Origin of the sequence: Saccharopolyspora endophytica (genome assembly GCF_018070075.1) — a bacterium.
Taxonomy (GTDB): Bacteria; Actinomycetota; Actinomycetes; order Mycobacteriales; family Pseudonocardiaceae; genus Saccharopolyspora; species Saccharopolyspora endophytica.
In genome coordinates this window covers 396,523-453,340 of sequence record NZ_JAGPXE010000003.1, presented here as the reverse complement: position 1 = coordinate 453,340, position 56,818 = coordinate 396,523, and the positions used below count along the sequence as shown (strand labels likewise).

The following is a 56,818-nucleotide window of genomic DNA, read 5'->3' as shown; positions in this document are numbered from 1 at the left end:
GCAGCGTCAGCATCGCCGGGCCGTTGGGCGTGCGCAGCTCCAGCGACCGGATGTCGCTGCGGCGCACCGGTGTCGTCACCTTGAGCACGGCGTTGTTGTCGGGCATCGCGAACCACCGCGCCAGCACCTCGCTGGTGCCGTCCCGGCGGACCACGACCAGCACGTAGTCGCCGCCGCGCCCGCCCTCGTACTCGCAGTCCACGTCGACCCGGGTCCCCGAGGGCAGGTCGCGGAGGTTGACGCTGGCCGTGACCGGGTAGGCGCCCAGAGCGGTCATCTCGGTGCCCGGCCCGGTCTCGGCGAGCTCGGTGGACAGCACCAGAGCCGCGCACGCGGCCACCGCCACCGCGGCTGCCGAGACCGTCCCGGCCAGGCGCCGCGTCCTGCTCCGGCGGACCTCGGCGAGCAGCTCGGGCAGTGGATCTGCGGGTTCGGTCCCGGCGTCGACCGGGGCCGGGGCGGCCCGCGCGAGGAGTCCGGGCAGGCCGGCGAGCTCGCCGACGGCGGCCGCGCAGCTCTCGCAGTGACCGAGGTGCCGCTCGAACGCGGCCCGGTCCTCCGGCGACAGGGCGCCGAGCACGTAGGCGGCGTCGAAGTGGGCGAACGGATCGCCCTGCGGGTCTCGTCGCCGGCTCACCGCGTCACCCCTCTCTCCTCCAGCGCCAGGCGCAGCGCGCGCAACGCGTAGTGCGTGCGGGACTTGATCGTCCCCTCCGGGACGCCGAGCCGTGCGGCGGCGTCGGCCACCGACATGCCCTGGTAGAAGCACAGCGCCAGGACCTCGCGGTGGCGGGTGCTGAGCTCGGCGATCGCGTCGGCGACCAGCCAGCCCTGCACGGCGCGCTCGGTGTCGTCGTCGTTGACCTGCTCCGGGGGAGCGTCGGTCATGATCTCCGCGCGCGAGGTGCCGGAGCGCCACACGTCTATGGCGATCCGCCGGGCCACGGTCAGCAGCCACGAGCGGGCGGAGCGCTCGGACTGGTCGAGGACCTTCGGGTGGCGCCAGGCGCGCAGCAGGGTCTCCTGCACGACGTCCTCGGCGTGGGCCCGGTCGCCGTTGGTGAGCTCCAGCGCGTAGGACCGCAGCGCAGCCGCGTGCTGGTCGTGCAGCACGCGCATCAGCTGCGCCTCGGGGCCGTCGGTCACATCGCGGCCCGGGTGCGGTCGCGGGTGAGCAGCAGCGCGGTGCCGAACACCACGCAGCCGAGTTCGGTGATCACGCCCCAGACCTCCTCGCCGGTGGCGAACTGCTCCTGGACGCCGAAGAACCCGACCGTCAGCGACAGGGCGTAGGCGGCGAGGGTGGCCAGGCCGAAGGCGATGGCGGCGATCGCGGGAAGCGGTGAGCGCCAGACGAGCACGGCGATCGCGATCACCACCCCGGCCGCGACGTTGACCAGGAAGGACGGGCCGACGACGGCCATGTCCTTGGCCCAGTCCTGCCACACCACCCAGTGCACCCACGCCGAGCCGAGCAGGCCCAGCGCCACCAGTGCTCGCAGTATCCAACCGACCATCGCCGCGCTCCTAGAGCCGCCGGAACATCTGTGCACGCGAGTGAACACGCGGAGTCGGTGCGTTCGGTTCAATGTCGAAGGGAATTGAACCGAACCCGCCGGGCTCTCGTGTTCGAGCGCATGACTGATGACACACGCTCCCGCCGTTCCGTTCTCGCCGCCGGTGGCGCCGTCGCCGGTGTCGCCGCCCTGTCCGCCTGCGGTGCCGAGCCCGCACCGCAGCAGCCCGCTCCGAACCAGCCGCCCGCGCCGTCGGGTCGGTCGCTGACCCCGTTGGCCGCGGTGCCGGTCGGGGGTGCGGTCCCGGTGCAGGCGCCCGACGGCAGGCAGGCCATAGTGGCCAGGCCGGACGAGTCCGCGGTGGTGGCTTTCGACGCCGCCTGCACGCACAAGGGCTGCCCGGTCAAGCCCGAGGGCGCGGAGCTGAAGTGCCCTTGCCACGGTTCGGTCTTCGACGCCCTGTCGGGCTCGGTGAAGAAGGGCCCGGCGGATCGCCCGCTGGCCTCGATCCCGGTCCGGGTGGAGGGCGACCAGATCGTCACCGCCTGAGTCCACCGGTGGAGCCGGGTCTCCTCGACGCCCGGCTCCACCCCAGGTGGCCCTACCCCTGAGGGGTATTCTGAATTGACATCGGACCTCGCTTGAAAGGGTACCCCCAGGGGGTATAGATTCGAGGGTGTCGGCGCGAGGCGTCGGCGTGCAACCCGCGAACCGAGAGGGATGGACCGATGAGCGAGACGACCTACCACGTGACCGGAATGACCTGCCAGCACTGCGTGGCTTCGGTGACCGAGGAGGTCGGCGCCATCGACGGTGTGACCGACGTGAAGGTCGACCTGCCCAGCGGCGCGGTCACCGTCGTCGGCAGCGCGCAGGAGGCCGCGGTGCGCGCGGCTGTCGAAGAGGCTGGCTACGAGCTGGCCTCATGACGGACCGGACGGCGCGAAGGGAAATGGCATGACCACGGTAGAGCACTCCGCAGACCGGACCGTCGAGCTGGCGATCACCGGCATGACCTGCGCTTCGTGCGCCAACCGGATCGAGCGCAAGCTCAACAAGCTCGACGGTGTGGCCGCCAGCGTCAACTACGCCACGGAGAAGGCGCAGGTCAGCGCGCCCGAGGGGCTCGACCCGCAGCGGTTGGTCGAGGTCGTCGAAGCGGCCGGTTACGGTGCCGCGCTGCCCACCGCGGAGCCCGAGCAGGAGGAGCCGGCCGACGCGTTGCGGCAGCGGCTGCTCGGTTCGCTGGCCCTGTCGGTGCCGGTCGTGGTGCTGGCGATGGTGCCCGCCTTGCAGTTCACCTACTGGCAGTGGATCTCGCTGGTGCTGGCCGCGCCGGTGGTGGTCTGGGGTGGCTGGCCGCTGCACCGCGCGGCGTGGCTGAACCTGCGGCACGGCGCGGCGACCATGGACACCCTGGTGTCGATGGGCACGCTCGCGGCGTTCTTCTGGTCGCTCTACGCGCTGCTGTTCGGGCACGCGGGCATGCCGGGCATGACCCACCCGTTCGCGCTGACCATCGAACGCGGCGATGCCACGAGCTCGATCTACCTGGAGGTCGCCGCAGCGGTCACCACGTTCGTGCTGGCCGGGCGCTACTTCGAGGCGCGCGCCAAGCGGCGTGCCGGAGCCGCGCTGCGGGCGCTGCTGGAGCTGGGCGCCAAGGACGTGGCCGTGCTGCGCGACGGCGAAGAGGTCCGGGTGCCCACGGCGCAGCTGGCCGTCGGCGATCGCTTCGTGGTCCGTCCCGGCGAGAAGATCGCCACCGATGGCGTGGTGGAGGAGGGCGGTTCGGCCGTCGACGCCTCGATGCTCACCGGTGAATCCGTTCCGGTCGAGGTCGGCCCGGGGGACGCGGTCGTGGGCGCGACCGTCAACGCCGGTGGCCGGCTGGTCGTGCGCGCCACCCAGATCGGGTCCGACACGCAGCTGTCGCAGATGGCGCGGATGGTCGAGGAGGCCCAGACCGGCAAGGCGCAGATCCAGCGGCTCGCCGACCGCGTGTCGGCGGTGTTCGTGCCGATCGTGATCGGCCTGGCGCTGCTGACCCTGCTGGGCTGGCTGGTGGCCGGACAGCCGGTGACCGCGGCGTTCACCGCCGCGGTGGCCGTGCTGATCATCGCCTGCCCGTGCGCGATGGGCCTGGCCACGCCGACCGCGCTGCTGGTGGGAACCGGTCGCGGCGCGCAGCTGGGCGTGCTCATCAAGGGCCCGCAGGTCCTGGAGTCCACCCGGCGGATCGACACGGTCGTGCTGGACAAGACCGGAACCGTGACCACCGGGAAGATGCAGCTGCTCGACGTGCGCACCGCCGAGGGCACCGGCCGCGCCGAGGCGCTGCGGGTGGCCGGAGCCGTGGAGAACGCCTCCGAGCACCCCATCGCCCGCGCCATCACCACCGGCGCGCGCCACGAGGTCGGTGAGCTCCCGGAGGTCGTGGAGTTCGCGAACCTGGAAGGGCTCGGCGTCCAGGGCGTCGTCGAGGGGCGTGCGGTGCTGGCCGGCCGCGCGGCGCTGCTGGAGCAGTGGGGCCTGCACCTCGACGGACCGCTCGCGGAGTCCAAGGCCGCGGCCGAGTCCGAGGGCAAGACCGCGATCGTGGTGGCCTGGGACGGCGCGGTGCGCGCGGTTTTGATCGTGGCCGACACGGTGAAACCGACGTCGCAGCAAGCGATCTCGCAGCTGCGCGAGCTCGGCCTGACGCCGGTCCTGCTCACCGGAGACAACGCGGCGGTGGCCGCCGCGGTCGCCGCGCAGGTCGGCATCGACGAGGTCATCGCCGAGGTCATGCCGGCCGACAAGGTCGAGGTCGTCAAGCGCCTGCAGGGCGAGGGCAAGGCGGTGGCGATGGTCGGCGACGGCGTCAACGACGCCGCGGCCCTGGCCCAGGCCGATCTCGGCCTGTCGATGGGCACCGGCACCGACATCGCCATCGAGGCCGGTGACCTGACGCTGGTGCGCGGTGACCTGCGCGCTGCGGTGGACGCGATCCGGCTGTCGCGGCGCACGCTGACGACCATCCGGGGCAACATGTTCTGGGCGTTGGCCTACAACGTGGCGGCGCTGCCGCTGGCGGCGGCCGGGCTGCTCAACCCGATGATCGCCGGCGCGGCGATGGCGTTCAGCTCGTTGTTCGTCGTCGGCAACAGCCTGCGCCTGCGTCGCTTCCGCACCACGGCGCGATAACCGGCACTCGCCGCGCGAACGCCCACCCGGTCCTTGATCGGGTGGGCGTTCGCGCGTGCCGGGCTTGACCGGGTGGGGTGCAATGGGGGCATGGCGGAATTCACCACAGCAACCCTGCAACCAGGGCAGATCGAGTCAAACGACCAGGGCGAGCGCATCGGCAGGTCGGCGGGTGGGCGGCTGGTGCAGCTGCGTCGCCGGCGCGGCGACCGGGGCTTCGTCGTCACCGTGGACGCCGAGCCGCGTTCGGAGGTTCCGGCGGAGGTGCTCACGCTGGAGTGGGCCGCGGCCAATTCCGCGTTCGACCGCCTGATGCACGAGTACTGAGTCCGGCGCGCCCGGCGTCGACGCGGTCGTGGGCTCGGCGCCGGTTTCGGATTCTGTATCCGATCACGCGGGTTTCGGTCACAGGGGCCTCGGGTAGTGCGGGAGCGTCCCCACAACGAAGAGGAGGCCGCATCATGACCACGGCACGAGACATCATGCATCCCGGTGCGGAGTGCATCGGCGAGAACGAGACCCTCTTCAAGGCCGCGCAGATGATGCGCGATCTCGACGTCGGTTCGCTGCCGATCTGCGGGCAGGACGACCGGCTGCACGGCATCATCACCGACCGCGACATCGTGCTCCGCTGCTGCGCCGAGGGTCGGGACCCCTCTCAGGTCAAAGCGGGCGAGTTGGCGCAGGGAGCGCCACACTGGATCGATGCGCGTTCGGACGTCGACCAGGTGCTGACGATGATGGAGGAGCACAAGATCCGCCGGATTCCGGTGATATCCGACCACCGGTTGGTCGGCATGATCAGTCAGGCCGACCTCGCCCAGCACATCGGCGATGACCAGCTCGCGCACTTCGTGGAGACCATTTGCGCCGGGAAGTGAGATGACCACAAGGGTGTTCGTGGTCGACGACCACGACGTGATCAGGCGCGGCATCGCCGCGCTGGTGGATGCCGAGCAAGACCTGGAACTGGTGGGAGAGGCGGGCAGCGTCGCCGAAGCGCTGGCCTGGGTGCCGAAGCGCAACCCCCAGGTGGCGGTGCTCGACGTGCGCCTGCCCGACGGCAACGGCGTCGAGCTGTGCCGCGAACTGCGCTCCCAGATGCCGGAGCTGCGCTGCCTGATCCTGACCTCGTTCGACGATCACGAAGCCCTCATGGACGCGATCATGGCCGGGGCCAGCGGGTTCGTGCTCAAGGGCGTGGTCAGCCAGGAGCTGGTCAGCGCGCTGCGCACGGTCGGCGCGGGCAAGTCCCTGCTGAGCCAGCAGCGGACCGAGGCCATGCTCAACTGGCTGCGCAAGGAGCAGGAGAAGGCCGACCCGCTGCGGGAGCTCACCGCCCGCGAGCGGCAGGTGCTGGAGCTCATCGGCGAGGGCATGACCAACCGCGAGATCGCCGAGCGGATGGTGCTGGCCGAGAAGACCATCAAGAACTACGTGTCGCAGATGCTGGCCAAGCTGGCGATGCGGCACCGCAGCGAGGCCGCGGTGCTGGCCACCGAACTGCGGCTGGACCGCGATTCCCGCAACAAGCACTGAGGCGCCGAAGTCGGGGGAGGTGTCGATGTCACAACCGCCGGACCGCGATGACGCCGAACAGGTGCTGGCCCGGTTGCTGCCCGCCCTGCGGGAGCTGCGCGACGGCAACTTCCGGCGCCGCCTGGTGGTCACCGGTGACGGCGCCGCGGCGGAAGCCGCCGCGATCTACAACGAGGTGGCCGAGCGCAACCAGCGGCTGGCCGGTGAGTTGCAGCGGGTGGGGGAGTCGGTGGCGCGCGGCCAGCTACCGGTTGCCCCGGTCGCCCTCGACGGCGACGTCCAGGGCGGGTGGGCGCTGGCGGCGGACTCGGTGAACTTCATGGCCGACAACCTCACCAGCCAGGTGCGCGACATCGCCAACGTCGCCACGGCGGTGGCGGCCGGCGACCTGACGCAGAAGATCGACGTCGACGCGCAGGGCGAGATCCTGCAGCTGAAGAACACGATCAACACGATGGTCGATCAGCTCTCGGCGTTCGCCGCGGAGGTCACCCGGGTGGCGCGCGAGGTCGGCACCGAGGGCAAGCTCGGCGGCCAGGCGCGGGTGTACGGCGTGGCGGGGATCTGGAAGGACCTCACCGACAACGTCAACATCATGGCCGACAACCTGACCAACCAGGTGCGCGGCATCGCCCAGGTGACCACGGCCGTGGCGCGCGGCGACCTGTCGAAGAAGATCGACGTCAACGCGCGCGGCGAGATCCTGGAGCTCAAGACGACGATCAACACGATGGTCGATCAGCTCTCGGCGTTCGCCGCCGAGGTCACCCGCGTGGCGCGCGAGGTCGGCACGGAGGGCAAGCTCGGCGGCCAGGCCGAGGTCGCCGACGTCTCGGGCACGTGGCGGCGGCTGACCGAGAGCGTCAACCGGCTCGCCGGGAACCTGACCACCCAGGTCCGCGCCATCGCCCAGGTCGCCACCGCGGTCACCGAGGGGGATCTGACCAGGCAGATCACCGTCGACGCCTCCGGCGAGGTCGCTGAGCTCAAGGACAACATCAACGCGATGATCAGCAACCTCAAGGAGACGACCCGCGCCAACCAGGAGCAGGACTGGCTCAAGACCAACCTGGCCCGGATCTCCGCGCTGATGCAGGGCCAGCACGACCTCGACGCGCTCGCGCAGCTGATCATGTCCGAGCTCGCGCCGCTGGTGTCGGCCCACCACGGCGCGTTCTTCCTGACCCGCACCGCCGAGGACGGCCACCGCTACCTGGAGCACACCGCCGGCTACGGCAGCCCGCCGCCGCGTGACGGCCCGCCGCTGCGGTTCGACTTCGGAGAATCCCTGGTGGGGCAGGCGGCCGTGGACCGCAGGTCGATCCTGGTGGAGGACGCGCCACCCGACCACATCCACATCACCTCGGGGCTGGGCGAATCCGCGCCGACCAACGTGGCCATCGTGCCGGTGCTGTTCGAGGGCGCGGTGCTGGGCGTCATCGAGCTCGCCGGGATCCACCGGTTCAGCTCGGTGCACCTGGACCTGCTGGACCGGCTCAAGGAGTCCATCGGCGTCGAGGTCAACACCATCGTGGTCAACACGCGCACCGAAGCGCTGCTGGGCGAGTCCCAGCACCTGGCCAGCGAGTTGCAGGCCCGGTCCGAGGAGCTGCAGAACCAGCAGGACGAGTTGCAGCGCTCCAACATCGAGCTGGAGGACAAGGCCGCGCTGCTGGCCAGTCGGAACAAGGACATCGAGCTCAAGAACATCGAGATCGAGCAGGCCCGCCAGGAGCTCGAAGAACGCGCCCGCCAGCTCTCGCAGGCCTCGGCCTACAAGTCGGAGTTCCTGGCCAACATGTCCCACGAGCTGCGGACACCGCTCAACAGCGTGCTGATCCTGGCCAAGCTGCTCGCCGACAACATGGACGGCAACCTCACCCCGCAGCAGGTGGACCTGGCCAAGACCGTGCACCAGGCCGGATCGGACCTGCTGCAGCTGATCAACGACGTGCTCGACCTGTCCAAGGTGGAAGCCGGCCAGATGAACCTGCTGCCCGAGGACGTCGTGCTCGGCGAGCTGGCGCGCAGCCTGGAGTCGATGTACCGGCCGGTCGCCGCCGAGAAGGGCCTGGAGTTCCGGGTCGTCGTCGCGCCCGCGCTGCCGTCGAGCGTGCACACCGACCGCAGCCGGTTGGAGCAGATCGTGCGCAACCTGCTGGCCAACGCGGTGAAGTTCACCGACCGGGGCAGCGTCGAACTGCGGATCCGCCTCGCCCAGCCCACCGAGGTCAACAGCGGGGCGCTGCGCCGGGCCCGGCAGCGCATCGTGTTCTCGGTGCGCGACACCGGGATCGGCATCCCCGCCGACAAGCTGTCGCTGATCTTCGAAGCGTTCCAGCAGGTCGACGGGACCACGGTGCGCAAGTACGGCGGCACGGGCCTGGGGCTGTCGATCAGCCGCGAGCTGACCACGCTGCTCGGCGGTGAGCTGCAGGTGCGCAGCGAACCAGGCCAGGGCAGCACCTTCAGCCTCTTCCTGCCGAGCGAACCCGCCGTCGACACACCACCCCAGGTGGTGGAGCCGGCGGAGGACGACGCGGTCGCCGAGGACGCACCCGAGGTCGAGCCGCCCGTTGTCGAAACGCCGCCGCACCCGCGGGTTCCGACCGAGGCCGAGAGCAGCCTGGACGTCTCCGCCGAAGGCATCGATCCGCCGCTGCGCTCCAGCGAGCTGATCAACCGGGAGACGCAGCCGCACGTGCACCGCGCCGCCGAGCCCGGACAGCGCGGCGCGCTGCAGTTCAACGCGGAGAAGGTGCTGGTCGTCGACGACGACGAGCGCAGCGTGCACGCCATGCGGGTGCTGCTGGAGCAGCACGGGCTGCTCGTCGTGCACGCCGACAACGCGCTGGGCGCGCTCCGGGAACTGCGCAGGCACAACGACATCGTCATCGTGCTGATGGACGTGATGATGCCGCAGCTGGACGGCAACGAGGCCATCCGCATGATTCGCGAGATGCCCCGCTACCGGGATCTGACCATCATCGCCGTGACCGCCAAGGCGATGAAGGGCGACCGCGAGCAGAGCATCTCGGCGGGTGCGACGGAGTACCTGACCAAACCCGTCGACGCCGACCTGCTCCTGGACCTGCTCTCAGAACACCTACCAGCGGGAATGGTCACCGAAGCCGAATAGCGCCCGCTGCCCCCACTTCGCGCACAACGTTGCGCACTGTGCACTCGCTGGATAGGACTATTGCGCGATTCGCGCAGCGATCTCTATGGTTAGACCAAGCCCGACGGGGGGTGCTCGTTGGGTTTTTCGGCGAGCAGAAGAGCAGGTGATCATGGGATCGCGAGTCCTGGTCGTGGCCGATGACCTCAGCGGTGCCGGTGATTCCGGAGTCCCCTTCGCGCTGCGCGAAATGCGCACTCTGCTGGCGTTGGACGACACCGGGGACGCCGAGGTGTTCGTGGCCGACACCGACAGCAGGCACATCGAACCCGATCTCGCCGCCAAGCGCGTGCACGAGGCACTGGACGGGCACGCGCAAGGCCGCGTCGTTTTCAAGAAGATCGATTCCACGCTTCGCGGCAACGTGGCCGCCGAAGTCGGTGCGATCGTCGAGCACGCAGACGGAGCGGGGGTGCTGCTGTGCCCGGCCTCGCCGGCCACCGGCCGCACCGTGCTCGGCGGAGTCGTGCACATCAACGGAATTCCGCTGCACCACACCGATTCCTGGAACGCCGAACCCGACGACCCGCCGGTGGACATCGCTTCCGCCCTGGACGGGCTGAAAGTCCGCCACGTCGCCCTGGCCTCGGTGCGCGGCAAGCCCGCGCAGCTGCGCGAACGAGTCGCGCAGCTGCTCACCGAAGCCGAAGTCGTCATCTGCGACGCGGTGTCGGAGAGCGACCTGCGCGCAGTGGCCACCGCGGGCTCCGCCGCTCCCACACCGCCGCACTGGGTGGGCGCCGCCGGCCTGGCCGACGCGCTGGCCGAACTGCTGCGTCCCGGCTACGACATCGAACCGCCACCTCCGGTCGACGGGCCCGTGCTGGCCGTGGTCGGCAGCGCCCACCGCGTATCCCGCCAGCAAGCCGACTACCTGGCCGAACGCTTCGGCCACACCCGGCGGCTGTCGGCGCGCGCCCTCGTCGACGCCGAGCCCGGCGCGCTCGCGCGCATCGGCGAGCAGCTCCACGACGCGCTGTGCACCGGTGACGTGCTGGTCACCGTGGAAGGGCCGGTGGAAGCCGGCCTGTCGCGCGAACTCACCGCCGCGCTCGCGGAGGTGTGCGCACCGGCCACCGAACGTGCCGGACTGCTGGTGCTCACCGGTGGCGAGACCGCCCGCGCCGTCCTCGGCAGACGCGGGGTCAGCGGGTTGCGGCTGCTCAACGAGCTGGAACCAGGTGTGGTGCTGGGCCGGACCATCGAGAAGGAACCCGGCTACGTCATCACCAAGGCCGGCGCGTTCGGCGCGCCGGACACCCTGCACCGCGCGGTGTCCGCGGTGCGCTGCGGAAGGGCCGTCGCGTGACCTTGCCTGCCATCGCCGTCACCATGGGCGACGCCGCCGGAGTCGGACCCGAAGTGGTCGTGCGCGCGCTCGCCGAACCGGAGCTGCGGGGCCTGGCCCGCCCGGTGGTGATCGGCGACGCCGCCCGGTTGACCAGGGCCGCCGAGATCTGCGGGATCGACGTGCGCGTCAAACCGGTCTCCGGACCGGCCGAGGCCACCGAGGACCCGGAGACCATCGAGGTGCTCGACCTCGGTGGCATCCCGGCGGACCTGCCCTTCGGGGAGCTCTCCGCAGTGGCCGGTGAAGGCGCCTACCGCTACGTCGCCAAGGCCGCCGAACTGGCGATGGCGGGGCAGGTGCATGCGATCTGCACCGCGCCGCTGAACAAGGCCGCGCTGCATTCCGCCGGGCACCGCTACCCCGGGCACACCGAACTGCTCGCCGAGCTGTGCGGTGTGCCGGAGGTGTCGATGATGCTGTCCACCGGGACGGTGCGGGTCATCCACGTGACCACGCACATCGGGCTCATCGACGCCATCGAGCGGATCGAACCCGGACTCGTCGAGCGCACCGTGCGGCGCGGGCACCGCACGCTGGTCGACTCCGGAGTGGCCGCTCCCCGCATCGCGGTGTGCGGGATCAACCCGCACGCGGGGGAGAACGGCCTGTTCGGGCACGGCGAGGAGGAGGCCAAGATCGAGCCGGCGCTGGAGGTCTGCCGGGCCGACGGCATCGACGCGCAGGGCCCCTTGCCGGCCGACACGGTGTTCTTCCGCGCCGGACGCGGAGATTTCGACCTGGTCGTGGCGATGTACCACGACCAGGGGCACGGGCCGGTGAAGATCCTCGGCCTGGAAGCAGGGGTGAACATCACCGTGGGGCTCCCGGTCATCCGGACCTCGGTGGATCACGGGACGGCCTTCGACATCGCGGGCACCGGCACGGCCGAAGCGGGAAGCATGGTGGAGGCACTGCGCCAAGCGGCGGCACTGGCCGGAAGACCATGATCCGCTTCTGGGAGGATCGCGGCGTGAGCGCGGAAGTCGAAGGACGCCTCTCGGCGGGGCAGCGCCGGGCGTTGATAGAGCGGTTGGTGACCGAGCAGGGCGCGGTGCAGGTCGAGGAGCTGGCCGCGTCGCTAGCGGTCACGCCGTCGACGATCCGGCGCGACCTGCAACTGCTGACCGACCAGGGCAAGCTCGCCCGCACCTACGGCGGTGCGATGCCAGCCTCCAGCGCGGAACCCTCGCTGGGCCAGCGCACGGCGCTGGCCTCGGCGGAGAAGGACCGCATCGCCGCGTGGGCGGCCGAGCAGGTCTCCATCGGCGACACGCTGATCCTCGACGCCGGGACCACGACCGGGAAGCTGGCGCACCGGCTGCGCGACCGCTCCGGTCTGACGGTGATCACCAACAGCGTCATGGCGTTGACCGAGCTGGTCGACGCCGACCCGGTGCAGGTGGTGTCGCTGGCCGGCGAGCTGCGGCACATCAGCCAGGGCTTCGTCGGTCCGCTGGCGGAGCTGACGCTGTCCCGGGTGACCGCGGACAAGGCGTTCCTCGGCGCCGACGGCCTCGACTCCCGTCACGGCATCTGCGAGGCGAGCCTGCTGCAGACCCGCCTCAAGGAGCAGATGATCGCCCAGTCCCGCGAGGTCTTCATCCTCGCCGACAGCAGCAAGCTCGGCGCCAAGCCCTTCAACGCCTGGGCGCCGCTCCCGGCGACGTGGACGCTGGTCACCGACACCAACGCGGACGAGACCGACCTGGCTCCGTTCCGCTGCCTCACCGGGGTCACCATCATCACCGTCTGACGTCCGGGCTTCACGATGTCGCCGGGTCGGGTCCGAGACGCCCGTGATCGATGCCCGTTGAGCCCCGATCAGGTCGGACCGAAACCGCCCGCTGCCGGGATCTCGGCCACAGTGGACGTCGCGGTCGCGTTCGCGGTGTTACCGTTCGCGCGGCTAACGATCGTCGCGGTGTGGAGGTGGCGCGGTGAACTCCCGGGTCGCGCTGTACATCGGAGGGCTCCTCGGACCCTTCGGCGGCGGCATCGTCGCCGCGATGCTGCCCGAGCTCAGCGCCGACTTCTCCGTGACACCGAGCCTCGCCGCCACGACCACCACCACCTACCTGCTGCCGTTCGCCCTGGTCATGCTCGTGTCCGGCAGTCTGGGCGAACGCTGGGGGAGCAGCCGCACCATCCGCATCGCCTACATCGGGTACGCCGTGGTCGCGGTGCTCGGAGCGATCGCACCCTGGTTCTGGCTGTTCCAGGTCACGCGCGCGCTGCAAGGCGTGGCCAACGCCTTCACCACGCCGCTGCTGCTCTCCAAGATCGCCGCCGGGACGCCCCGGGAACGGCTCGGCCGGGCCATGGGCACCTACGGCGCGATGCAGGCCATCGGCCAGACCACCGCACCGCTGGTCGGCGGGCTCGCCGCCGAGAGCGCCTGGCAGCTCGCCTTCGTCGGCGTCGCCATCGTCGCCGCGCTGCTCGCAGTCAGCCCGCTGCCACCCGACACCGAACCCGCGGGCACGCGCGCCCCCGGTGCGCTGCGCGACGCCTGGACACCGGTGGTGCTGCTCAGCGGCGGGATCGCCGGCGTCGCCTGGATGTGCTCGGCCGGACTGCCGTTCCTGGTCTCCTTCCGCCTCGACGACGCCTTCGCCCTGAGCCCCGGCGCGCGCGGCCTCGCGCTGACCGCCTACGGCATCGCCGGCGTGCTCGGCGCCCGTCTCACCGGCAGCGCCGTCGACCGCTTCGGCGTGAGAGCCATGCTGATCACCGGGGTCCTGTCCGCGGCCGTCGCCATCACCGCGATCGGGCTGGTGGACTCGCTGCCCGTGGTCGTGCTGGCCTGGGCCGCCGCCGGGGTGTGCGGACAGCTGATCCTGGTCGCCGTGCACTCCACCGTGCTCGGCGGCAGCGGCGGAGGCGGGGCCATCTCGGTGGTCACCGCCTGGCGCTTCCTCGGGATGTCGGCCGCACCCGCGGTGTTCACCGGCCTGTACTACAGCGACCCCGCGCTGGGATTCGGGCTCGCGGGCCTGCTGCTGGCACTGATGATTCCCGTTGTTTCCATTTGGTGGCCTCGGACGCCCCGCGCCACTGATTGACTTTTCGCAGCTCGCTGCGGATTTCCGGCACCGAAGCGTCCATTTCACGCCATCTCGTCACCAGATTTGTGTCACCCAATGGTGATCGTTTCTGTGTCACGCTTCCCCCGACTCGACCACGGGGAGAGGGAATCATGAAGATCACCCGCTGGAAGCCCTTATCGCTGCTGTGCGGAGCGGTCCTGGTGGCCGTGCCGACCGCCGCCGTCGCGGTGGCCTCGCCCGCCCAGCCCACCGCCGAGGACTACTACCAGGACGCCATCGGCAAGACCGGCCCCGAGCTGGAAGCCGCGCTGCACGGCATCATCAGCAACGGCGTCACCACCCTGAACTACGACGACGTGTGGGAAGCACTCAAGGTCACCGACGAGGACCCCAACAACACCGGCAACGTCGTCCTGCTCTACACCGGCCGCTCCCAGGCCAAGGACACCAACGGCGGCGACGCCGACCAGTGGAACCGCGAGCACGTCTGGGCCAAGTCCCACGGTGACTTCGACACCGTGCCCGGGCCGGGCACCGACGTCCACCACCTGCGGCCCACCGACGTCACGGTCAACTCCGACCGCGGCAGCAAGGACTTCGACATGGGCGGCTCCGAGTCCGCCGAAGCCCCCGGTAACTTCACCGACGACGACTCGTGGGAACCCCGCGACGCCGTCAAGGGCGACGTCGCCCGGATGATCTTCTACATGTCCGTGCGCTACGAGGGCACCGACGGCTTCGCCGACCTCGAGGTCAACGACCAGGTCGGCAACGGCAGCGCCCCCAACATCGGCAAGCTCACGGTCCTCAAGCAGTGGAACGAGCAGGACCCGCCGGACGCCTTCGAGCAGCGTCGCAACGAGGTCATCTTCACCGACATCCAGCACAACAGGAACCCGTTCGTAGACCACCCGGAATGGGTCGAAGAGATCTGGTGACTTCTTCTTCATCCGTCGGCTGATTTGCTGGGCGGTGCGGGTGGGGGAACCTCAGACGTCCTCTGGCTCCGGGGTCCGCGACTTGAGTATGTCGAATACGCGGCGCTGCGGCTGTCCTCACCAGAGGACGTCTGAGAACCCCCGGCGGTGCGGGTTGGTCAGGTGGGGTACTGAGAAAGCGACTGCGTCGCTTGCCTGACGCGCACCACTCGGGTGCTGATGTCTCAGGTCAGCTTGGGACTACTCCGTCTTGGACGAGGCCTCGGTGGATGGCTTCGCTGACGGCCTGGAGCGAGGACATGGGCCGGATCATCACCGTGAAGGTGGTGATCCGGTCCTGCGCGTCGAGGTGGATGAGGTCGATGCCCTCGACCTGCTTGCCCTCGACGGCCGTGCGGAAGTGCAGGACGTGGGCCCGGGCGTTCTCGCCGTCGGGCGTCTGCCCCTCGCCGGGGAAGTCGCCGACGTAGCGGAAGTCCTCGAAAGTCCGCTGCAGCACCCGGAAGAGCGCGCGCACGGTGTCGATTCCCTCGAACGGCGTGAACTTCACCGGGCTGAAGAAGCGGATGTCGTCGGTGAACTCCTCGACCGCTGCGTCGAAGTCGCCCGCTTCGATGGCTGCGCGAAAACGTTCTGCGGCGTTCATGTTCCTCGATCCTGGTCGTCGTCGAGTGCTCGGATCGTCTCCTCGCACCACTCCAGCAGCGCCTGCTCGGTGCGGATCCCGCCGCTGAGCACCAGGTGCTGGTGCAACGCCTGGCCGGACAGCTTCGCGGTGCCGGGGAAGTCGCGCCGCTCGATCTCGCGGTAGATCGCGATCCGCGCGGCGTGCTGGTCGCGGTGCCGCGCGATCTCCTCCCGCACCCGCCCGACGTCGCCGAAGGACGCGCCGCGCAGCTTGACCGTCAGGTCGTTGCGGGTGGAGGCGGGTTCGGCGATCCAGCGCGCGAGTTCCTCGGCGCCGGAATCGCTGACCCGGTAGACCTTCTTGTCCGGTCGCTTCTGCTGGGCGACCTCGTCGCGGTCGACCCAGCCGAGCTCGACCATGCGCTTGAGGCTGCGGTAGATCTGCTGATGACTCGCCGCCCAGAAGTACCCGATCGACTTGTCGAACCGCCGCGCCAGCTCGTAGCCCGAGCCCGCGCGCTCCCGCAGCGACACCAGGATCGCGTACTCCAGAGACAACGGCAGCCTCCCTCTCAGCCGGCGACGAGCTTCCCGAGCCGGTCGCGGATGAGCTCGCCCGCCTCGCTCACGATGCGGTCGACCAGGCCCCCGACGGTCGGAACGTCGTTGATCAGTCCCTGGACCATACCGACGCTCCAGATGCCCAGTTCGGTGTCACCCTCCTCGTAGACCTGGCGTCCCCGGGCGCCGGCGACCAGCTCGCGGACGTCCTCGAACGCGCCGCCGTCGTCGAGCTTGGCGACGACCTCCCGGCTGACCGAGTTGCTGGCCACCCGCGCGGTGTTGCGCAGCGGGCGGAAGATCAGCTCGGTGTCGCGCTCGCCCGCCTCGGTGATGCGCTTCTTGACGTCGTCGTGGATCGGTGACTCCTGGGTGCACATGAAGCGGGTGCCCATGTTCACCCCGTCCGCACCGAGGGCCAGCGCCGCGACCAGGCCGCGGGCGTCGGCGAAACCGCCGGAGGCGATGATCGGGATGGTGAGCTCGTCGGCGGCGCGGGGGATGAGCACCAGGCCTGGGATGTCGTCCTCGCCCGGGTGCCCGGCGCACTCGAAGCCGTCGATGCTCACGCCGTCCACGCCCAGCTGCTGGGCCTTGAGCGCGTGCCGCACGCTCGTGCACTTGTGCAGGACCTTCACCCCGGCCGGCTTGAACGCCGCGACCTGTTCGGCCGGGTTGGACCCGGCGGTCTCCACGATCGTGACGCCGGACTCGATGATGGCCTGCCGGTACTCCGCGTAGGGCGGTGGCGTGATCGCCGGCAGGATCGTCAGGTTGACGCCGAAGGGCTTGTCGGTCAGGTCACGGCAGCGCGCGATCTCCTTGACGAGGTCTTCCGGCGTGGGCTGGGTCAGCGCGGTGATCATGCCCAGAGCGCCGGCGTTGGCGACAGCCGCCACCAGCTCGGCGCGGCCGACCCATTGCATGCCGCCTTGCACGATGGGGTGCTCGACGCCGAACTCCTCGGTGAACCTGGTCCGCAGCACGATGCTCACTGCCCTTCTGGAATCAGAACGCTCCCGGCGAACGTCGAAGTTACTATGCACCGAGTTGCAATGCAACGGGTTGCATAGGTGCGCGATCGGGTGGAACCCCGGAGGCCGTTCGCCGGAGGGGGGAACAGTCGCGCGGGCTAGAAGTTCACGTAACCGCCGTCGACGGTGAGCGCGTCGGCGGTGTGGTAGGCACTGGCGGGGCTGGCCAGGTACACCGCCAGCGAACCGAAGTCACCCGGCTCGCCCCAGCGGCCGGCCGGAACCCTCGGCAGCACCTTGCGGTGGAAGGCCTCCGAGTCGAGCGTCGGATCGGCCAGCGGAGTGCTCACCCAGCCCGGCAGCACCGCGTTGGCGCGGATGCCGTGGCGGGCCAGCTCGATCGCGATCGACTTGATCATCGACACCAGCGCGCCCTTGCTCGCCGCGTACGCCTGCCCGCGCGGCTGGCCCTGCCGAGCCGCCAGGCTGGAGGTGCCCACCAGGCTGCCGCCCTCTCCCTGCGCCAGCATCTGCCGCGCCGCCGCCCGCAGCGTCAGGAACGCCCCGTCCAGGTCCACCCGCGTGACCCGCCGGAACTCGCTGAGCTCGGTGTCGACGAAACGGCTTCCCGCACCGCCGATCCCGGCGTTGGCGAAGCAGGAGTCCAGCCGCCCGAAGGTCTCCACCGTCCGCTCCATAGCCTGCGCGACCTGCTCCTCGTCACCGACGTCGCAGCGCACGGCGAGCAACTTCCCGCCGTGCCCTTCGAGCTCCCGCGCCGCGGCCTCGTTGCGCTCGGCGTTGGTGCCCCAGACGCACACCGACGCCCCGGCCGCCGCCAGCGCGTCGGCCATCGCCAGGCCGATCCCGGAGTTGCCGCCGGTGACCAGCGCTACGTGCCCGGTCAGGTCGAACGGATGGGGCTTCTCGCTCACGGGGTGCCGCCTCCCTGCGGGGTGGACTGCTCGCGGTACTGGTTGCGCAGCGTCGTCTTGAGGACCTTGCCGCTGGGGTTGCGGGGCAGCTGCTCGACGACGCGGATCTGCCTGGGCCGCTTGTAACCCGCCAGGCGGGCGCGGCACCAGCTCTCGATGTCCTCGTCGGTCGGCGGATCGGCGGGATCGCGCGGAGCGATCACCGCCAGCGGGGACTCGCCCCACCGCTGGTCCGGGACGCCGATCAGCGCCACCTCGCCGACCTTGGGATGTCCCGACAGCGCTTCCTCGACCTCGGCGCAGTAGATGTTCTCGCCACCCGAGATGATCATGTCCTTCTTGCGATCGACCACGTAGATGTAGCCGTCGGCGTCCTGGCGCACCAGGTCACCGGAGTGGAACCAGCCGCCGCGGAAGGCCTCCGCGGTCTCGTCCGGCTTGTTCCAGTATCCGCTCATCACCGTCGGTCCCCTGTAGACGATCTCGCCGACCTCGCCGGTGGCGACGTCGTTCATCTCGTCGTCGACGATGCGCACCTCGACGTTGAGCAGCGGCGTTCCGACCGACCCGATCTTGCGCAACGCGTCCTCGGCCCGCAGCGCCGTGGTCACCGGGCTGCACTCGGTCTGCCCGAACACGGTGCTCAGCTCCGCCTGTGGGAACGTCGCCATGATCTGCCGCAGCAGCGTCGTCGACGCCGGTGCCGCGCCCCAGCTGATCCGCCGCAGCGCCGAGAGGTCGTGCTCGGCGATGTCGGGCAGCGAGCAGATCGCCTGCCACTGGGCGGGCACGAAGAAGCAGCCCGAGATCCGCTCCCGCGCCAGCATCTCCACGGTCTCGCGGGGATCGAACCGCCCGGAGGACGACAGCACGATCCGGCCGCCGCGCAGCAGCGGACCCATCAGCCCCGACACCCCGGCGATGTGGAACAGCGGAACCCCGACCAGGTACACCCTGTCGTCCTCGGAGACCCCGTTGTGGATCAGCAGGCTGCAGGTGTGCATCAGCAGGTTGTAGTGGGACAGCACCGCGCCCTTGGGGCGTCCGGTCGTGCCGGAGGTGTACATGATGAACGCGGGGGAGTGCAGGTCCACGGCGAGCTCGTCGTGCTCGGGCGAGGCCGCGGCCAGCGCTCGCTCGAAGCCCGCCGACTCCGCACCCGCGTCGCCGCCGCCGATGACCAGCGCGAACCGCGTCCCGGGGGCCTGCTCGCGGGCCTCGGCCACGGTCTCGGCGAGGAACGAGTCGGTGATCACCGCGCTCGCGCCGCTGTCGGTGAGGGCGTAGGCGATCTCGCCGGCCACCAGCCGGAAGTTGACCGGTACGCAGATCGCCCCGATGCGCGAACCGGCCACGAACGCCTCGATGGTCTCCAGGTGGTTGAGCGTCGCGACCGCGAACCTCTCACCCGCGCCCAGCCCGCGGTCGCGCAGCGCGTTGGCCAGCCGCGTGACCCGGTCGTCGAACTCGGCGTAGCTGCGGGAGGCCTCGCCGTGCCGCAGCGCGATCTCGTCGGGGATCTTGCGGGCGTGGCGCGCGAGCTGGTCGCTGAGCGTCATGCCCTGGCCGGTCTGTGCGGACATCGTCACCTCGCCGTTGAGGGGATGGGCCAACTCATCGTGCGGGCGCGGCTGGAGGTGGTCAAGGCGAGGACTGCGCGTTGTGTTCACCCCGGCGTAATGAACTTCACGCTGTGCGAAGGGGTTTCGGGGGCTCCGGTTGTTCCAGGCCTGGTCTCCGACGTGCGAGGCTGATCGCGGAGCGAGTGGTCGAGCCAATGTCGCGGCGAGGTGTCAACGGAGAGTGACCGAGAAAGAGCAGCCCTTCGAGCTGAGAACCGTTGCGCTCGCGGCCTTCGGTCCGACCCTGCTGTTCGCCACCGGCGAGGGCGCGATCCTGCCGATGATCCCGCTGGTCGCCGCCGACCAGGGCGCCGGACTCGGCGCGCTCGGCCTGATCGCGGCCATGATCATGGTCGGTGAGCTCGTCGGCGACCTGCCCAGCGGCGCGCTCGTGCACCGGCTCGGCGAACGCACCGCGATGATCCTCGCCTCGCTGGTGTCGATCGCCGGACTCCTCGGCTGCTACTTCTCCACCAACCCGTGGCTGCTCGGCGCCGGCGTCTTCCTCGTCGGGCTGTCCACGGCGGTGTTCGCGCTGGCCAGGCACGCGTTCATCACCACCAGCGTTCCGGTGCGCTACCGGGCCCGGGCGCTGAGCGTGCTCGGCGGGCTGTTCCGCGCCGGCTACTTCATCGGTCCCTTCGTGTCCTCGCTGGTGCTGGTGATCAGCCCCGAGAAGCGATCGGTGTTCCTCATCCACGTCGGCTTCGCCGTCGCCACGCTCGTGCTCCTGCTGTTCACCGGCAACCTCACCGGCGCCGACGGCCCCGGCAGGCGCGAAGCCCACCACGGCCTGCTGCCCACCATGAACCGCCACCGCGGCGTGCTGCTGCGGATGGGCTCCTGCGCCGCGCTGCTCGGCGGGCTGCGCGCCTCCCGCAACGTGGTGCTGCCGCTGGTGGCCGTCGCGGCCGGCCTCCCGCCGTCGACCACGGCCCTGGTCATCGGCATCGCGGGCGGCGTCGACTTCGCGCTGTCCTACTCCTCCGGGCAAATCATGGACCGCTGGGGACGGCTGTGGGCGGCGGTGCCGTCGATGACCGGCCTGGCCATCGGGCACATGCTGCTTTTCGCGGTCACCGACGTGCCCACCTTCGCGGCGGTGGCGGTCCTGCTCGCGCTGGCCAACGGCACCAGCAGCGGCATCCTGATGACCCTCGGCGCCGACCTCGCCCCGCACCCCGGGCCGGCCCCGTTCCTCGGCGCCTGGCGCTTCACCGGCGACTTCGGCCAGGCCGTCGGACCGCTGGTCATCTCCGGTCTCACCGCCCTGGCCGGCGTCGGGATCGCCGGTGCCGGAATGGGTCTCCTCGGATTGCTCGGCGCCGGTCTGCTGCTGCGGTACACGCCGCGCTACGTGCCGCGCCGGACCGTGCTGGGCCTGACGGGTGATCGTTAGCTGGGACACAGAGCCCACGTGGTGGAGTGATCGCTGGACACCCCGGATGATCGAATTGGCCGAACACCTCGCCGAGAAGGGGGAGTCGGGTGTCGGCTAGCAAGAAACCTGTCTGGATGTCGGTCGTGGCTGCGGTGCTGCTGGGCGCGATGTGGCTCGTCTTCGAATCCGGGCTGCTCGATTCGAAGGTCAGCGCGGCGACCGGTCCCGCGAGCGACCAGCTCGCGCAGCTCGCGGTCGCTCCGGCCGGCTCGATGACCGGGTACTCGCGGGAGAAGTTCAAGCACTGGATCCCGCAACCGGACGCCGGGAAGAACTGCAACACCCGCGAAGCGGTGCTGGCCCGCGACGGCCAGAGCGTCAAGGCCAACTCGGCGTGCGAGGTCACCTCGGGCTCGTGGACGAGCCTCTACACCGGTGAGAGGGTCGCGCAGGCCAAGGGCGTGGACATCGACCACATGGTTCCGCTGGCCAACGCCTGGCGCAGCGGTGCCAACAAGTGGGACGACGCCAAGCGCCAGCAGTTCGCCAACGACATGAGCCTGCCGCAGCTGGTCGCGGTGGACTCCAGCTCCAACCGCAGCAAGGGCGACCAGGACCCGTCGACCTGGAAGCCCACAGCCCAGGGCCAGTGGTGCGTCTACGCCACGGACTGGATCACGGTGAAGAAGAGCTACGGCCTGTCGGTCACCGACGCCGAGAAGAAGGCGCTGACGGAGATGCTCGCGACCTGCAAGTGAGTTGCGCGGGTGGGGGAGTGGGCTCAACTTCCCCACCCGCTGCGCTCACCCGCCCAGGGCCTGCTTCGCGCCCGGGTGCAGCGGCACCGGGTCGCTCTTGGTCGCCTGGTCGCGGTTGATCTGCTTGGCGGAGGGGTGCACGGCCTCCAGGTCCGCCTTGCGGTCGAACAGCAGCTTGGTCACCGCGCAGGCGTTGTTGGGCGCGAAGTCGTCCCGCACCACCAGCAGGTTCGGCACCTCGACCGTGGGCACGTCCGCCGGAAGGCCGTAGGTCGCCGCCGGGATGGTGCCCTGCTCGTAGACCGGGCTGATCTTGTTCAGCTCCGGCAGCTGCGGGGTGATGTCAATGAACTTCACCGCACCGCCCATCGTCGTGGTCAGATCGGTGATCTCGGGCGTCGGCAGCCCGCCCGACCAGAACAGCCCGTCGATCGTGCCCGACTTCATCCCGTCCACCGACTTGCCCAGCGCCAACCGCTGCGCCTGGATGTCGGCGCCCGGGTTCAGGCCCGCGGACTCCAGCAGCCGGTTCGCGATCACCTCGGTGCCCGACTTCGGCGACCCCGTCGAGATCCGCTTGCCGCGCATGTCCGCGACGCTGTTGATGCCCGAATCCGCCTTGACCACCACGTGCGTGGAGTTCGGGTAGATCCGGCTCAGCGCCTGGATCGACTGCTGCCGACCGTCGAAGGAGCCCTTGCCCGCGACCGCGTCGGCGGCGGTGTCGGCCAGGGTGAAGGCGATGTCGTAGTCCCCGGCCACCAGCTGCTGGATGTTCTGCACGGAGGCGCCGGTCTCGGCGGCGGTGGCGCGCAGCTTGGTGTTCTGGCTGATCACCTGCGCCAGGCCACCGCCGAGCACGTAGTACACGCCGCCGGTGTTGCCGGTGGCGATGGTCAGCCGGCCGTCACCGGCCTCGCAGGACGCCGCCTGTCCGGTGGGTGCTTCCTGGACCTGCTTGCCGCCGCAGCCGGTGAGCACCAGCGCCGCCGCGGCCGCGGTCGCCAGCAATGCCTTAATCCGCATCGAGCTCCTCCTTGAACTTCGCCTTGCGGCGCAACACCAGCTGGGCGAGCAGGCCCAGCACGCAGAAGCCGAGCCCCACGGCGATCACCGGGGGTTCGAGGTAGAGCAGGCACAGCGCGCCCGGCGCGAACAGCACCCGCACCGGGGTGGGCACCGGGCCGAACAACCAGCCGCCGGTGACCACGCTCAACGCGCCCACCGCCACGACCGACACCGCCAGCACCCACAGCACGGTCACCGCATCGGCCTGCAGCAGCAGCGCCGCGCCGTTGTCGGTGAGCACGAACGCGATCGGCACCAGGAACGCGGGCAGCGTGTACTTCCAGGCCTGCATCATCGTGCTGATCACCCGGCCGCCGGTGATCGCCGCGGCGGCCACCGCCGCCAGCGCCGTCGGCGGCGTGACCTCGGACAGCACGGCGTAGTAGAAGATGAACATCGCCCGCTCGGCGTCGGCCACCCCGAGCGCGCCGAGCGCCGGGCCGATGACCACCCAGGCGATGATGAACGACGCCGTCACCGGCACCGCCAGGCCCAGCACTCCCACGGCCAGCGCCGAGAACACCACCGTGAGCACCAGGATCACCGTCGGGTCGGACGAGAGCGCGTTCGCCGCCTGCACCAGCGCGTCAGCGAGCTCCTGGCCGAGGCCGGTCTTGGTGATCGTCGAGGTGATGATCCCGGCGGCCGCGCACACCGCCACCACCGGCAATGCCCCGCGCACCCCGAGAGACAGCGCGTCGACCATGCTCCGCGCCCAGTCCAGCACCGCCCGGCCGGGACCGCCGGTGGCGCGCACCAGGTTCGAGACCAGGGCGAACAGCGCCGCCACACCGGTGGCGTAGACGACGGCGGCGAACGGCGGGATGTTCATCGCCAGGAACACCACGATGATCGCCAGCGACAGGAAGTGGTACCCGCCGCGCAGCAGGATCCGCCACGCGCTGCCGTGCTCGGTGTTCACGGCCCGCGCGCCGAAGCGCCGCGCGTCGGCTTCCACCGAGAACACGATGCCCAGGTAGTACAGCAGCGTGGGCACGCACGCCCAGATCAGCACCGTCAGGTAGGAGGTCTGGAGGTACTCGGCGATGATGAACGCCGCCGCGCCCAACGTCGGAGGCGACAGGATCGCCCCGATGCCCGAGGCCGCGAGCAGCCCACCGGCGTTCTCCTGCGGGTACCCGGCGCGGCGCAGGATCGGCCAGGTGATCGATCCCAGGCTCACCGCCGTCGCCGTGCCCGACCCGGACACGGTGCCGAGCAGGAAACCCGACAGCACGGCGGTGCGGCCGGGAGCGGTGCGCGAGCGCTTGAACGCCGCGAAGGAGAAGTCCACGAAGAACTGCCCGGCGCCCGAGGCCGACAGCACCGCCCCGTAGAGGGTGAACAGCACGATGTAGGAGGCCGCGACGTCGAGGGGAGTGCCGTAGAACCCGCTGGCGTCGTTGTAGAGCGCGTTGACGATCTGGCTGAAGTCGACCCCGGCGTGCGCGATTCCCCAGTGCTGCGGGAGGAAACCGCCGTAGTAGGCGAAACCGACGAAGGCGGCGCAGATCACCGGCAGGATCCAGCCGGTGGTGCGCCGGGTCGCCTCCAGCACCAACAGCAGCAGCAACGATCCCGCGAGGACGTCCAGACCGGACAGGCTGCCCTGCCGGTCGAGGAACGCGTCGAAACCGCCCGAGCCGAACGGCAGCACCGGGTAGAAGCCCACCAGCAGCGCGAGCGCGGACAGGCCCCAGTCGTACCAGCCGGGGTCGTCGCGCTCGCCGGAACCGCGTCTGCCGCCGGGGCGGTAGGACAGGAACACCAGCGGCAGCGTGCATCCGAGGAAGATGACCAGGTAGAACTGGTTGCCCTTGGTCAGCGGGAAGAACACCTGCCGGAGCACCAGCAGCGCCACCGCCAGGGCCGTCAGGTAGACCAGCAGTTCCGGTCGGCGGGAGAGCCGGCGGGCCGGTTTCTCCTCGTCGTGGGTCGCGGCGATCTCGCCGGGATCGTTGGTGTCGTCGGGGATTTCGTCGTGATCAGGCCGCGTCGCCCGGCTCATTCTTCGCCCCTTCGGCCCGTTGTGCTCCGGCGGGATGTAACCGAGGTCACGTCCCGGGGCAACAGGATGCGCGGGCGAACGAGGGATGTCTACAGATCGACTCGCCGGGTTCGGTTGCGCTTGGCAACCGTGCCACGGCTCCTATGCTGGTCCGCATGGCGAAGTACTTCGACGTTCATCCGGACAACCCGCAGCCGCGCTCGATCGGGCAGGTGGTGGACCTCCTCCGGGACAACGGACTCATCGCCTACCCGACGGACTCCTGCTTCGCCCTCGGCGCCCAGCTGGGCAACAAGGACGGCATGGACCGGATCCGCACCATCCGCCGGCTCGACGACCGGCACCACTTCACGCTGGTGTGCCAGAACTTCGCGCAGCTCGGCCAGTTCGTGATCATCAACAACGCGGTGTTCCGCGCGATCAAGGCGTCCACGCCCGGCAGCTACACCTTCATCCTCCCCGCCACGAAGGAAGTCCCGCGCCGGTTGCTCCACCCCAAGAAGAAGACCGTCGGCGTGCGCATCCCGAACCACGTCGCCGCCCAGGCCCTGCTGGCCGAACTGGGAGAGCCGATGCTGTCGAGCACCCTGCTGATGCCGGGGGAGGAGGAGCCGATGACGCAGGGCTGGCAGATCAAGGACGAGCTGGACCACGTCCTGGACGCGGTCATCGACTCCGGTGACTGCGGTGTCGAACCCACCACGGTCGTCGACTTCTCCACCGACGAGCCCGAGGTGGTGCGAGTCGGCGCGGGAGACCCGTCGCGGTTCGAGTAGCGAAACCCGAAGCGGTGGCTTCCGCTCTCAGGTCCGCTCGGCGAGCGGAAGCCGGATCCCCTTGGCCTCCAGGCGCGGCAGCACTTCGGCGACGAAGTCCTCGAGTTCGCCGACGTAGTCCAGGAACGCCAGCGTCATGCCCGACAGGCCCGCCTGGGCGTAGCGCTCGATCTCGTCGGCGACCTCCTGCGGAGTGCCGATCAGCGGGCAGGTCCCGTGCCCGGCGGCGAAGCGGGTGCGCAGCGTGTCCATGATGTCGTTGGCGAAGGACTGGGCGTACATGCCCTGCAGCCGCATCAGCTCCTCGACCGCGTCCCAGTCGGCGTTCTCCTCGGCGTAGTGGCGCAGGAACTCCTCGGCTTCGGCTCGGGTCTTGCGGCACACCACGAAAGCCGGTGCCATCACCCCGACGTCGCGGTCGTACCGGGTGCGCGCGTCCCGCCGCAGCTCGGTGACCACTTCGGAACCGTGGCCGGGGTCGCTGAGCGCGGTGAAGACGAAATCGGCGTTGCGCGCGGCGAAGGCGCGTCCCTGCGGGCTGGACCCGGCGTTGATCAGCGGCAGCGTGCCGTTGACCGGCTTGGGAGTAGCGCCCACGCCCTCGAGGTCGAAGAACCTGCCGGGCAGGTCGAACCGGCCCTCGCGGGTCCACAGGGCTCGGACGTGGTCCCACCACTCCTGCGCGAGGGCGTAGCGGTCGTCGTGGGATTCGGGCAGTTCCAGGCCCATCGCCCGGTATTCGGGCTCGTTCCAGCCGGCGACCACGTTGAGCCCGGCCCGGCCTTCACCGACGTGGTCGAGCGTGGCGAGCTGCTTCGCGCTGACCACCGGGTGGTTGAAGGCGGTGTGGACGGTGGCGAACACGGTGATCCGCCGGGTGGCGGCGAGCAGTCCCGCGGCCCAGGGGATGGGTTCCAGAACGCTCTCGTGGAAGCCGGATCTGCCCGGATAGCCGATGAATCTGGCGATGGGCAGGATGAAGTCGATCCCGGAGTCGTCGGCGAGGCGGGCGAGCCGGAGGTTGTCGGCCCAGCTCGCGCCCCACCTGTCGGCGACGTTGGTGATGGCGAGACCGCCGGAGCAGTTGGGGGAGAAGAGGCCGAGCTTGAAGTCCCGGCCGGTGAGCAACGTGCTGGACATGGTTCTCCTCATTCGATTGTGAATGGATTTCACCTCGAACAGGAGGGCTGGGACAAGATCCTCTTCTTCCCGGAACAGCGTTCCCGCACGCGTTCGGGCTACCGAGAAAAATGTGACGCCGGTCACGACACGGCCGGGCGATAGAGGCAGACGTGTCCACGAGGGACCGTGTAGTGTTCGTGGCGGTCGTATTTTTCTGGGGTCGTGTTCGCGCACACTCGCAGGATGGTGATGCGAGCGTGCTGCTTTCTGGTTGTAGCTGGACAAGTCGCCGTTCGATCCGCGGCCCAGGCCGTCACGCAGTGTGACGGTCTGATGTAGTACCGGCTCCCAGAAGGAGAGAGCAAGCATGGCACAGGGAACCGTGAAGTGGTTCAACTCGGAAAAGGGCTTCGGCTTCATCGCCCCGGACGACGGTGGCCCGGACGTTTTCGTCCACTACTCGGCCATCGACGCCCGCGGCTTCCGCAGCCTCGATGAGGACCAGAAGGTGAGCTACGAGGTCAGCCAGGGCCCGAAGGGCCCGCAGGCGGCCGACGTCCGCGTCATCTGAACACGGCGTCTCACGTAATACCGGAACGAACTGCCGAGTGAGGTAGCCGTTCCACTTCAAAGAGCCGGTCACACGGCCCGCAGACAAGAAGCCCCGCACCTCGGAAACGAGTGCGGGGCTTCTTGCGGTTCAACCCGAGTGGTCTCCACCGCCGGAGCGCACCCGGTGGAGGGTCGCGGAGACGTGCGGGGTCATCGGCTCGCCGACCATCTCCCGGCTCTCGGCGTAGTCCAGGACGTCCCCGCGCAGCGCGTAGGAGCGTTGCGCGGCCCGCACGTCCTTGGCGGTGGCCGTCGCCAGCACGGTCTCCGTCTCCAGCGTCCAGCGCCCCGGTTGCGCGCTGCCGTAGAAGAGTTCGAGCAGGCCGGTGGCGTGCGTCAGCAGCAGTTCCAGCCGTCCCTCGGCGCCGGGGCGCCACCAGCCGGTCTCCCAGGCGGCCGGGCGCAGCACCTGGCCCCCGGCGTCGAGCAGCCACGCCTGCGCCTGGTGGCGCAGGAAGGGGCGCCCGTCGTGGGAGATCGTCACCTGCTGGCCGAAGCGGAACGGGCCGTCGATAGTCGGGTAGTCCACCTCGCCCTCGCCGCGCCACGCGCCGACCAGCTCCCGCAGCGGCGCGCACGCGTCGTGCAGCGGCGGACCGCTGCCGAGCTCGATGGTGTCGGCGGGGATCGGCAACCGGGTGAAGTCCTCGGGAGTGCTCACCCCGGCAGCCTAGAAGCCGGTGCGAGCGGTGCTCGCACCGACACGGCGGGGCGTACCGGCGTCTGGGAAATCCACAGTGGACATTGCTCGTGGTAGGTGATCGTCCTTGTCGCCGCGGGCGGCGCTGTGCTTGTCTTCGAGTGTGTACCGGATCTACTGCTTCGAGAAGCTCGCGGTGACCGTGGAAGGCGTCGACTTCGCCGACCCCGCGCTCGCCGATGAACCCGACGTGCGCGAACGGGGTGTTCGCCTCGAGTTGCGCGGCCTGTCGGAGTCCGCCGAGGCCGGCTCGATCTACTCCTCCAGAGCGGCGTGGCTCAGCCGCGGCATCTGCCGCTTCGACCTGCTGGAGTCGCGGCCGCACGCGGCCGACCGGATGCACTGGCACCCGGAGATGTCCGACGGCGAACCCGGCGAGCGCGTCTTCGACCCCGCGCTGTCGGCCGACCCCATCGCCTGGATGGCGCGGGCCCTGCGCGACGTCGGCCCGCTCCTGCGCCGCGCGGGACTGGATCCCGCCGCGCACGCCGGCGACGTGACCGCGATGGCCGAGTCCGCGGGCGAGATCACCGACGTGGTCGCGAAGATCCTCGCCGAAGCCCGCAAACCCTGGCCCGAGGTGACTCGGGACGAACGCGGATTGGCGCAGATCAACATGTGACCCCCGTTGCACCGCGCATAACGGTTCTGAGCGGAACGTGAATTCCGAGCGCTTTTCGCAATGCTTTCCCAAGAGAGTGACATCGGTTAACCGGTTGCGAAATGTCCGCATGAGAGGTGACGGCTTCGGCCGGGTGGCGGCCTGGTCCCGAGACCGGATCTCCTGCGTGCGGGCAGCTCACCAAGGCCCTTCGTCGCACGCCCCAACGGGCACCGACTACTCCGTTAGCGGGTCGGCGGGATGACTGAACGTGACCGGAGGTTTCCGAGGGGTGGCGTGGTCGGTCATTTAACGGCCGGTTATCGTTTGTGCAACGGCGCTGCCACCCGACGGGTTGAGCATTTCCCCATGAGAAGCAGGTAGTCGGGTCCAGTGGATCGGGCGCCGCCGAGAAGAGGAAACCTCCCATGGTGCGTGCTGTCGGAACGTTGGCTGTCGTTGGTGCCGGAGTCATCGGGTTCTGGGTCGGATACCTGTTCGACGCCCGGCGCAACCCGATGACCGGTGACATGGAACCGGCCCTCGCGGCCTGATCCTCCCGCTCGTTCCAACGGTGGCCGATCCGCTCCTCGGTCCGCGGCGGAAGCCGGGTGACGAGGATGCGCCCTCGGCGCTCGCCTGACCACGCAGGCTCCCGGTTCTTCACCCGCCAGGGGTAAGCGGACCGTCGTCACCGTTTAAGCTCTGCGAGGAGCAGTCCTGCGAGGTTAGGTGGCGAGCGCGTGAGTCAGCGTTCGACGCGGTTCACGCGTCGCGACCCGGCGCGGCGAGGCGCGCGCATCGTGGCCGCGGTACTCGGTTTGCTGTCAGCGCTGCTGGCGGTCGCGGTACCGCTTCTCCCGGTGAACCACGACGTCACCACCCTGAAGTGGCCCACGGCCGAGGGCACCCGTGCGGTGTCGGCCCCGCTGCTCACCCACGAACCCCTCTGGCTCAACGCCACCGTGCCCTGCGCCGCGGCCCGCAGTCTCGACGAGCGGATCAACGGTGCGGGCGAGCTGCTGGCCACCAACGCGCCGTCGGGCACCTACGGCGGCCTGACCGGCATGAACCTGCAGATCGACAACGGTCAGGTCAGCTTCTTCTCGCGAGGTCACCAGATCGGCTCGGCGGCCCTGCCGGCCGGCGACTGCGCCATCACCGTCAACTCCGACGCGGGGGAGACCCGCGCCGACATCGCGAGCGTGCCGCTGGGTTCCGCCGGTGGCGACCAGCGGCCGCAGCTCACCGGGATCTACTCGCAGCTCGACGACCAGCGCGACGACGTGCGCGGTCTGGACTTCCAAGCCGGGGTCGACACCCGCTTCGCCACGACTCCGACGGCGTTGAAGACCACGGCGATGGTGCTGGCCGTGCTGTGCTTCGTCGGCTCCCTGCTCGCGCTGCGCAAGCTGGAGATCCGCGCACCCGTGCGGCGGCTGCCGGTGGGCTGGTGGCGGCTGGGAGTGCGCGACGTCGTCGTGTTCGGCGCGCTCGCGGTCTGGTGGCTCATCGGCGCCATGACCGCCGACGACGGCTACATCCTGACGATGCTGCGCGCCGCACCCGACGCCGGTTACGTCACCAACTACTTCCGCTGGTTCGGCAACCCCGAATCGCCCTTCGGCTGGTTCTACGAGATCTACGCGCTGTGGGTGCACATCTCCGCGGCCACCCCGTGGGTGCGGTTGCCCGCGCTGTTCCTCGGCGTCGTCAGCTGGCTGCTGCTCAGCCGCGGCGTGCTGCCGAGGCTCGGCCAGCAGGTCCGGCGCAGCGAATCCGCCGGATGGGCCGCCGCTGCGGTCTTCCTCGCGTTCTGGCTGCCCTACAACAACGGACTGCGGCCCGAGCCGGTCGTGGTGGTGTTCTTCCTGCTCTCGGTGTGCGCCGTGGAACGCGCCGTGGCCACCGAGCGGCTGACCCCGGCGGCGCTGGGACTGCTGGCCGCGGCCCTGGGCCTCGGCGCGAACCCGCACGGCATGGTCGCGGTGCTGCCGTTCCTCGCCGCGGCCAAACCGCTGCTCCGGTTGCTGTGGCGGCGGATCCGGGAGATCGGCGCGCTGCCCGTGCTGGCCCCGATCGCCGCGGCCGGTCTGGTGATCCTGGTCGGGGTGTTCTTCGACCAGACGCTGCAGTCGGTGCTGGACTCCGTGGAGCTCAAGACCGAGTTCGGCCCCAACGACTCCTGGTACGAGGAGCTCGGCCGCTACGAGAAGCTGTTCGACAAGTGGCCGGACGGCTCGCTGACCCGCCGCTTCCCGGTCCTGCTGCTGATGTTGTGCATCGTTGCCAGCGGTGTGGTGTTCCTGCGCCGCGGCAAGATCCGCGGAGCCGCCGTGGGGCCGAGCAGGCGGATGCTCGGCATCGCGGTGCTGTGCTTCGTCGTGCTGGCCGCCACCCCGACCAAGCACACCCACCACTTCGGCGTGTTCGCCGCCATCGGAGCGGTGCTGGCCGCGCTGACCGCCCTGGCCACCAGCGCCGCGGTGCTGCGCTCCCGCCGCAACCGGGCCGGGTTCTTCGCCGGGTTGATGGTGGTGTGCGCGTACTCGGTGACCGGCACCAACTCCTGGTGGTACGTCTCCGGTTGGGGCGTGCCGTGGTTCGACAAGGCGCCCAGCCTCGACGGGCGGCACGCCAGCACCGCGTTCCTGGTCATCGGGTTCCTCGCCCTGGTCGTCGCCTTCATCGAGCACGTCCGCCACGGCGAGCCGCCGGTGGTGACCCCGACCGCGCGCAAGCGCGTGCTGAGCCTGGGCGCCGCGCCGCTGACGATCACCTGCGCGCTGTGCCTGGTCGGCGAGGTCGGGCTGTTCGCCGTCGGCATCGAGAAGCAGCGCGGCAGCTACAGCCTGGGCCCGGACAACGTCAAGCAGATCGCCGGGAGCAGCTGCGGGCTGTCGGACTACATCAACGTCGAAGCCGACCCGCGTCGCGGAGTGCTCGCCCCGTCGGGCGACCAGCCGCGCACGTCCAGCGATCCCGCTCAGCCCGCCGATTACCTGCGCGCCGAGCAGCAGGGCTTCCACCGCTTCGGCTATCCGGGCAGCCCGCAGTTCACCCCGCCGTTCGGCTACGGCGGTGACGACGCGCCGGTCTGGGGGACCTTCGACGCCGACGCGACCGGCACCGGCGAGATCCGCACCCCGTGGTTCGACCTTCCACCGCAGGCCACCGAGGGCACCACACCCGTGGTGCTGCAGTTCGCCGGCTCGTCTACCGGCGGGAACTCGCTGCGCGTGGAGTGGGGTCGTGAGCTGCCCGGCGGTTTCGAGGTCAGCGGTCACCGGGACTTCTCGCTCAACAGCGGTGCCTGGCAGGACGTGCGCTTTGACGCCCCCGGAGCCCAGAAGGCCCGGGTCGTGGCGGCCGACCAGCGCGACGACGAGGGCGGCTGGCTGGCCTTCAGCGCCCCGCGTGTGCCGGTGCTGACGACCATGACCAACCTGATCGGCAGCCAGCCGACGTTCGTGGAGTGGCCCGCCGCGCTGGTGCACCCGTGCCTGCAACCGGCGAAGATCCGCAACGGCGTGTTCGAGATGCCGCGCTTCCGGATCGCGGGCGGGGGCATCATGCGCGACATGGGGCAGACCTGGTCGGCCCCGGGCGGCGGCGGCCCGTTCGGCTGGCTCAACGTCGGCGCCAGCGTTCGGCAGCTGCCCGCCTACCTGCGGGGAGCGCCGAACCGGGACTGGGGAGCGATCTACGTGGTCGACCCGTACAACCCGGACACCGTCGGTGCCGAGGCGGCGATGCAGGTGCGGAGCGAGACGCACTGGGGCGACTGGAGCCCCGGCCCGCTCACCGACGCCGTCAAGCTCCCCGGCCGGGTGCCCACCTCCGACGGCCGGACCGACCTGCGCCCGGTGGAACCGGCGATCACCGGCAACGAGAGCTGACGCCCCGCAGCGCGTCGTGGTGTGAGAGTGGCCATTCGGACACCGCGCCACCGGTTGTGATCGATTAGGATCGCTAACGGGTGGGCGCCCGGGCGATGACGCCGCGGTGAGTGCCGAAAACCGCGTTGAGGAACCGCAATGGCTTCGCGCGCGCCTCCACAGTGGACCGCGCGCCGGGGGTGGAGGCGTCGTGTCGGGTGTGATCCAGGGCTTCGGCGTCATCGGCGCCATCGTTCTGGTCGGTTACGTGCTGGGGCGGACCGAGGTGCTCGGCGACCACGGCCGCGACGTGCTCGCCAAGATCTCCTTCTACGTCGGCACCCCCGCGCTGCTGCTGATGATGCTCTCCGAGTCCGACGTGCGCGTCCTGTTCTCCGCTCCGCTGCTGGTCACCGCGCTGAGCACGTTCGCGGCGGCGGCGCTGTTCGTGCTGGTGGCGCTGTGGCGGCGCTGGAACATCCGGCGCACCACCATCGGCGCGCTGTGCTCCAGCTACGTCAACGCCGGCAACCTGGGCATCCCCGTCGCGGTCTACGTCCTCGGCGACGCGACGCTGGTCGCTCCGGTGATGCTGTTCCAGCTGCTGGTGATGACGCCGATCGGGCTGACCGTCATCGACTTCGCGCAGGCCGAGGAGAAGACCTCGGTGTGGTCCCGGCTGCTGGCGCCGTTCAAGAACCCGATCGTGATCTGCTCGCTGCTGGGCGTCTCGCTGTCCCTGCTGGGCTGGCGCATCCCCGGGCCGGTCTCCGAACCGCTGACGCTGCTCGGGCACCTCTCGGTGCCCACGGTGCTGCTCGCCTTCGGCGTCTCGCTGCGCGGCTCGCAGCTCCCGGCGGGCGGGGCCGAGAGGTGGCCGGTGCTGGTGTCTGTCGGGTTGAAGTCGTTCGTGCACCCGGTCATCGCCTGGGCGATCGGCGCGGGGCTGTTCGGCATGGAAGGCGCCCCGCTGTTCGCGGCGGTGGTCATCTCCGCGCTGCCCGCCGCGCAGAACCTGTTCGTCTACGCCTCGCGCTACAACGTCGGCGTCCGGCTGGCCCGGGAGTCGATCCTGCTCTCCACGATCCTGTCGGTCCCGGTGCTGGTCACGGTCACGGCCCTGCTGGGCTGACCCGCGTTCAGGCTCGGTGCAGGGGCGGCGGGGTGTGGGCGGTGACCTCGGGCAGCGGGCCGGTGAACGGCTCGACGTCGACGTGCGTGCGCTGGCCCGCGCACCCCTGCGACAGGCGTGAGGCGGGGACGTCCTCGGTGAGGACGTTCGGGTTGCCGTGCGCGCACAGCTCCTGGCCCGGGTGCTGCGGATCGGGCTGCGGGTCGAACCACGCGCCGGTGGGCAGCACCGCGACGCCAGGGCGCACCCGCTCGCTGATGCGGGCACCGGCCAGGCACGAGCCCCGGTCGTTGAACACCCGCACCACCGAGCCCTCGGTGATGCCGCGCGCGGCGGCGTCGTCGGGGTGCAGCGTGATCGGTTCGCGGCCGGCCACCTTGGACTCGCGGCTGACCGCGCCGACGTCGCCCTGCCCGTGCAACCGGGTCGGCGGCTGGTTGGCGATCAGGTGCAGCGGGCCGCGACGCACCTGCGGCAGCCAGACCGGGTGGCCCGGGCAGTCGTCGTAGCCGAACGACCCGACCTTCGCCGAGTGCAGCTCGATGCGTCCGCTCGGCGTGTGCAGCGGGTCCCCTTCCGGATCCTTGCGGAACCGCACCAGCGGCGGGTTCTCGGGCATCGCGGGAAGCCGCAGCTCACCGTCCGCCCAGAAGGTGTCGAAGTCCGGGAGCTCGTGGCCCTGGGCGCGCAGCTGGTCCCGCCACTGGTCGTAGAGGTGCTCCAGCCAGCCCCGGGCGCTGCGCCCCTCGGTGAAGCGCTGCCGCGCCCCGAGCCGTTCCGCGAGCCCGCTGAGGATGCTGAAGTCGTCGCGCGCCTCGCCGACCGGGTCCAGGACGCGGTGCATCGCGGTGAGGTGGGTGTCGCGGCGCCCGGCGCCGAGGTCTTCGCGTTCCAGCGTCGTGGTCGCCGGGAGCACGACGTCGGCGTGCCGGGCGGTGGCGGTCCAGTGCGTCTCGTGCACCACCACGGTTTCGGGCCGGGCGAACGCGCGACGCAGCCGGTTGAGGTCCTGGTGGTGGTGGAACGGGTTGCCGCCCGCCCAGTGCACCAGCCTGATGTCGGGGTAGGTCAGCCGCTGGCCGTTGTAGTCGTACTGCGCTCCCGGGTTGAGCAGCATGTCGGCGATGCGTGCGACCGGGATGAACGTGCCGACCGGGTTGGGCCCCTGCGGCAGCGTCGGCAGCCACAGCACCGGCCCCTCGTCGCCGACGTCGGCCATCGAACCGTAGCCGTGCCCGAAACCGCCGCCGGGCAAGCCGATCTGACCCAGCATCGCCGCGAGTGCGATCCCCGCCCACACCGGCTGCTCGCCGCCCCGGGCGCGCTGCAGCGACCAGGTGACCGTCACCAGCGTCCGCCCGGAGGCCATCCGGCGGGCCAGCTCGCGGAGGTCGTCGGCCGCGATCCCGCAGATCGGGGCCGCCCACTCCGGTGTCTTCGGCACGCCGTCGGTCTCGCCCCGCAGGTAGCCGGCGAAGACGTCGAACCCGGTGCAGCAGCGGGCGAGGAAGTCGGTGTCGTGCAGGTCTTCGGCGAGCAGGACCTGTGCCAGGGCGAGCTGCATCGCCACGTCCGTGCCGGGCTCGATCGAGTACCAGCGCCCGCCCGCGGGAACGTCGTCGGTCAGCGGGCTGATCGAGGCCACCGCGACCCCGGGATCGGCCGCTGCGGCGGCGCTGGTGTGCCGGGTGACGCCGCCCGGCGAGACCGACAGGTTCTTCGTCGGCAATCCGCCGAAGGCCACGATCAGGTCGGTGTGCTCGCGCACCGTCGCCCAGCTGTCGGCGTAGCCGAGGACCGCCGCCGAGCTGCCCACCACGTGCGGCAGCAGGACCTGCGAGGTCCCGAAGCTGTAGTTGTTCCGGGAGGAGGTGTAGCCGCCGATGGTGTTGAGGAACCGGTGCAGCTGCGACTGCGCGTGGTGGAACCGGCCGGCGCTGCCCCAGCCGTAGGAACCGCCGAAGATCGCCTCGTTGCCCGACTCGACCCGCACCCGGTCCAGCTGCGCGGCGACCAGGTCCAGCGCGGTGTCCCAGTCGACCTCGACGAACTCGTCCCGGCCGCGCTGCGAGGACGGCCCCGGCCCGCCGGTGAGCCAGCCGCGCCGGATCGCCGGGCGCATCACGCGCGTGTCGTGCCGCGCGATGCCCGGCACGTTGCCCAGCAGCGGCGAAGGCGCAGGGTCGTCGGGGTGCGGGCGGACCCGGACACCGCCGTCGGCGTCGGCCGTCGCCTCGTAGGCGCCCCAATGCGCGGTCGTCGGCACCCAGCGCTCGGTCGGCATCCGGCTCCTCCCGTGGCCGGAGGTGCTCCGACCTGCGAACTCGTGGTCGATCCCGATGTTACCGGCGCTCGGAGAACGTCACCGACGCCTCGGCGGAGACCTGATCGGAGCGCACCGACATCGCCCCGTCCTCGTCGCCGCACACCAGCACCGGATCACCGGAGAACACCGGGCGGCGCAGCCGGTAGGACACCGAGGTGAGGCTCCCGTGCTCGCGGGCGAGCTCGGTCATGAGCAGCACGAGCAGCGGTCCGTGCACCACCAGCCCCGGATAGGCCTCGACCTCGCGGCAGTAGGGCTCGTCGTAGTGGATGCGGTGGGTGTTGGCCGTCAGCGCGCTGAACCGGAACAACCGCGTCGGCTCACCGACGAACCGCCGCTGCCACGGCGCGTCGGAGGGCGGGAAGTCGGTGGGCCGCAACCGGTCCGGGCTCTTGGTGTCGGTCTCGCCGCTGCGGTAGACGTAGTCGGCCTCCTCGGTCATCCGCACCCGTCCGTCCTGGCGGAACTCGCGGCGCTCGGTCACGAACGCCATCTCGCCCGAACGGCCCTGCTTGACCGTGACACCGCCCAGCTCGGTGGTCCGCTCGGCGGGGGTGCCCAACCGCAGGGGCTCGACGATCGTCAACCGCCCGCCCGCGAACATCCGCCGCCGGTCGGGCACCGGCGGCAGGAAATCGCCGTTGAGCGGGTGGCCGTCGGGTCCCAGCTCGGAGTGCGGCGGCCAGGACAGGAAGTGCACCCAGTGCCACAGCGGCGGCAGCTCGTCGACCGGCGCCGGCACCTCCAGCACGTTGGCCAGCGCCCGCGACTGCTCCGGTCCCATCGAGTCGTGCTCGACCACGGCCTCCGGTCGCCAGTCCCGCAGAAACTCCTCCAACACCGAAACCTCCTCGTCGATCTTCGAGGTGCCCCGGTCATCCAAACATGCCGGAAGGCTCAGCGGAGGTAGACGCGGGCCGGGTCCACCTCGTGCCGGAGCGTGTCGAGCTCGGCCTCGGTGGGCGGGGTGATGGTGCTGAGGTCATCGGCGACCTGGAGGTCCCAGCCGGTGGCCTCGCGGACCTGCTCGGCGGTGACACCCGGGTGGGTGGCCACGAGGCGGAGCTCCTCGCCCGCGCCGTCGCGCGCGAGGATGCCGAGGTCGGTGATGACCCGGGTGACGCCCTTGCCGCGCGGGCGGATCCCGTCGGCCAGCGCGCGATCCGGGCCCGGGGAGGTGCAGAAGTCGAGCTCGGCGGTGAACGAACGCGGGTCGTGGCGCCGCATCACCACGAACACCTCGCCGGAGTTGGCCATGACCTCCATGGCCCCGCCCGAACCGGGCAACCGGACCGCGGGGGAGTGCCAGTCGCCGATCACCGAGGAGTTGAGGTTGCCGAAGCGGTCGATCTGCGCGGCTCCCAGGAAGCCGACGTCGATCCGCCCGCCCTGCAGCACGTAGCCGAACAGCGCGGTCATCGGCAGGACGGCCTCCGAGCCGGTAATCAGCACCGCGTCGGCGATCGTCTCCGGCAGCTGGTCGGGATGGGCGCCGCAGACACCGGACTCGTAGACGATCTCCACGTCCGGCGCCACCGTCCGCTGCGCCAGCGACACCGCCAGCGTGGGCAGGCCGATCCCGGCGAAAACCGTGCTCGCACCGGCGAGTTCGCGCGAAGCGACCGAAGCCAGCAGCTCCGACGACGTGATGGACATGATCCTCCTCAAAGCCTGCGGCCGTAGTTGACCGGCTCGCTCCACGCCTCGCCCACGGCCAAGTCCGACCAGCGCTGCTCGCCGAGCTTGGCGACGTACTCGGAGTGGTCGGCGGTGCCGAGCACCCACTCGTCCAGCCACGTGCGCAACCGGTCGGGATCACCGCTGATCCGCGACCACTCGCGGTAGAACTCGCCGTCGCGGTCGTAGTAGCCCTGCACGAACGCCGGGTGCGCGCCGCGCGGGCACTCCACCACCGCGTCCACCGCGTGCGCGGGGATCACCGTGCGGTTCGGGTCGGAGCGGACGACCTCGTCGGCCACCACCTCCTCGACCACCACGATCGCCTTGCGCGCGGCGTAGACCGCCTCGGCCTGGATGCCCGTCAGGCCCCAGACCTGGGTGTTGCCGGAGCGGTCCGCGCGCTGCGCCTGCACGATCGTCACGTCCGGGTTCAGCGGCGGCACCACGTAGATCTGCTCCTCGCCGCCGTCGGGAGCCGGGTACGGCGAGGTGACCTTGCGGATGCCCGGGTTGATTCCGGGGACGTCGCTGCCCGCGTAGGAGCGCAGCGGGTAGAACGGCAGCCGCTGGGCGCCGGCCAGGTAGCGGCAGATCATGCCGTAGTGGCTGTACTCCTCGAAGGCCAGCGCGCCCGCCTCGACCCGCCGCCGCAGCTCGCCGAGCGAACCGGCCGTGGAGTTGCCGACGAACGAGGAGATCAGCCTGCTCACGCAGTCACCCGCGATGAGCTGATCGGTGACCACGTCGGCGGTCATCCGCGCGATGGTGAGGTCCCGGCGGCCCTGCCGGATGATCTCGTGCCCGGCCGCGGTCGGGATCAGGTGCGTGAAGCCCTCCAGCGACACCGTGGCGCCGTCGGTGACGAACTCGGCGATGGCATCCCGCATCGACGTGGTCTTGTCCGACTTTCCGACCTGCGACATCGATGCCCCCAGGGATTGCGCGGTTCGCCTGCGCCTCAGCCTGCCACCCCGGATTGAGACAGGTCCAATACCGAATTAGTGTCAGATCCAGAGCTGAGTCGAATAGATCGGGGATGGGTGTGGAGCTGCGCTACCTGACCGCCTTCGTGGCGGTCGCCGAGGAGCTGCACTTCGGCCGCGCCGCCAAGCGCCTGCAGATGGCCCAGCCGCCGCTGAGCCAGCAGATCAGGCAGCTGGAGAAGGAGCTCGGCGTGCGGCTGTTCGAGCGCAACACGCGGTCGGTGCGGCTGACCAACGCGGGGGAGTCCTTCCTCGAACCCGCGCGCACCGTCCTCGACGACGTCGACATCGCCGTCGGCGCGGCCCGCGCCGCCGGGCGAGGCGAGCGCGGGCGCGTCACCGTCGGGTTCGCCGGCGCCTCCAGCCACGAGGCGCTGCCGGTGCTCACCCGGGCGGTGCGCGCCGCCCACCCGGGCCTGGAACTGGTGATGCGCGGGCAGACCTACGCCGACGTCGCCCTGGCCAAGGTCGCCGACGGAACGCTGGACCTCGGATTCGTCCGGATGCCGGTCAACCAGCCCGGCGTGAACACCCGCGTCATCGAGGTCGAAGAGCTCATCTGCGCGCTGCCCACCGACCACCGGCTGGCCGAGCTGGACCGCGTCCCGATCGCCGAGCTCGCCGACGAACCCTTCGTCAGCTTCCCCTCCAACGCCGGGTCCACGCTGCGCGACGCGCTGGTCAAGGCCTGCGTGGCAGGAGGATTCACCCCGCGCGTGGTGCAGGAAGCGCCCGACTCCTACACGATCCTCGCCCTGGTGGCCGCCGGTGTCGGAGTCACGCTGACGCTGACCTCCTGCCAGCACATCCAGCAGACCGGCCTGGTCTACCGCGAGCTCGCGGGCCGACCGACCCGCTTGCGGGCCGCGCTGGCCTGGCGCGAGGACAACACCAACGCCGCCCTGCACACCGTCCTCGGCATCGCCGAAACCGCCCTGCCCACCCCCGATTGATCTGAGCGGCGTCTCAAACTGCGCCGATTTCGTATTGGACGCTCCCGCGTTCGGCCTGCCACGGTGCTGAGATCACACCGGGTTCAAAGGGGAACGCATGAGCAGCGCGCGCACGGCGAACCGTGCCGGGTTCGGGGCCTTCATCGGCTCCACCATCGAATGGTTCGACTTCTACATCTACGGCACCGCCTCCGCGCTGGTCTTCGACAAGGTCTTCTTCCCCGAGCTCGACGGTGCCCTGGGTACGCTGGTCGCCTTCGCGACGTTCTGGGTCGGCTTCCTCGCCCGCCCGCTCGGCGGCATCATCTTCGGCCACGTCGGAGACCGGTTGGGCCGCAAGAAGACCCTGGTCATCACCCTGCTGATGATGGGCATCGCGACCACCGCCATCGGACTGCTGCCCGGCTACGCCGAGATCGGGGTGTGGGCGCCGATCCTGCTGGTGTGCATCCGGATGGTGCAGGGCATCGGGCTCGGCGGCGAGTGGGGCGGCTCGGTGCTCATCGCCTCCGAGCACGCGCCCAGGGGCAAGTCCATCCTCTACGGCGCCTTCGCCCAGCAGGGCTCGCCCGTTGGCAACACGCTCAGCACCGTCTGCTTCCTGCTGATCAGCAAGCTGCCCGAACCCGACATGCTCACCTGGGGCTGGCGCATCCCGTTCCTGGCCTCGGCCGCACTGGTCGTGGTGGGCCTGTTCATCCGGCTCCGCGTCACCGAATCCCCGGCGATGGAACGGCTCATCCAGGCCAAGAAGAACTCGAAGCTGCCGGTGTGGGAGGTCGTCCGCTCGCACCCAGGACTGCTTGCCCTGGGCATCGGCGCCTGCACCATCGGCCTGTCGGCCACCTACTTCAAGTCGACGTTCGCGCTCGCCTGGGCCACCAGCGACCTCGGGTTCGCCAAGACCGACTTCCTGACGATCATCCTCGTCGCCAACATCGCGCAGATCCTCGTGCAGCCCTTCGGGGCCGTGATCGCCACCAAGATGCGCAGCCTGTCGCGCGCGGTGACGTTCATGCTGCTCCCGGAAGTCGTGCTGCTGCCGCTGATGTTCCTGCTCATCGCCACGGAGAACTACTGGCTGGCCATGGTCGGCGTCGCGGTCGCCACCGTGCCGCACTGCCTGTACTACGCGGCGATGGCCGGGATCCTCGCCGGCCGCTTCCCGGCCGAGGTGCGCTACACCGGGCTCTCGCTGTGCTACCAGCTCTGCGGCACGCTGCTCGGCGGAACCACCCCGGTGGTGGGCCAGTTCCTGCTCAGCGCGTCGGGCTCGATCAACGTCGTCATCGCCTACGCGCTGTTCCAGGTGCTGCTCACGCTGGGCTGCATGCTGTTGCTGCTGCGCCGGCCCAGTCATGACGAACGCGACAACCCGGGAGGCGAAGGTGACCAGAGCACGCTGGATCCGGCGGCCGGAAGGGTCCAACTGGGGTGACTTCGGCCCCGACGACGCGCTGGGCCGGATGAACCTGCTGACCCCGCAGCGGGTCCGGGCCGCGGTGGCCGAGGTGCGCGAGGGCATCACCCGCGCGCTGAGCCTGCCGCTGACCCTGCCCGGCGGGAACGGGTTGAACCCCAACCGGTTCCCGCCGGTCCTGCGCCCCACCCGGCGCTTCGGCGAGGTCAACTTCAACTACGAGCTGCACCGCAAGGTCGAGGGCGCCACCGACGTGCTCTGCGACGACCTCGCCGTGCTGCACCTGCAGTACTCGACGCAGTGGGACTCCTTCGCCCACGCCGGGGCGCTGTTCGACGCCGACGGCGACGGAGTCGCGGAACCGGTGTTCTACAACGGGTTCCGGGCCGGTGAGGACGTCGTCGGACCGTCCGACCTGGACGACTCGGGGTTCGGCGGCCTGCACGAGCGCACCACCTCCAGCGGTGGAGCGCTGGGCATCGACAACCTCGCGCGCACCGGGGCGCAGGGCCGGGGCGTGCTCATCGACCTGCGCAGGCACCTCGGCGAGGAACGCACCCTCGTCGGTTACGACACCCTCGCCGAGATCATGGCCGCCGACGGCGTCGAGGTCGAGGAGGGCGACCTGGTCTGCCTGCACACGGGCTTCGCGCAGCGGCTCGTCGAGATGGGCGGTGACCCCGACCCGGACGTCCTGCACGGCGCGTGCGCGGCTCTGGACGGGCGCGACGAGCGGCTCCAGCAGTGGATCACCGACACCGGGCTGACCGCGCTGATCGCCGACAACTACGCCGTCGAGAACCTGCCGTCACGCCCGGCCGACCCTCCGGCACCCGCGCTGCCGCTGCACCACCACTGCCTGTTCAAGCTCGGCGTGCACCTCGGCGAGCTCTGGCACCTCACACCCCTGGCCGACGACCTCCACCGCCTCGGCCGCTCCCGCTTCCTCCTCACGGCCCCACCCCTCAACCTCCCAGGAGCGGTCGGTTCCCCGACCACCCCCATCGCCACCCTCTGACCCACCCGGAGCACGTCCACCCCCACCCACCCGCGGACCCCTGCCGAGTCCCACCCCAGGCCCGAACATCCCGGTAACCCGTCCCCCCGGATGGGTGTCGAGTTCGGTGCAGGTGGTCGCGTCTCCAACCGGGTTTCCCGATTTCAGTGGAAATCCTCCGTCGGATTTCAGCGGAAATCGGAACCCGGAATTCCACTGAAATCCGGGAAGGGGTGACCACCAGGCGTCCGGGCGGCCCCCTTCCACGGATTACTCCCGTAATCCGGTACCTGATTACTGGAGTAATCCGGGTACGAGAACCGGGGTGAGCCGTGTGCCGCCTCTAGATGAGGGGGTGGGGCTCAGGGCCAGTGGAGGGTTCGGTGGGAGTGGAAGTGGCGGGGTTCGCCGGTTCTGGGGTCGGGGAACTCTAGGGATCGGGCCAGGAGCCGGAGGGGGTGGTCGAAGTTGTCCGGGGACGTCGCGCGGACCTCGGGGTAGAGGTCGTCGCCGACGATCGGCAGGCCCAGGGAGTTGAGGTGGACGCGGAGCTGGTGGGTGCGGCCGGTGCGGGGGTGCAGGCGGTAGCGGGCCAGGTCGCCGCGTCGTTCGAGGAGTTCGACGCGGGTTTCGGCGTTCGGGGCGCCCGGTTCCTCGACGGCGGCCAGCACGCCGCGGTGCTTGATGATCCGGCTGCGGACCGTGCGGGGCAGCGCCAGGTCCGGGTCGTAGCCGGCGATGGCCTCGTAGGTCTTGTCGACCCGCCGGTCGTGGAAGAGCGTTTGGTACGCGCCGCGCAGCGCCGGGTCGACCACGAACAGCACCACACCGGCCGTGGCGCGGTCCAGGCGGTGCGCGGGGGAGAGGTCGGGCAGGTCCAGCTGCCTGCGCAGGCGGATCAGCGCGGTCTCGGTGATGTGCCCGCCGCGCGGCGTGGTGGCCAGGAAGTGCGGCTTGTCCACGACCAGGATCTCCTCATCGCGGTGCAGGACCTCCAGCTCGAACGGCACCGGCGTCTCCGGTGCGACGTCGCGGTGGAACCACACGAAACCGCCCGGCCGGTACGGCGACTCGAGTGCCAGCGGGCCGTCGTGGGTGACGAACCGGCCCGCGCGCAGCATCTCGTCGATGCGGTCGGCCGCCAGCTTGGGGATCCGCTCGACGAGGAAGTCCCGGACGGTGGCCCACCGCCCGTCGGTGGGCAGGTGCAGCCGGACCGGGTCCAGGCCGTCGCGCTGGGGCAGCGGTGAGCGGAGCTTGCGGCGCATGGTCCGGCCAGCATAACCAGAGGTCACAGGTTCATCTTGTAGCCCTCGTGGGAGGCGGTGAAGCCGAGCCGGTCGTAGAAGCGGTGCGCGTCGGTGCGCGACTTGTCGGTGGTGAGCTGGACGAGCGAGCAGCCGCGCCGCCGCGACTCGTCGAGGGCCCACTCGAACAGCGCCGCGCCCAGCCCCCGGCTCCGCTCGGCGGAGCGCACCCGCACCGCTTCGATCTGGGCGCGCAACGCGCCTCTGCGGGCCAGCCCCGGGATGAACGTCAGCTGCAGGGTGCCGACCACGGCGCCGGCCGAGTCCTTCACCGCGACCAGCAGCTGCGCGGGATCGGCCTCGATCGCCGCGAACGCCTCCCGGTACGGGGTGAGGTCGGCCGCGGACTCCCGGCCCGAACCCAGCTCGTCGTCGACCAGCAGTCCGACGATCTCGGCCAGGTCGTCGGACGACGCCCGGCAGACCTCGTACTTGGTCGATCTCACCAGGATCTCCTCGGACACGCGCCTCATCCCAGGAGCTTGGCGAGGAACCAGCCGACGCGGCTGACCTTGCGGATCTGCGGATTGCCCTCGATGCCGTGGATCTCCCACTGCTGGCCGCACTCCGGGCACCGGTACAACCCGATCTGGGTGGGCACCTCGCACGGATGGCCGCGCCGACCTCGTCTCATGACCCGATCACACCACATCCGCGCTGCGCGGTGCGGTGAAAACTGCCGCTGAAACGGTGACTTTGTGCCTTACGGTGCGCATCGGCGCGTCCGTAGCTTCGGCGGGGTGAGCACGACACGAGGAGTTCGAATCAGTCGCGGCACTCGCAGGCCGGATCTTGGCACGCGTGGTTGAGACCGGGCAGCGGAGGGGTCTCCACCCGGTCCCCGCGGCCGATGGTGAGCGCCGCGATCACCCCACCAGCGGCGCACATCACCGCCGAGATGTGCAGCGCGGTCGCGAACCCGGGCCCCAGCGGTGCGCCGTCTCCGGTGCCCGCCAGCCCGGCGACGACCGGCAGCACCGCCACCGCCAGCAAACCGGCCAGGCGTGACACCGCGTTGTTGACCCCCGAGGCGACGCCGCCCCGCTCCGGCCCGACCGAGCCCAGCACGGCCGCGGTCAGCGGAGCGACGGTGATCGACAGACCCAGCCCGAACACCAGCACGCCCGGCAGCACCCCGCCGAGGTAGGTCGCACCGGCCTCGGCGCAGGTCAGCAGCCACAACCCGGCCGCGCAGGCGAACGGCCCGACCGTCATCGGCACCCGCGGGCCGGTCCGCTGCGCCAGCGCACCCACCCGGCCCGACAGCAGCAGCATGATGATCGTGATCGGCAGCGTGGCGATGCCCGTCTCCAAGGCCGAGTAGCCCATCGTCTGCTGCAGCTGCAACGACAGCAGGAACAGCGCGCCGCTGAGCGCCGCGTAGACCGTCAGCGTCACCAGGTTCGCGCCCGTGAACTGCGAGGACCGCAGCAGTGACAGCGGCAGCAGCGGACTCGGGTGACGTGCTTCCAGCCACGGGAACACCACGAGCGCGGTGACTCCGACCACCGCAGCCGTGGTGGACGCGGTGTCCCACCCGGCGGTCGGGACCTCGATCAGCGCGTAGATCGTTCCAGCGAGCCCGACGGTGACCGCCACCGCGCCACCGATGTCCAGCCGTCCGGTCGCGTTCGGGTCCCGCGTCTCGGGGACGTGGCGCAGCGCGAGCATCGCCGCCGCGGCGATCGGCACGTTGATGAAGAACACCCACCGCCAGGACGCGGTGTCGACGAGCCACCCGCCCACGAACGGCCCGATCGCCGAGGACACGCCGGTCAGCCCGGCCCAGCGGCCGACGGCTTCGCCGCGGTCGTCCGGGTCGATGGAGGCGTTGATCAGCGCCAGGCTGCCGGGGACCAGCAGCGCCCCGCCGACTCCCTGCGCCAGCCGCGCGACGATCAGCGCCTCGCCCGTGGGCGCCAGCCCGCAGCCCAGCGAGGCGAGGGTGAACACCACCAGCCCGATCGTGAACACGCGGCGTCGGCCGTAGCGATCGCCCAGCGCGCCGCCGAGCAGCAGCAGCGCGCTCAAGGTGAGCAGGTAGGCGTCCAGCACCCACTGCAGGACGCGCAGCCCGCCGCCGACGTCGCGGCCGATGGCCGGCAGCGCCACGTTGACCACGGAACCGTCCAGGAACGCCACCCCCGAACCGAGGATGGTGGCCAGCAGGATCCAGCGGCCGGAACCGGAGCGGAGAGCGACGGCGGTGGACACGCGCCGACGATAGGTCGCTACTCGGACACGGGCACGGCCAGGCCCTCGGCGGGCAGCGTGGAGGCGATCGCGTCGGGGGAGTAGCGCGCGAGCAGCCCGAGGCCCAGCTGCGCACGACGCACCCGTTCGCGGCCCAGCGCGACGGCGGTGGGGGTGAGGTGGCTGCCGCTGGGGTAGATGTTCGGTGCGTTGCGCAGCCCGAACTTCACGTAGACCGGGGCCGCGACGCGCACGATCTCGGCGATCTCGAAGTGCCGGACGAATCCGCCCATGTCGTCGGGCGCCTCGACGTAGATGTCCAGCGGCAGGTCCGTGGCGGCCCGGATCGCCGCCAGCTGGCCGAGGCTGAGATCGGTGGGCACGTTGTAGGTGTCGGCGCCCAGGTCCTCGGCGATGCGCACCGACGCCGGGTTCGCCAGCCCCATCTGGACGCTGATCTTGAACTGCAGGTCGGCGGGCAGGTCACCGGCCTCGCGCATCGCGGAGGCGACCTTGAGCACGCCCAGGTCGGTGACGAGCACGCTCCGGATGCCGGACTCGGCCGTGCGGCGGATGTCCTCCAGCACGTGCACCAGCTGCTCGGTGCCGCGCGCCTGCGCGGCCACCGGTGCCCCGCCCGAGGACACCGCCATCGCGCTGGTGTCCCAGCCGGCCAGCGGCCGGGCGAACAGGCTCAGCTCGACCGACCGCCCGGCGGCGGTGGAGGCCATGGTGGCGAGTTCGTCGTCGGTGAGCAGCATGCCGCCGCTGCCTTGGGAGATCCGGTGCACCAGCACGCCGCGCGCGTCAGCCTCGGCGAGCACCGCGTCGAGCACCTCGGGACCTTCGGTGCTGGGGATCTCCACTCGGTACTGGGCGCCGTCGGGAAATCTCTTCTCGCTGGTGGCCGCGGTGTCGTCGGTGGGCAGACCCAGGGATCGCAGGAAGTCACGTGTCTGGCGCACCTGTGAAATCTCCGTTCGATATTCCGAACAACGTTCGTAAAATCGTATGGTCGGAACGAAGCGAAGGTCAATACGCCGTCGATATCAGGTACGATGTTCGAAATATCGGTCAACTCGAGGTTGGCCTCGAAGCGGAAGGAGCGCCAGCGTTGGCACGAGCGGTACCGGCCGTGGAACGGGCATTCGACGTCCTCGAACTGTTCCTGGAAGCCGACGAACTCAGCGCCCCGGAGATCACCGCGCAGCTCGGGCTGCCGCGCACCACGGTGCACGAGCTGGTCGGCACGCTCAACGAGCGCGGCTATCTGATGCCCACCGGGCGCGCCACCAACAAGTACCGGTTGGGCGTGCGCAGCTTCCAGCTGGGGTCGGCGTACGCCGAGCGGCTGGACCTGGCCCGGGAGGGGCAGCTGGTCGCGGAGGAGATCGCCGAGCGCTGCCAGGAGACCGTCCACGTGGGCGTGCGCGACGGCGCCGACGTCCTCTACGTCTCCAAGGTGGACAGCAGCCACCCGGTCCGGATGGTCTCGGCCGTCGGCCGCAGGCTCCCCGCGCACTGCACGGCGCTGGGCAAGACCCTGCTGGCCGCGCTGCCGCGCGCCGACGTCGACGAGATCTACAGCGGCCACAAGCTCGACGCGATGACCGAGCACAGCATCACCAACCGCAAGACGCTGCGCAAAGAGCTCGACGAGATCGCCGAGGACGGCGTGGCCCGCGAGTACTGCGAGTCCAACGACTCCGTGGCCTGCGTGGCGGCACCGGTGCGCGACACCAGCGGTGAGGTCGTCGCGGCCATGAGCATCTCGGTCCCGATCCTGCGCTGGAACGACGAGACCGAAGCCGCGCTGCGCGACCTCGTCCGGGACGGTGCCGCAGCCCTCTCAGAGCGCCTGGGCCACACCGGCTGATCAGGTTTTCGGGGGTTGCGGCGGAACCGCTGTTTCAGGTGCGGGACTCAACTCGCACCGCCGCGGGTGCTTCAGCGCCTTCGTGGCGAGTACGCCGGGAAGCCGATGTCCCCTCCTGGGGTAAGTGGAATACATCAGGAGCGGCGCACGGAGTCCGCGAAGGCGCTGTGCTTTCCCCTTCGGGGGTTTCCGCTGCTGGCACCGCCAAGCAAACCAACCGCAGAAACGATCTCTAGCGCCGGACGATGACCACCGGGCACTTCGAGTGCAACGCGGAGCGCTGGCTCACCGAGCCCAGCAGAGCGCCGTAGAAGCTGCCGTGGCCCCTGCTGCCCACGACGAGCAGGTCGGCCTCGGCGGAGGCGTCGATGAGGGCCTGCGCGGCGTGGCCGTGCACGAGCTCGCGCTCGATGGTCACCTCCGGCGTGGCCCGCTTGAACTCCTCGACGGTGTCGTCCAGGCATTGCCGGGCGGAGTCCTCGAAGTCGTCGGGCGGCATCGGACCGCCCTCCCAGGAGTAGAACGCGGGGAACTCCCAGGCGCTGATCGCGCGCACCGTCGAACCGGTGAGCTTGGCCTGTTCGAGCGCCCAGCGCATCGCGCACTTCGAGGGTTCCGATCCGTCCACGCCGACGACGATCCTGCCGTGCTCCGTCATGACGACCTCCCGCGTTGGCCCTGCCTCCATGGAAGTACGCGAGCCTGATCCGCGTCCAGTCCGACGGTGTTGACACGGCGTGTCGACCCCGCCATCCCCGTATCGGGTAACACGAACGGGTTTAGGGGCCCGGAATCCGTTGTGATCGTCGATCTCGGTCGGTTACCGATGAGGCGCATCCGCGCCAACTACCGACGAGGAGCGACATGACCTCCAGCCAGACCGGGCGATACCTGGTCCTGCTCGAAGACGACTCGACGATCATCGGCACCCGAGAGGTGACCCGCTTAACCGGGATCAACTGCGCCAACACCGCCGACGCGGCGGGCGCGGCACCGGGCGAGCTGTTCAGCTCCGCGGGCGGAATCGTGCTGCACCAGCTCGGAATCGCCCTGATCGACGCCGACGAGGAGCAGTTCGCCAACCTGCAGCGCGCGGCGGGTGAGACCGGCCCGATCGCCGGGATCGAGGCCGAGCGCAGAGTTTTCGCCATCGGCGAGCCCACGCCGCCGCCGGAAGGCGAGTTCACCTGGGGACTTCAGGCGGTGCGCGCCGACGCCGCCGCGGCGACCGGAGCCGGAGTGCGGGTGGCCGTGCTCGACACCGGCCTGGACGAGCAGCACCCCGACTTCGCCGGCCGCGACATCGTCACCGGCGCGTTCGTCGAGGGCCAGAGCGCCCACGACGGCCACGGCCACGGCACCCACGTCATCGGCACCGCGTGCGGTCCGCGCACCTCGCAGGCCGGACCCGGCTACGGCATCGCGCACGAGGCGAGCATCTACGCGGGCAAGGTCCTCGGCGACGACGGATCGGGCACCGACAGCGGGATCCTCTCCGGCGTCGAGTGGGCGATCTCCAACGGCTGCTCGATCGTGTCCATGTCGCTGGGTTCGGCCACCGAACCCGGCGCGCCGTACTCGGAGGCGTTCGAGCGGGTCGCGCGTCGCGCGCTGGAGCGCGGGACGCTGATCATCGCCGCGGCCGGCAACGAGAGCCAGCGCTCGGCGGGCATCATCGCCCCGGTCGGCCACCCGGCCAACTGCCCGTCGGTGATGGCCGTGGGAGCGGTGGACTCGCAGATGCAGATCGCCGACTTCTCGTGCGGCACCGTCGACGAGGTCGGGCAGGTCGACCTGGCCGCGCCCGGCGTGGACGTCTACTCCAGCTGGCCCGGCGCCGAGCGCTACCGCAAGCTCAGCGGCACCAGCATGGCCACCCCGCACGTCTCCGGCATCGCCGCGCTGCACGCGCAGCAGTCGCCGGACCGCGCGCGGGCGCTGTGGACGCGGTTGACCCAGTCGGCCCGCCGGTTGCCGCTGCCGGCCACCGACGTCGGCGCCGGGCTCGTGCAGGCGCCCTGACCAGGTGAGGCTGGGCGGCGGGTCAGTGCTCGCCGCCCAGCTCGTCCTCGATCGCCCGAGCCGCCGCCCGCGTGCAGTTGCCGAGGTCTTCGGCCGCGGCGGCGGCCTGGTCGAGCGCCACGTGCACGTCGGGCGGTTCGGTACCGCCACCGCCGCTGTCGGCCGCGAGCAGGTCGAGCTGCCGGGCCAGGCGGGCGCTGGCCGCGCTGAGGTCCAGCAGCGCATCGCGCGCCCTCGCCGCCTCCGCCGGTGTGCCCGCGATCGCGCGGGTGCCCTCGTGCAAGCGCTGACCGGCGACGGTGATCATGTCGGCGGTCGCGCTGACGTCCTGCCAACTCGTGGATCGTGCGCTCATCATCGGGCTCCCCGGTGTCGAACAGGCAGGCGGCGAAAGCCGGCCCGGTGCCTTGGTGCCGGGCAGCCCTCGACTACCCGCGAAGACCCGAGGTCAAGCCTCCGCGCACCGCTCGCGAGACCAGCACCACACCGGCCGCGCGCGCGGCCACGGCCAACCGGCGCGAGACGGGCACGGCGATGCGCCTGGCGAACACGTCGTAGCCGGAGGCGACCACGTGGTCGAGGATCTCCCCGTAGAGCACCGCCGCCGTGCGCACGCACGGGCGCGACTCCGGGGCCAGCAGCGCGATCCCCGGCTCGGCGGCCCGGTAGTGCGCCCGGGTCCGCGCCACCTGGTCGGCCAGCGCGCGCCGCACCGGCCCGTCGGCCCGCCCGCGCGCGCGGCACCGCAGCAGCCGCTCCCGGTCCACGCCGAACACCGCCAGCTCGTCGGCGGGCAGGTAGACGCGGCCCCGGTCCAGGTCCTCGCCGACGTCGCGCAGGAAGTTCGTCAGCTGGAACGCCACGCCGAGCGCGGCGGCGGCCTCGCGCGCCTCGGCCGGCGGCCCGACCGTGCCCAGCACCGGCAGCAGCTGCAAGCCGATGACCGCGGCCGAGCCGTGGATGTAGCGCTCCAGGTCGGTGCGGGTGGGGTAGGAGGTGACGGTGAGGTCCATCCGCATCGAGGCCAGGAAGTCCTCGAACAGCACCGGATCGACCTGGTGGCGCTCCACGGTGTCGACCAGCGCGGCCAGCACCGGGTGGTCGCTGGTCCCCGACTTCAGCGCCAGGCGCAGCCGCTCCTCGAGCCGGTCGAGCCGTTCGGCCCGCAGCGCGGGGGAGTCCTCGCCCAGCTCGTCGACGATGTCGTCGACCCAGCGCGCGAAGCCGTAGAGCGCGTGCACCGCGGGCCGCCGATCCGGCGGCAGCAGGCGGGTCGCGAGGAAGTAGGTGCGCCCGTGCTCGGCGTTGAGAGCCCGCGAGCGCAGGTAGGCGGCGTGCAGGGCGGGCGGTACGCCGGCGGAGTCGAGTTCACGGCGTGCTCCCACCGCCGACCAGGCACCCGCGTCCATGCGCTGAATCTCAGCACACCGCGCCCGGCCCGGTGCCGTCGGTAGCGCTGCTCGGTGAACCCCGTCACGTGCGGGGACCGCCGGGCACGACCCGCATCCACAGCAGGTGCGCCCGGCGGCTTTTCACACGCGGAATCCCCTCTGCGTCCCGCGCGCCCGTGGGCGGAGAACCAGGCTGCCCACGTGATCGGGACCGACCCGGGGGCGGGCCATGACGCAAGATCGCGGATCTTTTTCGTCCGCACCCACGACCTGCGGCGTTGCACCCGCCACCACGGGTGGGGTGGTGGTCAGGACGCCCTGCGGGACCCCTGCCCGGCTTCGGAGACGGCCTGCTCGAGCTCGGCGCGCTTCATCTTCGACCGGCCCTTGATGCCCAGCTGCTTGGCGCGGTCGTCGAGCTCGGCCTTGGTGAGCTCCGAGAGGTCCTCGGACGGAGCGGGCTTGCGGCCCTTGCGGGCCTCGTCGACGCTGCGGCGCAACGCCTCGGTGAGGTCGATGACGTCGGTGGGCTGCGGCGGCGCCTCGGCCGCCTGCACCTCGCCGCCGCGCGCCTTCTCGGCCAGCAGCTCCTCGACGCGTTCGGTGTAGGTGTCGGAGTACTCCTCGGGCTGCCACTCGCCGCTCATCGACTCGATGATCGTGGTGGCCATCTGGAGTTCCTTGTCCGTGGGCTTGGACTGCTCGGGCTGGTCACCGACCAGATCGGCCGGGTCGCGGATCTCGTCGGCGAAGTACAGCGTGTTCAGCGCCAGCACGTCGGAGTCCGCGCGCACCGCCGTGAGGTACTGCTTGCCGCGCAGCACGAACGTGGCGATCCCGGCTTGCCCGGTCTGCTCCATCGCGCTCCGCAGCAGGTTGTACGGCCGGTAGTGCTCCTTGGAGTTGGGTGCCAGCCAGTAGGTCTTCTGGAAGTGCACCGGGTCGATCTCGCCGAGGTCGACGAACGTGCTGATGTCGATGGTGCGCGAACGCCCCGGCGCGATCTCGTCGAGTTCGGACTGCTCGACGGTGATGATCCCGTCGCCGTGCTCGCGCCCCTTGACGATGTCGTTGTAGCCGACCTCGTCGCCGGTGGTCTCGTTGACCCGCTTGTAGCGGATCCGGTCGGTGGTCCCGCGCTGGTACTGGTGGAACTGGATCGTGTGGTCCTCGGTCGCCGCGTACAGCCCGACCGGAATGGTCACCAGGCCGAAGTTGATCGACCCGGTCCAGATCTTGCGCGGCATGGTGTGCCTCCCATCGCCCGGCGCCTGCTCCCACGATGCGGTGGCGGCCGCAAGATCGCAGCGCTCAGCGCACCAGGCGGTGGGTGCCGTCCGGGAGCCTGCGTGTGCGGCCGCGGCGAGCGAGCATCTCCAGCAAGGGAACCGCGACGCGGCGCGTGGTGTCCAGCGCCCGCTTGGCCTCGCTGAGGGTGAAGGGCTCGGACAGTTCCGCCAGCCGGGGCAGCGCCGTGCGCTCGGCGTCGGGCAGCAGCGCCAGTCCCGGGCCCAGCCGCAGCAGCACGCCGGTGCGCTCGGCGGCGGCGAGCTCGCGATCACCGATGCCGAGTTCGGCCAGCTCCTCGGCGGTGGGCGCGCGGAACGGGTGCTCCCGCAGCCCGCTGCGGACCGCTTCCACGGCGCGCGCGACCCGGTCGGGCAGGGCCGTGGTGCCGTCGGTGATCCGGCCGGCAGCCAGGTGCAGGCCCGCTTCGGCGGCGATGCCGGGCAGCAGCGCCGGGTCCGGGAGGTCCAGCGCGCGGGTGCCCGCGCCGGAGGGCATGCCCTCGTGCAGCGGGTGCGCTCGCCGGTGCTCGGCGAACACCTCGCGCAGCCTCGCGGCGAGCTCGGACCGGTGCCGCTCGGACATCAGCCACGGACCCGCGCTCGGCGGGGCGGCGCCCATCGCGGCGAGGTCTTCGGCCCGCGCGATGCCGCGTCGTCGCAGCTCGTCGGCCCAGTCCGGGGAACCGTCCATGTCGTTGAGGACGTCGGCGCGCAGCCGGGCCGCGCCTCGGCGGCGCAACGGGGGAGGCCGGACGTCCAGGACGGTGACCCCGCCGCGCACCCGGTGCCCGCCGGGGTCGCGCAGCAGCGCGCGATCACCGATCCGCAGCGGCAGCGCCTCCCGCAACGTCAGCCTGGCGGTGTCGGTGCCCAGCGGGCGGACCCGCGCGGGCACGGCCGCGGAACCGATGTGCAGCACCAGGTCTCGCGGCACGTCCGCCGTCGGGTGCAGGCGCACGTCGAGGACGTCGGTGGTCAGCCAGCGGCCCGGGGTGATCAGGGCGTGGCCGCGGCGGACCTGGTCGAGGTCCACTCCGCGCAGGTTCACCGCCACCCGCGCGGGCGCGGAGATCGACTCCTCGGCGGAGCCCAGCGCGTGCAGCGCCCGCACCGGGGCGTCCAGCCCGGACGGGGTGATGGCCAGCTGGTCGCCGACGCGCACTTCGCCGCCCTGCAGCGTCCCGGTCACGACCGTGCCCGCGCCTCGGATGACGAAGGCGCGGTCGATCCACAGCCGCACGTCGGCGTCGGCGTCGGCGGGAGGAAGCCGGTGCAGCATCGCGTCCAGGGCCTCGGCGAGGTCGTCGAAACCGGCTCCGGTGCGGCCGCTGACCAGAACCGGGGGGATCTCCTCCAGGCTCGTCCCGCGCAGCCGGCGCCGGGCCTGCTCCAGGGCGGGGCGGGGGTCGGCGAGGTCGCTGCGGGTGATGACCAGCAGCCCGTCGGAGACCCCCAGGGCGTGCAGCGCGTCGAGATGCTCGTCGGACTGCGGCATCCAGCCCTCGTCGGCGGCGACCACGAACAGCACCGCGGGCACCGGGCCGACCCCGGCGAGCATGTTCGGCACGAACCGCTCGTGACCCGGCACGTCGACGAACGCCACCGAGCAGCCGTCGGCCAGCTCCGTCCAGGCGAAGCCGAGGTCGAGCGTCAGGCCCCGGCGGCGTTCCTCCGCCCACCGGTCGGGTTCCATGCCGGTGAGCCGCCGGATCAGCGTGGACTTGCCGTGGTCGACGTGCCCGGCCGTGGCCACCACGCGCATGGGCACCTCCTAGTGCGCGGCCAGCACCGCGCGCCGCAACGCCTCGTCGTCGTCCGGGTCGAGGGCGAACAGGTCCAGCAGGCACCGGTTGCGCTCCACCCGGGCCATCACCGGCGGATCGCCGAGCCGCAGCTGCTTGGCGAACCCCGCGGGTAGCGCCACTGCCGCGCTCGACAGCACCACCCCGGGCGCGCCACCGCCGCCGACGCTGGCACCGGAGTCGACCGCCTCCGCGGGAATCCCGGCCGCCGCCAGCGACTCCGCCAGCGCCGCAGCGCGTTCGGCCAGGCCGGAGCGGCGCAGGGCCTCGGCGACCGGCGGGCGCGGTCCGCGCACGGTGGCCTCCAGCGCGGCCAAGGTCAACTTGTCGACTCGCAGCGCGCGAGCCAGCGGATGGCGGCGCAACCGCTGCACGACGTCCGCGCGGCCGAGCAGCAGACCGCACTGCGGGCCGCCGAGGAGCTTGTCGCCGCTGGCGATGACCAGGTCCGAGCCGTCGGCCAGCGTCGTGGCGGCGTCCGGTTCTCCGGGCAGCGCTGGGTCCGGACGCAGCAGTCCCGAACCGATGTCGGCCACCACCGGCACGTCGAGCTCGCGCAGCTCGGCCACCCCGACCTCGGCGGTGAAACCGCTGATCACGAAGTTCGACGGATGGATCTTGAGCGCGAAACCGGTGTCGTCGCCCAGCGCCTGCCGGTAGTCGTCGAGCCGAACCCGGTTGGTCGTGCCGACTTCGCGCAGCCGCGCGCCGGTGGAGGTGAGCAGGTCGGGGATGCGGAACCCGTCGCCGATCTCGACCATCTCGCCGCGCGCCAGGACGATCTCCCGGTCGGCCGCCAGCGCGGTGGCCGCCAGGGCCAGCGCCGCCGCGCCGTTGTTCACCAGGTGCGCGTCCTCGGCTCCGGGCACGGCGTCCAGCAGCGCCTCGACGGCCGAAGCCCCGCGACGGCCCCGGTCTCCGGTGTCGAGATCCAGTTCCACGTCGGTGGTGCCCGCCGCCACCTGGAGCGCCTCGCGCGCCGCGCGCGACAGCGGTGCCCGCCCGAGGTTGGTGTGCAGCAGCACGCCGGTCGCGTTGATCACAGGTCGCATCCCGGAGGCCGAACGGGGCAGCGCGGCAAGCGTTTCCGCCACGACGTCCTCCGGCTCCAGCAACCCGTCCCGCGCCCGCTGCGCGACCTCCCGGACGGTCCGGACGACCAGCTGGTGCCCCAGGCGCTCCACCGCCGCGGCCACGTCCGGATCGGCCAGCACGCGGTCGGTCCCCGGAACAGCACGCCGCCGATCACCCATGCCCCCACCATAGGAAGCCACCTACCTCCCCGCCCGCCAACGCCCCTCGCCGTCCGCTGCGGAACCCGGATTTCAGTGGAGTTCCGGGTGCTGATTCCCGTCGAGATCCGGGTGCTGATGGGGGGTTCGGGTGATTCCGGTGTGCGATCGGGTGGGACTGTGACAACGGCCGTTGACAACGTGGTTAGGCTTCGCGCATGAATGGCGCATCGTGGCGGGACAGCACCGGCCGACGGCTCGACACCGCTGACGGGCTGGGACTGGCCGTGCAGGTGCACGGACCGCCCGACGCGCCGACCGTGCTGGCGGTCCACGGATACCCGGACAACCACACCATCTGGGACGGAGTGGTCGACGCGCTGTCCGACCGGTTCCAGGTGGTCACCTACGACGTGCGCGGAGCGGGCGAGTCGGACCGGCCCGCGACCACCGACGGCTACCACGTCGACCAGCTCGCCGACGACCTGTTCCGCGTCGCCGACGCCGTCAGCCCGGACCGGCCGGTGCACCTGCTGGCGCACGACTGGGGATCGGTGCAGTCCTGGCACGCCGTCACCGAACCGCGCGCCGCCGAGCGCATCGCCTCCTACACCTCGATCTCCGGCCCGAGCCTGGACCACTACGGCCGGTGGCTGCGCTCGAAACTGCGCCCCAACCCGCGAGATCTGCGCGAACTGACCACGCAGCTGGCCTTCTCCGCCTACATCGCGTTCTTCCAGCTGCCCGCCGCACCCGAGCTGGCCTGGCGCAGCGGCATCATGCCCAAGCTGATCTCGACGCTGGAACGCCTCGACCCCAAGGCCGCCGGAAGGCCCACCCGACCGGTCACCGCCGACGGCATCAACGGTCTGGAGCTCTACCGCGCCAACGCCGGACGCCTGGGCGACCCGGTCCAGCGGCACACCGGCGTCCCGGTGCAGGTCCTGGCACCGACCGGCGACCCGTTCGTGTCCACACCCCTGCAGACCCAGATCGAAGGCCTGGCCGACGACCTGCGGGTGCGCCGGCTCCCGGGCGGGCACTGGCTGCCGCGCAGCCGACCCGAACTCGTGGCCCGCTGCGCCGCCGAACTCATCGACCACGTCGAAGGCGGCGAGGAGACCCGAGGACTGCGCACCGCCCGCGTCCACCCCGGACGCGGCGATTTCGCCGACCAGCTCGTCGTCATCACCGGGGCGGGCAACGGCATCGGCCGGGCCACCGCGCAGGCCTTCGCCGAAGCCGGTGCGCACATCATCGCCGCCGACGTCGACGAGAAGGCCCTGCGCGGCACCGCCGACCTGCTCGGCGACTCCGTCACCACCTACCGCGTGGACGTCACCGACCGGACCGCGATGAGCGACTTCGCGCTGCGCGTGCGGACCGAGCTCGGGGTCCCGGACGTGGTGATCAACAACGCCGGGATCGGCCTGGCGGGGGCGTTCCTGGACACCAGCGTGGCCGACTGGGAGAGCGTCATCGACGTCAACCTCTGGGGCGTCATCCACGGCTGCCGCCTGTTCGGCCGGCAGATGGTCGAGCGCGGCGAAGGCGGCCGGATCATCAACGTGGCCTCCGCCGCGGCGTACCTGCCGTCCCAGGTGCTTCCCGCCTACAGCACCACCAAGGCCGCCGTGCTGCGGTTGAGCGAGTGCCTGCGCGTCGAGCTGGCCGCCGACGGCATCAAGGTCACCGCGGTGTGCCCGGGACTGGTCAACACCGGCATCACCACCAGCAGCCGCTTCGCGGGCACCGACGACGCCGAGCAGGCCAAGCGCAGGCGCGCGGCCACCGAGCTCTACCAGCGCCGCGACTACAGCCCCCAGCGAGCCGCCG

At 70.9% G+C, this 56,818-nt stretch carries 52 protein-coding genes and 1 pseudogene (2 of these 53 running past the window's edge); 26 read left to right on the top strand and 27 right to left on the bottom strand.

What is annotated here, in order from left to right; all coding sequences use genetic code 11:
- The 3 genes in view from KBO27_RS09755 to KBO27_RS09745 are tightly spaced (at most 23 nt apart) and all read right to left on the bottom strand, a layout consistent with a single transcriptional unit that may run on beyond the window.
- Positions 1-637 carry the 5' portion of a zf-HC2 domain-containing protein gene (locus tag KBO27_RS09755; RefSeq protein WP_210969627.1) on the bottom strand. It extends 14 nt beyond the left edge of the window, so only the first 637 of its 651 coding nucleotides appear in the window; it begins with the start codon at positions 635-637; the stop codon falls past the left edge of the window.
- Positions 634-1,119, bottom strand: coding sequence for a sigma-70 family RNA polymerase sigma factor (locus KBO27_RS09750; protein WP_246536797.1), 486 nt, complete (start codon positions 1,117-1,119; stop codon positions 634-636). The genes KBO27_RS09755 and KBO27_RS09750 overlap by 4 nt, the downstream gene beginning before the upstream one ends.
- A 23-nt stretch (positions 1,120-1,142) precedes the next feature.
- Positions 1,143-1,517, bottom strand: coding sequence for a hypothetical protein (locus tag KBO27_RS09745; protein WP_210969625.1), 375 nt, complete (start codon positions 1,515-1,517; stop codon positions 1,143-1,145).
- 120 nt (positions 1,518-1,637) lie between these two features.
- Here KBO27_RS09745 and KBO27_RS09740 point away from each other — a divergent pair, with 120 nt between their 5' ends.
- The 12 genes and pseudogenes from KBO27_RS09740 to KBO27_RS09685 all read left to right on the top strand — a co-directional run bounded on the left by KBO27_RS09740 (position 1,638) and on the right by KBO27_RS09685 (position 14,756).
- Complete coding sequence (locus KBO27_RS09740; RefSeq protein ID WP_210969624.1) at positions 1,638-2,066, top strand: Rieske (2Fe-2S) protein; 429 nt, start codon at positions 1,638-1,640, stop codon at positions 2,064-2,066.
- 179 nt (positions 2,067-2,245) lie between these two features.
- Entirely contained in the window at positions 2,246-2,446 is a 201-nt protein-coding gene (locus KBO27_RS09735) for a heavy-metal-associated domain-containing protein (protein WP_132677730.1), read from the top strand.
- A 28-nt stretch (positions 2,447-2,474) separates the two neighbouring features.
- Positions 2,475-4,703 (top strand): heavy metal translocating P-type ATPase, encoded by a 2,229-nt coding sequence (locus tag KBO27_RS09730; RefSeq protein ID WP_210969623.1) that lies wholly within the window; start codon positions 2,475-2,477, stop codon positions 4,701-4,703.
- Between the two features lie 90 nt (positions 4,704-4,793).
- Positions 4,794-5,030: a hypothetical protein gene (locus KBO27_RS09725; protein WP_246536627.1), complete on the top strand. Its 237-nt coding sequence runs from the start codon at positions 4,794-4,796 to the stop codon at positions 5,028-5,030.
- A 134-nt stretch (positions 5,031-5,164) separates the two neighbouring features.
- Positions 5,165-5,584, top strand: coding sequence for a CBS domain-containing protein (locus KBO27_RS09720; protein WP_210969621.1), 420 nt, complete (start codon positions 5,165-5,167; stop codon positions 5,582-5,584).
- A gap of 1 nt (position 5,585) precedes the next feature.
- On the top strand, positions 5,586-6,242 hold the full coding sequence (locus KBO27_RS09715; RefSeq protein WP_210969620.1) for a response regulator: 657 nt from the start codon (positions 5,586-5,588) through the stop codon (positions 6,240-6,242).
- Positions 6,243-6,345: 103 nt separating this feature from the next.
- Positions 6,346-9,381 (top strand): annotated as a pseudogene (locus KBO27_RS09710) (ATP-binding protein); the annotation flags it as partial.
- Positions 9,382-9,532: 151 nt separating this feature from the next.
- Positions 9,533-10,729: a four-carbon acid sugar kinase family protein gene (locus tag KBO27_RS09705; RefSeq protein WP_210969618.1), complete on the top strand. Its 1,197-nt coding sequence runs from the start codon at positions 9,533-9,535 to the stop codon at positions 10,727-10,729.
- Entirely contained in the window at positions 10,726-11,718 is a 993-nt protein-coding gene (gene pdxA, locus KBO27_RS09700; RefSeq protein WP_307870316.1) for a 4-hydroxythreonine-4-phosphate dehydrogenase PdxA, read from the top strand. Before KBO27_RS09705 ends, pdxA begins: the two co-directional genes overlap by 4 nt.
- Before the next feature lie 23 nt (positions 11,719-11,741).
- Entirely contained in the window at positions 11,742-12,524 is a 783-nt protein-coding gene (locus KBO27_RS09695; RefSeq protein ID WP_235879007.1) for a DeoR/GlpR family DNA-binding transcription regulator, read from the top strand.
- Between the two features lie 184 nt (positions 12,525-12,708).
- Positions 12,709-13,833, top strand: coding sequence for an MFS transporter (locus tag KBO27_RS09690; RefSeq protein ID WP_210969617.1), 1,125 nt, complete (start codon positions 12,709-12,711; stop codon positions 13,831-13,833).
- A 134-nt stretch (positions 13,834-13,967) separates the two neighbouring features.
- On the top strand, positions 13,968-14,756 hold the full coding sequence (locus KBO27_RS09685; RefSeq protein WP_210969616.1) for an endonuclease I family protein: 789 nt from the start codon (positions 13,968-13,970) through the stop codon (positions 14,754-14,756).
- Positions 14,757-14,985: 229 nt separating this feature from the next.
- On the opposite strand, the gene KBO27_RS09680 is transcribed toward KBO27_RS09685, so the two are convergent.
- From KBO27_RS09680 to KBO27_RS09660, 5 genes are all read right to left on the bottom strand, one after another.
- Positions 14,986-15,402: a nuclear transport factor 2 family protein gene (locus KBO27_RS09680; RefSeq protein WP_210969615.1), complete on the bottom strand. Its 417-nt coding sequence runs from the start codon at positions 15,400-15,402 to the stop codon at positions 14,986-14,988.
- Positions 15,399-15,941, bottom strand: a complete 543-nt coding sequence (locus KBO27_RS09675; protein WP_210969614.1) for a PadR family transcriptional regulator — start codon at positions 15,939-15,941, stop codon at positions 15,399-15,401. The genes KBO27_RS09680 and KBO27_RS09675 overlap by 4 nt, the downstream gene beginning before the upstream one ends.
- A gap of 14 nt (positions 15,942-15,955) precedes the next feature.
- Complete coding sequence (locus KBO27_RS09670) at positions 15,956-16,930, bottom strand: NAD(P)H-dependent flavin oxidoreductase (protein ID WP_210969823.1); 975 nt, start codon at positions 16,928-16,930, stop codon at positions 15,956-15,958.
- Between the two features lie 146 nt (positions 16,931-17,076).
- Positions 17,077-17,853, bottom strand: a complete 777-nt coding sequence (locus KBO27_RS09665; protein ID WP_210969613.1) for an SDR family NAD(P)-dependent oxidoreductase — start codon at positions 17,851-17,853, stop codon at positions 17,077-17,079.
- A complete protein-coding gene (locus KBO27_RS09660) occupies positions 17,850-19,436 on the bottom strand; it encodes a long-chain-fatty-acid--CoA ligase (RefSeq protein ID WP_246536626.1) in 1,587 nt (528 codons plus the stop codon). Before KBO27_RS09660 ends, KBO27_RS09665 begins: the two co-directional genes overlap by 4 nt.
- 220 nt (positions 19,437-19,656) lie before the next feature.
- On the opposite strand from KBO27_RS09660, the gene KBO27_RS09655 reads away from it, so the two are divergent.
- Positions 19,657-20,874: an MFS transporter gene (locus tag KBO27_RS09655; protein WP_210969612.1), complete on the top strand. Its 1,218-nt coding sequence runs from the start codon at positions 19,657-19,659 to the stop codon at positions 20,872-20,874.
- A 116-nt stretch (positions 20,875-20,990) separates the two neighbouring features.
- A complete protein-coding gene (locus KBO27_RS09650; protein WP_210969611.1) occupies positions 20,991-21,614 on the top strand; it encodes an HNH endonuclease family protein in 624 nt (207 codons plus the stop codon).
- Between the two features lie 45 nt (positions 21,615-21,659).
- On the opposite strand, the gene KBO27_RS09645 is transcribed toward KBO27_RS09650, so the two are convergent.
- Positions 21,660-22,640, bottom strand: coding sequence for a TAXI family TRAP transporter solute-binding subunit (locus KBO27_RS09645; protein WP_210969610.1), 981 nt, complete (start codon positions 22,638-22,640; stop codon positions 21,660-21,662).
- On the bottom strand, positions 22,630-24,690 hold the full coding sequence (locus KBO27_RS09640; RefSeq protein WP_210969609.1) for a TRAP transporter permease: 2,061 nt from the start codon (positions 24,688-24,690) through the stop codon (positions 22,630-22,632). The genes KBO27_RS09645 and KBO27_RS09640 overlap by 11 nt, the downstream gene beginning before the upstream one ends.
- A 155-nt stretch (positions 24,691-24,845) precedes the next feature.
- On the opposite strand from KBO27_RS09640, the gene KBO27_RS09635 reads away from it, so the two are divergent.
- Positions 24,846-25,466 carry an L-threonylcarbamoyladenylate synthase gene (locus tag KBO27_RS09635; protein ID WP_210969608.1) on the top strand — a complete coding sequence of 207 codons (621 nt, stop codon included), beginning with the start codon at positions 24,846-24,848 and terminating at the stop codon, positions 25,464-25,466.
- A gap of 27 nt (positions 25,467-25,493) precedes the next feature.
- Here the strand turns inward: KBO27_RS09635 and KBO27_RS09630 are convergent, their stop codons facing one another.
- The gene (locus KBO27_RS09630; protein WP_210969607.1) at positions 25,494-26,606 is read right to left on the bottom strand and encodes an LLM class flavin-dependent oxidoreductase; all 1,113 of its coding nucleotides are present in this window, start codon (positions 26,604-26,606) and stop codon (positions 25,494-25,496) included.
- A gap of 349 nt (positions 26,607-26,955) precedes the next feature.
- Between KBO27_RS09630 and KBO27_RS09625 the strand changes: the two genes are divergently transcribed.
- Positions 26,956-27,159 (top strand): cold-shock protein, encoded by a 204-nt coding sequence (locus KBO27_RS09625; RefSeq protein ID WP_125088080.1) that lies wholly within the window; start codon positions 26,956-26,958, stop codon positions 27,157-27,159.
- A 129-nt stretch (positions 27,160-27,288) separates the two neighbouring features.
- On the opposite strand, the gene KBO27_RS09620 is transcribed toward KBO27_RS09625, so the two are convergent.
- Positions 27,289-27,861: a heme-binding beta-barrel domain-containing protein gene (locus KBO27_RS09620; RefSeq protein ID WP_210969606.1), complete on the bottom strand. Its 573-nt coding sequence runs from the start codon at positions 27,859-27,861 to the stop codon at positions 27,289-27,291.
- Between the two features lie 130 nt (positions 27,862-27,991).
- Between KBO27_RS09620 and KBO27_RS09615 the strand changes: the two genes are divergently transcribed.
- The 4 genes from KBO27_RS09615 to KBO27_RS09605 all read left to right on the top strand — a co-directional run bounded on the left by KBO27_RS09615 (position 27,992) and on the right by KBO27_RS09605 (position 33,511).
- Entirely contained in the window at positions 27,992-28,522 is a 531-nt protein-coding gene (locus tag KBO27_RS09615) for a hypothetical protein (protein WP_210969605.1), read from the top strand.
- 407 nt (positions 28,523-28,929) lie between these two features.
- Positions 28,930-29,055, top strand: a complete 126-nt coding sequence (locus tag KBO27_RS34190) for a hypothetical protein (protein ID WP_281420692.1) — start codon at positions 28,930-28,932, stop codon at positions 29,053-29,055.
- Positions 29,056-29,244: 189 nt separating this feature from the next.
- Positions 29,245-32,400, top strand: a complete 3,156-nt coding sequence (locus tag KBO27_RS09610) for an arabinosyltransferase domain-containing protein (protein WP_210969604.1) — start codon at positions 29,245-29,247, stop codon at positions 32,398-32,400.
- A gap of 190 nt (positions 32,401-32,590) precedes the next feature.
- Positions 32,591-33,511: an AEC family transporter gene (locus KBO27_RS09605; RefSeq protein WP_210969603.1), complete on the top strand. Its 921-nt coding sequence runs from the start codon at positions 32,591-32,593 to the stop codon at positions 33,509-33,511.
- A 7-nt stretch (positions 33,512-33,518) separates the two neighbouring features.
- Here KBO27_RS09605 and KBO27_RS09600 read toward each other — a convergent pair whose 3' ends face one another.
- Genes KBO27_RS09600 through KBO27_RS09585 form a run of 4 tightly spaced genes read right to left on the bottom strand, consistent with a single transcriptional unit; the run spans position 33,519 to position 38,440 of the window.
- Complete coding sequence (locus KBO27_RS09600) at positions 33,519-35,795, bottom strand: molybdopterin-dependent oxidoreductase (RefSeq protein WP_210969602.1); 2,277 nt, start codon at positions 35,793-35,795, stop codon at positions 33,519-33,521.
- A 58-nt stretch (positions 35,796-35,853) separates the two neighbouring features.
- On the bottom strand, positions 35,854-36,678 hold the full coding sequence (locus tag KBO27_RS09595) for an HTD2 family dehydratase (RefSeq protein ID WP_307870313.1): 825 nt from the start codon (positions 36,676-36,678) through the stop codon (positions 35,854-35,856).
- A 56-nt stretch (positions 36,679-36,734) separates the two neighbouring features.
- Positions 36,735-37,493: a CoA-transferase subunit beta gene (locus tag KBO27_RS09590; protein ID WP_210969601.1), complete on the bottom strand. Its 759-nt coding sequence runs from the start codon at positions 37,491-37,493 to the stop codon at positions 36,735-36,737.
- An 8-nt stretch (positions 37,494-37,501) separates the two neighbouring features.
- Positions 37,502-38,440, bottom strand: coding sequence for a CoA transferase subunit A (locus KBO27_RS09585; RefSeq protein ID WP_210969600.1), 939 nt, complete (start codon positions 38,438-38,440; stop codon positions 37,502-37,504).
- Positions 38,441-38,559: 119 nt separating this feature from the next.
- Between KBO27_RS09585 and KBO27_RS09580 the strand changes: the two genes are divergently transcribed.
- The 3 genes from KBO27_RS09580 (at position 38,560) to KBO27_RS33550 (ending at position 41,891) form a co-directional block, all read left to right on the top strand.
- The gene (locus KBO27_RS09580) at positions 38,560-39,453 is read left to right on the top strand and encodes a LysR family transcriptional regulator (protein ID WP_210969820.1); all 894 of its coding nucleotides are present in this window, start codon (positions 38,560-38,562) and stop codon (positions 39,451-39,453) included.
- A gap of 97 nt (positions 39,454-39,550) precedes the next feature.
- Complete coding sequence (locus KBO27_RS09575) at positions 39,551-40,891, top strand: MFS transporter (protein WP_210969599.1); 1,341 nt, start codon at positions 39,551-39,553, stop codon at positions 40,889-40,891.
- Positions 40,842-41,891 carry a cyclase family protein gene (locus tag KBO27_RS33550; RefSeq protein ID WP_307870312.1) on the top strand — a complete coding sequence of 350 codons (1,050 nt, stop codon included), beginning with the start codon at positions 40,842-40,844 and terminating at the stop codon, positions 41,889-41,891. The genes KBO27_RS09575 and KBO27_RS33550 overlap by 50 nt, the downstream gene beginning before the upstream one ends.
- Positions 41,892-42,232: 341 nt before the next feature.
- Here KBO27_RS33550 and KBO27_RS09565 read toward each other — a convergent pair whose 3' ends face one another.
- From KBO27_RS09565 to KBO27_RS09545, 5 genes are all read right to left on the bottom strand, one after another.
- On the bottom strand, positions 42,233-43,138 hold the full coding sequence (locus tag KBO27_RS09565) for a pseudouridine synthase (RefSeq protein ID WP_210969597.1): 906 nt from the start codon (positions 43,136-43,138) through the stop codon (positions 42,233-42,235).
- 23 nt (positions 43,139-43,161) lie between these two features.
- Complete coding sequence (locus tag KBO27_RS09560) at positions 43,162-43,623, bottom strand: GNAT family N-acetyltransferase (protein ID WP_307870311.1); 462 nt, start codon at positions 43,621-43,623, stop codon at positions 43,162-43,164.
- 23 nt (positions 43,624-43,646) lie between these two features.
- Positions 43,647-43,811 (bottom strand): hypothetical protein, encoded by a 165-nt coding sequence (locus KBO27_RS09555; protein ID WP_165939847.1) that lies wholly within the window; start codon positions 43,809-43,811, stop codon positions 43,647-43,649.
- A 131-nt stretch (positions 43,812-43,942) separates the two neighbouring features.
- Positions 43,943-45,391, bottom strand: a complete 1,449-nt coding sequence (locus tag KBO27_RS09550) for an MFS transporter (protein ID WP_210969595.1) — start codon at positions 45,389-45,391, stop codon at positions 43,943-43,945.
- Positions 45,392-45,408: 17 nt separating this feature from the next.
- Positions 45,409-46,335 (bottom strand): U32 family peptidase, encoded by a 927-nt coding sequence (locus tag KBO27_RS09545; RefSeq protein ID WP_210969594.1) that lies wholly within the window; start codon positions 46,333-46,335, stop codon positions 45,409-45,411.
- Between the two features lie 149 nt (positions 46,336-46,484).
- Here KBO27_RS09545 and KBO27_RS09540 point away from each other — a divergent pair, with 149 nt between their 5' ends.
- Positions 46,485-47,246 (top strand): IclR family transcriptional regulator, encoded by a 762-nt coding sequence (locus KBO27_RS09540; RefSeq protein WP_210969593.1) that lies wholly within the window; start codon positions 46,485-46,487, stop codon positions 47,244-47,246.
- 232 nt (positions 47,247-47,478) lie between these two features.
- Here KBO27_RS09540 and KBO27_RS09535 read toward each other — a convergent pair whose 3' ends face one another.
- Positions 47,479-47,904 carry a universal stress protein gene (locus tag KBO27_RS09535; protein ID WP_132679734.1) on the bottom strand — a complete coding sequence of 142 codons (426 nt, stop codon included), beginning with the start codon at positions 47,902-47,904 and terminating at the stop codon, positions 47,479-47,481.
- Positions 47,905-48,110: 206 nt separating this feature from the next.
- Here KBO27_RS09535 and KBO27_RS09530 point away from each other — a divergent pair, with 206 nt between their 5' ends.
- Entirely contained in the window at positions 48,111-49,268 is a 1,158-nt protein-coding gene (locus KBO27_RS09530; RefSeq protein ID WP_210969592.1) for a S8 family peptidase, read from the top strand.
- A gap of 22 nt (positions 49,269-49,290) precedes the next feature.
- Here the strand turns inward: KBO27_RS09530 and KBO27_RS09525 are convergent, their stop codons facing one another.
- From KBO27_RS09525 to selA, 5 genes are all read right to left on the bottom strand, one after another.
- On the bottom strand, positions 49,291-49,623 hold the full coding sequence (locus tag KBO27_RS09525) for a hypothetical protein (RefSeq protein ID WP_132679732.1): 333 nt from the start codon (positions 49,621-49,623) through the stop codon (positions 49,291-49,293).
- 73 nt (positions 49,624-49,696) lie between these two features.
- Positions 49,697-50,677 (bottom strand): phytoene/squalene synthase family protein, encoded by a 981-nt coding sequence (locus KBO27_RS09520; RefSeq protein WP_210969590.1) that lies wholly within the window; start codon positions 50,675-50,677, stop codon positions 49,697-49,699.
- A gap of 290 nt (positions 50,678-50,967) precedes the next feature.
- Positions 50,968-51,906, bottom strand: a complete 939-nt coding sequence (gene ku, locus KBO27_RS09515) for a non-homologous end joining protein Ku (RefSeq protein ID WP_210969589.1) — start codon at positions 51,904-51,906, stop codon at positions 50,968-50,970.
- A gap of 64 nt (positions 51,907-51,970) precedes the next feature.
- Positions 51,971-53,710 (bottom strand): selenocysteine-specific translation elongation factor, encoded by a 1,740-nt coding sequence (gene selB, locus KBO27_RS09510; RefSeq protein ID WP_210969588.1) that lies wholly within the window; start codon positions 53,708-53,710, stop codon positions 51,971-51,973.
- 9 nt (positions 53,711-53,719) lie between these two features.
- Complete coding sequence (gene selA, locus KBO27_RS09505; protein ID WP_210969587.1) at positions 53,720-55,003, bottom strand: L-seryl-tRNA(Sec) selenium transferase; 1,284 nt, start codon at positions 55,001-55,003, stop codon at positions 53,720-53,722.
- A 197-nt stretch (positions 55,004-55,200) separates the two neighbouring features.
- Between selA and KBO27_RS09500 the strand changes: the two genes are divergently transcribed.
- Positions 55,201-56,818: the 5' portion of an SDR family oxidoreductase gene (locus KBO27_RS09500; protein ID WP_210969586.1), read on the top strand. The gene runs 137 nt beyond the window's last position; the window shows 1,618 of its 1,755 coding nt (coding positions 1-1,618); it begins with the start codon at positions 55,201-55,203; the stop codon falls past the right edge of the window.

Excerpts from the sequence above, each read along its gene's own strand:
- KBO27_RS09525 (WP_132679732.1), bottom strand. The coding sequence starts at position 49,623 with ATGAGCGCACGATCCACGAGTTGGCAGGACGTCAGCGCGACCGCCGAC.
- KBO27_RS09660 (WP_246536626.1), bottom strand. The coding sequence starts at position 19,436 with ATGTCCGCACAGACCGGCCAGGGCATGACGCTCAGCGACCAGCTCGCG.
- KBO27_RS09630 (WP_210969607.1), bottom strand. The coding sequence starts at position 26,606 with ATGTCCAGCACGTTGCTCACCGGCCGGGACTTCAAGCTCGGCCTCTTC.
- KBO27_RS09705 (WP_210969618.1), top strand. The coding sequence starts at position 9,533 with ATGGGATCGCGAGTCCTGGTCGTGGCCGATGACCTCAGCGGTGCCGGT.
- KBO27_RS09635 (WP_210969608.1), top strand. The coding sequence starts at position 24,846 with ATGGCGAAGTACTTCGACGTTCATCCGGACAACCCGCAGCCGCGCTCG.
- KBO27_RS09590 (WP_210969601.1), bottom strand. The coding sequence starts at position 37,493 with ATGTCCATCACGTCGTCGGAGCTGCTGGCTTCGGTCGCTTCGCGCGAA.
- ku (WP_210969589.1), bottom strand. The coding sequence starts at position 51,906 with ATGCCGCGCAAGATCTGGACCGGGTCGATCAACTTCGGCCTGGTGACC.
- KBO27_RS09625 (WP_125088080.1), top strand. The coding sequence starts at position 26,956 with ATGGCACAGGGAACCGTGAAGTGGTTCAACTCGGAAAAGGGCTTCGGC.
- KBO27_RS09565 (WP_210969597.1), bottom strand. The coding sequence starts at position 43,138 with ATGCGCCGCAAGCTCCGCTCACCGCTGCCCCAGCGCGACGGCCTGGAC.
- KBO27_RS09685 (WP_210969616.1), top strand. The coding sequence starts at position 13,968 with ATGAAGATCACCCGCTGGAAGCCCTTATCGCTGCTGTGCGGAGCGGTC.
- KBO27_RS09730 (WP_210969623.1), top strand. The coding sequence starts at position 2,475 with ATGACCACGGTAGAGCACTCCGCAGACCGGACCGTCGAGCTGGCGATC.
- KBO27_RS09735 (WP_132677730.1), top strand. The coding sequence starts at position 2,246 with ATGAGCGAGACGACCTACCACGTGACCGGAATGACCTGCCAGCACTGC.
- KBO27_RS09650 (WP_210969611.1), top strand. The coding sequence starts at position 20,991 with ATGTCGGTCGTGGCTGCGGTGCTGCTGGGCGCGATGTGGCTCGTCTTC.
- KBO27_RS09725 (WP_246536627.1), top strand. The coding sequence starts at position 4,794 with ATGGCGGAATTCACCACAGCAACCCTGCAACCAGGGCAGATCGAGTCA.
- KBO27_RS09740 (WP_210969624.1), top strand. The coding sequence starts at position 1,638 with ATGACTGATGACACACGCTCCCGCCGTTCCGTTCTCGCCGCCGGTGGC.
- KBO27_RS09745 (WP_210969625.1), bottom strand. The coding sequence starts at position 1,517 with ATGGTCGGTTGGATACTGCGAGCACTGGTGGCGCTGGGCCTGCTCGGC.
- selB (WP_210969588.1), bottom strand. The coding sequence starts at position 53,710 with ATGCGCGTGGTGGCCACGGCCGGGCACGTCGACCACGGCAAGTCCACG.
- KBO27_RS09555 (WP_165939847.1), bottom strand. The coding sequence starts at position 43,811 with ATGAGACGAGGTCGGCGCGGCCATCCGTGCGAGGTGCCCACCCAGATC.
- KBO27_RS34190 (WP_281420692.1), top strand. The coding sequence starts at position 28,930 with ATGGTGCGTGCTGTCGGAACGTTGGCTGTCGTTGGTGCCGGAGTCATC.
- KBO27_RS09530 (WP_210969592.1), top strand. The coding sequence starts at position 48,111 with ATGACCTCCAGCCAGACCGGGCGATACCTGGTCCTGCTCGAAGACGAC.
- selA (WP_210969587.1), bottom strand. The coding sequence starts at position 55,003 with ATGGGTGATCGGCGGCGTGCTGTTCCGGGGACCGACCGCGTGCTGGCC.
- KBO27_RS09575 (WP_210969599.1), top strand. The coding sequence starts at position 39,551 with ATGAGCAGCGCGCGCACGGCGAACCGTGCCGGGTTCGGGGCCTTCATC.
- KBO27_RS09600 (WP_210969602.1), bottom strand. The coding sequence starts at position 35,795 with ATGCCGACCGAGCGCTGGGTGCCGACGACCGCGCATTGGGGCGCCTAC.
- KBO27_RS09535 (WP_132679734.1), bottom strand. The coding sequence starts at position 47,904 with ATGACGGAGCACGGCAGGATCGTCGTCGGCGTGGACGGATCGGAACCC.
- KBO27_RS09720 (WP_210969621.1), top strand. The coding sequence starts at position 5,165 with ATGACCACGGCACGAGACATCATGCATCCCGGTGCGGAGTGCATCGGC.
- KBO27_RS09680 (WP_210969615.1), bottom strand. The coding sequence starts at position 15,402 with ATGAACGCCGCAGAACGTTTTCGCGCAGCCATCGAAGCGGGCGACTTC.
- KBO27_RS09640 (WP_210969609.1), bottom strand. The coding sequence starts at position 24,690 with ATGAGCCGGGCGACGCGGCCTGATCACGACGAAATCCCCGACGACACC.
- KBO27_RS09520 (WP_210969590.1), bottom strand. The coding sequence starts at position 50,677 with ATGGACGCGGGTGCCTGGTCGGCGGTGGGAGCACGCCGTGAACTCGAC.
- KBO27_RS09715 (WP_210969620.1), top strand. The coding sequence starts at position 5,586 with ATGACCACAAGGGTGTTCGTGGTCGACGACCACGACGTGATCAGGCGC.
- KBO27_RS09645 (WP_210969610.1), bottom strand. The coding sequence starts at position 22,640 with ATGCGGATTAAGGCATTGCTGGCGACCGCGGCCGCGGCGGCGCTGGTG.
- KBO27_RS09750 (WP_246536797.1), bottom strand. The coding sequence starts at position 1,119 with ATGCGCGTGCTGCACGACCAGCACGCGGCTGCGCTGCGGTCCTACGCG.
- KBO27_RS09585 (WP_210969600.1), bottom strand. The coding sequence starts at position 38,440 with ATGTCGCAGGTCGGAAAGTCGGACAAGACCACGTCGATGCGGGATGCC.